38 protein-coding genes are annotated in these 44,388 nt (G+C 70.9%); 15 read left to right on the top strand and 23 right to left on the bottom strand.

Annotated elements, in window-relative coordinates:
• Window positions 1-15: 15 nt before the first annotated feature.
• The 8 genes from ACZ7P3_RS01410 to ACZ7P3_RS01445 form a co-directional block, all read right to left on the bottom strand.
• Entirely contained in the window at window positions 16-1,473 is a 1,458-nt protein-coding gene (locus ACZ7P3_RS01410; protein ID WP_472078308.1) for an MFS transporter, read from the bottom strand.
• Between the two features lie 67 nt (window positions 1,474-1,540).
• Entirely contained in the window at window positions 1,541-2,563 is a 1,023-nt protein-coding gene (gene fbaA / locus ACZ7P3_RS01415) for a class II fructose-bisphosphate aldolase (RefSeq protein WP_472078309.1), read from the bottom strand.
• 146 nt (window positions 2,564-2,709) lie between these two features.
• Window positions 2,710-3,258: an orotate phosphoribosyltransferase gene (pyrE, locus tag ACZ7P3_RS01420; protein ID WP_472078310.1), complete on the bottom strand. Its 549-nt coding sequence runs from the start codon at window positions 3,256-3,258 to the stop codon at window positions 2,710-2,712.
• Window positions 3,259-3,268: 10 nt separating this feature from the next.
• The gene (locus ACZ7P3_RS01425; protein ID WP_472078311.1) at window positions 3,269-4,075 is read right to left on the bottom strand and encodes an aldose epimerase family protein; all 807 of its coding nucleotides are present in this window, start codon (window positions 4,073-4,075) and stop codon (window positions 3,269-3,271) included.
• A gap of 225 nt (window positions 4,076-4,300) precedes the next feature.
• Window positions 4,301-5,239: an SRPBCC family protein gene (locus ACZ7P3_RS01430; RefSeq protein ID WP_472078312.1), complete on the bottom strand. Its 939-nt coding sequence runs from the start codon at window positions 5,237-5,239 to the stop codon at window positions 4,301-4,303.
• 438 nt (window positions 5,240-5,677) lie between these two features.
• The gene (locus ACZ7P3_RS01435; RefSeq protein WP_472078313.1) at window positions 5,678-7,315 is read right to left on the bottom strand and encodes a polyamine aminopropyltransferase; all 1,638 of its coding nucleotides are present in this window, start codon (window positions 7,313-7,315) and stop codon (window positions 5,678-5,680) included.
• A gap of 78 nt (window positions 7,316-7,393) precedes the next feature.
• Window positions 7,394-7,948, bottom strand: a complete 555-nt coding sequence (locus ACZ7P3_RS01440) for a DUF2617 family protein (RefSeq protein ID WP_472078314.1) — start codon at window positions 7,946-7,948, stop codon at window positions 7,394-7,396.
• A gap of 964 nt (window positions 7,949-8,912) precedes the next feature.
• Complete coding sequence (locus tag ACZ7P3_RS01445) at window positions 8,913-9,293, bottom strand: hypothetical protein (RefSeq protein WP_472078315.1); 381 nt, start codon at window positions 9,291-9,293, stop codon at window positions 8,913-8,915.
• A gap of 268 nt (window positions 9,294-9,561) precedes the next feature.
• Between ACZ7P3_RS01445 and ACZ7P3_RS01450 the strand changes: the two genes are divergently transcribed.
• Window positions 9,562-10,761 carry a pyridoxal phosphate-dependent aminotransferase gene (locus ACZ7P3_RS01450; RefSeq protein ID WP_472078316.1) on the top strand — a complete coding sequence of 400 codons (1,200 nt, stop codon included), beginning with the start codon at window positions 9,562-9,564 and terminating at the stop codon, window positions 10,759-10,761.
• Between the two features lie 364 nt (window positions 10,762-11,125).
• On the opposite strand, the gene ACZ7P3_RS01455 is transcribed toward ACZ7P3_RS01450, so the two are convergent.
• From ACZ7P3_RS01455 to ACZ7P3_RS01465, 3 genes are all read right to left on the bottom strand, one after another.
• Window positions 11,126-13,219, bottom strand: a complete 2,094-nt coding sequence (locus ACZ7P3_RS01455; protein WP_472078317.1) for a hypothetical protein — start codon at window positions 13,217-13,219, stop codon at window positions 11,126-11,128.
• Between the two features lie 378 nt (window positions 13,220-13,597).
• Complete coding sequence (locus tag ACZ7P3_RS01460) at window positions 13,598-13,864, bottom strand: Uma2 family endonuclease (protein ID WP_472078318.1); 267 nt, start codon at window positions 13,862-13,864, stop codon at window positions 13,598-13,600.
• Window positions 13,865-13,942: 78 nt separating this feature from the next.
• Entirely contained in the window at window positions 13,943-14,473 is a 531-nt protein-coding gene (locus tag ACZ7P3_RS01465) for a type III secretion system chaperone family protein (RefSeq protein ID WP_472078319.1), read from the bottom strand.
• A gap of 139 nt (window positions 14,474-14,612) precedes the next feature.
• On the opposite strand from ACZ7P3_RS01465, the gene ACZ7P3_RS01470 reads away from it, so the two are divergent.
• Entirely contained in the window at window positions 14,613-14,834 is a 222-nt protein-coding gene (locus tag ACZ7P3_RS01470; protein WP_472078320.1) for a hypothetical protein, read from the top strand.
• Window positions 14,835-15,032: 198 nt separating this feature from the next.
• On the opposite strand, the gene clpB is transcribed toward ACZ7P3_RS01470, so the two are convergent.
• Window positions 15,033-17,630, bottom strand: coding sequence for an ATP-dependent chaperone ClpB (clpB, locus tag ACZ7P3_RS01475; protein ID WP_472078321.1), 2,598 nt, complete (start codon window positions 17,628-17,630; stop codon window positions 15,033-15,035).
• A 139-nt stretch (window positions 17,631-17,769) separates the two neighbouring features.
• Between clpB and ACZ7P3_RS01480 the strand changes: the two genes are divergently transcribed.
• A complete protein-coding gene (locus tag ACZ7P3_RS01480; RefSeq protein ID WP_472078322.1) occupies window positions 17,770-18,237 on the top strand; it encodes a pyridoxamine 5'-phosphate oxidase family protein in 468 nt (155 codons plus the stop codon).
• A gap of 158 nt (window positions 18,238-18,395) precedes the next feature.
• Here ACZ7P3_RS01480 and ACZ7P3_RS01485 read toward each other — a convergent pair whose 3' ends face one another.
• Complete coding sequence (locus tag ACZ7P3_RS01485) at window positions 18,396-18,731, bottom strand: hypothetical protein (protein WP_472078323.1); 336 nt, start codon at window positions 18,729-18,731, stop codon at window positions 18,396-18,398.
• A gap of 359 nt (window positions 18,732-19,090) precedes the next feature.
• Between ACZ7P3_RS01485 and ACZ7P3_RS01490 the strand changes: the two genes are divergently transcribed.
• Genes ACZ7P3_RS01490 through ACZ7P3_RS01505 form a run of 4 tightly spaced genes read left to right on the top strand, consistent with a single transcriptional unit; the run spans window position 19,091 to window position 23,094 of the window.
• Complete coding sequence (locus ACZ7P3_RS01490) at window positions 19,091-20,065, top strand: helix-turn-helix transcriptional regulator (RefSeq protein WP_472078324.1); 975 nt, start codon at window positions 19,091-19,093, stop codon at window positions 20,063-20,065.
• 25 nt (window positions 20,066-20,090) lie between these two features.
• A complete protein-coding gene (locus tag ACZ7P3_RS01495; protein ID WP_472078325.1) occupies window positions 20,091-21,110 on the top strand; it encodes a helix-turn-helix transcriptional regulator in 1,020 nt (339 codons plus the stop codon).
• Complete coding sequence (locus ACZ7P3_RS01500) at window positions 21,107-22,117, top strand: helix-turn-helix transcriptional regulator (protein WP_472078326.1); 1,011 nt, start codon at window positions 21,107-21,109, stop codon at window positions 22,115-22,117. The genes ACZ7P3_RS01495 and ACZ7P3_RS01500 overlap by 4 nt, the downstream gene beginning before the upstream one ends.
• Entirely contained in the window at window positions 22,114-23,094 is a 981-nt protein-coding gene (locus ACZ7P3_RS01505; protein WP_472078327.1) for a helix-turn-helix transcriptional regulator, read from the top strand. The genes ACZ7P3_RS01500 and ACZ7P3_RS01505 overlap by 4 nt, the downstream gene beginning before the upstream one ends.
• Here the strand turns inward: ACZ7P3_RS01505 and ACZ7P3_RS01510 are convergent.
• From ACZ7P3_RS01510 to ACZ7P3_RS01540, 7 genes are all read right to left on the bottom strand, one after another.
• On the bottom strand, window positions 23,057-24,097 hold the full coding sequence (locus ACZ7P3_RS01510; RefSeq protein ID WP_472078328.1) for a helix-turn-helix transcriptional regulator: 1,041 nt from the start codon (window positions 24,095-24,097) through the stop codon (window positions 23,057-23,059). The two genes, ACZ7P3_RS01505 and ACZ7P3_RS01510, sit on opposite strands and share 38 nt — an antisense overlap.
• Before the next feature lie 683 nt (window positions 24,098-24,780).
• Window positions 24,781-25,887 (bottom strand): sugar ABC transporter substrate-binding protein, encoded by a 1,107-nt coding sequence (locus ACZ7P3_RS01515; RefSeq protein ID WP_472078329.1) that lies wholly within the window; start codon window positions 25,885-25,887, stop codon window positions 24,781-24,783.
• Window positions 25,888-26,419: 532 nt separating this feature from the next.
• Window positions 26,420-26,878: a heat shock protein transcriptional repressor HspR gene (locus ACZ7P3_RS01520; RefSeq protein WP_472078330.1), complete on the bottom strand. Its 459-nt coding sequence runs from the start codon at window positions 26,876-26,878 to the stop codon at window positions 26,420-26,422.
• An 8-nt stretch (window positions 26,879-26,886) separates the two neighbouring features.
• The gene (gene dnaJ / locus ACZ7P3_RS01525; protein ID WP_472078331.1) at window positions 26,887-28,059 is read right to left on the bottom strand and encodes a molecular chaperone DnaJ; all 1,173 of its coding nucleotides are present in this window, start codon (window positions 28,057-28,059) and stop codon (window positions 26,887-26,889) included.
• A gap of 36 nt (window positions 28,060-28,095) precedes the next feature.
• On the bottom strand, window positions 28,096-28,758 hold the full coding sequence (gene grpE / locus ACZ7P3_RS01530; RefSeq protein WP_472078332.1) for a nucleotide exchange factor GrpE: 663 nt from the start codon (window positions 28,756-28,758) through the stop codon (window positions 28,096-28,098).
• Entirely contained in the window at window positions 28,755-30,599 is a 1,845-nt protein-coding gene (gene dnaK, locus ACZ7P3_RS01535) for a molecular chaperone DnaK (RefSeq protein WP_472078333.1), read from the bottom strand. Before dnaK ends, grpE begins: the two co-directional genes overlap by 4 nt.
• A 94-nt stretch (window positions 30,600-30,693) precedes the next feature.
• A complete protein-coding gene (locus ACZ7P3_RS01540) occupies window positions 30,694-31,722 on the bottom strand; it encodes an MraY family glycosyltransferase (protein WP_472078334.1) in 1,029 nt (342 codons plus the stop codon).
• A gap of 205 nt (window positions 31,723-31,927) precedes the next feature.
• On the opposite strand from ACZ7P3_RS01540, the gene ACZ7P3_RS01545 reads away from it, so the two are divergent.
• The gene (locus ACZ7P3_RS01545) at window positions 31,928-34,210 is read left to right on the top strand and encodes a (Fe-S)-binding protein (protein WP_472078335.1); all 2,283 of its coding nucleotides are present in this window, start codon (window positions 31,928-31,930) and stop codon (window positions 34,208-34,210) included.
• Between the two features lie 251 nt (window positions 34,211-34,461).
• Here the strand turns inward: ACZ7P3_RS01545 and ACZ7P3_RS01550 are convergent, their stop codons facing one another.
• Window positions 34,462-34,623 (bottom strand): hypothetical protein, encoded by a 162-nt coding sequence (locus ACZ7P3_RS01550; RefSeq protein ID WP_472078336.1) that lies wholly within the window; start codon window positions 34,621-34,623, stop codon window positions 34,462-34,464.
• Between the two features lie 160 nt (window positions 34,624-34,783).
• On the opposite strand from ACZ7P3_RS01550, the gene ACZ7P3_RS01555 reads away from it, so the two are divergent.
• Complete coding sequence (locus ACZ7P3_RS01555) at window positions 34,784-35,965, top strand: FAD-dependent oxidoreductase (RefSeq protein ID WP_472078337.1); 1,182 nt, start codon at window positions 34,784-34,786, stop codon at window positions 35,963-35,965.
• A 235-nt stretch (window positions 35,966-36,200) separates the two neighbouring features.
• On the opposite strand, the gene ACZ7P3_RS01560 is transcribed toward ACZ7P3_RS01555, so the two are convergent.
• The gene (locus ACZ7P3_RS01560) at window positions 36,201-36,869 is read right to left on the bottom strand and encodes a DedA family protein (RefSeq protein ID WP_472078338.1); all 669 of its coding nucleotides are present in this window, start codon (window positions 36,867-36,869) and stop codon (window positions 36,201-36,203) included.
• A 194-nt stretch (window positions 36,870-37,063) separates the two neighbouring features.
• Between ACZ7P3_RS01560 and ACZ7P3_RS01565 the strand changes: the two genes are divergently transcribed.
• The gene (locus tag ACZ7P3_RS01565; protein ID WP_472078339.1) at window positions 37,064-37,408 is read left to right on the top strand and encodes a hypothetical protein; all 345 of its coding nucleotides are present in this window, start codon (window positions 37,064-37,066) and stop codon (window positions 37,406-37,408) included.
• A gap of 201 nt (window positions 37,409-37,609) precedes the next feature.
• On the opposite strand, the gene ACZ7P3_RS01570 is transcribed toward ACZ7P3_RS01565, so the two are convergent.
• Entirely contained in the window at window positions 37,610-37,936 is a 327-nt protein-coding gene (locus ACZ7P3_RS01570) for an antibiotic biosynthesis monooxygenase family protein (RefSeq protein WP_472078340.1), read from the bottom strand.
• Between ACZ7P3_RS01570 and ACZ7P3_RS01575 the strand changes: the two genes are divergently transcribed.
• The 5 genes from ACZ7P3_RS01575 to ACZ7P3_RS01595 all read left to right on the top strand — a co-directional run bounded on the left by ACZ7P3_RS01575 (window position 37,937) and on the right by ACZ7P3_RS01595 (window position 43,988).
• The gene (locus ACZ7P3_RS01575) at window positions 37,937-39,619 is read left to right on the top strand and encodes a recombinase family protein (RefSeq protein WP_472078341.1); all 1,683 of its coding nucleotides are present in this window, start codon (window positions 37,937-37,939) and stop codon (window positions 39,617-39,619) included.
• Between the two features lie 211 nt (window positions 39,620-39,830).
• Window positions 39,831-39,944, top strand: coding sequence for a helix-turn-helix domain-containing protein (locus ACZ7P3_RS01580; protein WP_472078800.1), 114 nt, complete (start codon window positions 39,831-39,833; stop codon window positions 39,942-39,944).
• Window positions 39,945-40,541: 597 nt separating this feature from the next.
• Entirely contained in the window at window positions 40,542-42,023 is a 1,482-nt protein-coding gene (locus tag ACZ7P3_RS01585; RefSeq protein ID WP_472078342.1) for an FG-GAP and VCBS repeat-containing protein, read from the top strand.
• Between the two features lie 143 nt (window positions 42,024-42,166).
• Window positions 42,167-43,219 (top strand): Yip1 family protein, encoded by a 1,053-nt coding sequence (locus tag ACZ7P3_RS01590; RefSeq protein WP_472078343.1) that lies wholly within the window; start codon window positions 42,167-42,169, stop codon window positions 43,217-43,219.
• Between the two features lie 271 nt (window positions 43,220-43,490).
• Window positions 43,491-43,988, top strand: a complete 498-nt coding sequence (locus ACZ7P3_RS01595) for a hypothetical protein (protein WP_472078344.1) — start codon at window positions 43,491-43,493, stop codon at window positions 43,986-43,988.
• Window positions 43,989-44,388 lie beyond the last annotated feature (400 nt).

The following is a 44,388-nucleotide window of genomic DNA, read 5'->3' on the forward strand; positions in this document are numbered from 1 at the left end:
AGCCGCAGCCCGGAGCTACGGACGGCGCCCCCGCTCCAGCGGCGGAGCCACCACGCACCCATGGGTCCTGCACTCCGGCCGCCGGCAGTCCGGGCCCGGATTCCGCACCAGCGCGAAGGCCAGCGCGGACCCGGCCACCAGCACCCCCGCACAGATCGGCATCGCCCGCCCGAACGCCGCGTCGAACGCCGCCGCGGAGCGGTACGCCTCCGGCCCCATGCCCGCCAGCAGCGGCAGCGCGGCCACGGCGATCAGACCCGCCGCACGGGCCGCCGCGTTGTTGACCCCGCTGGCCAGACCCGCCCGCGCGGTGTCGACGGAGGCGAGAACCGTGGCGGTCAGCGGAGCGACCACCGTCACCAGCCCGGCGCCCATCACCACCACGGCGGGCAGCACGTCCGTCAGGTAATTCGCGTCCGGCCCCACCCGCAGCATCAGCAGCATCGCCGCCGCGCACAGCAGGGGCCCGACGGTCAGCGGCAGCCGCGGCCCCGTACGGTCGGCCAGCGCGCCGGAGCGGGCCGAGAACAGCAGCATCAGGGCCGTCGTCGGGAGCAGGGCCGTACCGGCCTGCAGGGCCGAGTAGCCGGCCACCACCTGGAGCTGGAGCGCGGTGAGGAAGAAGAAGCCGCCGAAGGCCGCGTACACGCACAGGGTGACCAGGTTGACCACGGTGAACTGGCGCGAGGCGAAGATGTCCGGCGGGAGCATCGGGTCCGGGCGGTGTCTCTCGACCTGGACGAAGGCCAGCGCGGCGGCCAGGCCCGCCGCCGCGCTCACGGTCACGGCCGGCGAGAAGCCCTGTCCGGCCTCGATCAGGGCGTACGTCAGCAGGGCCAGCGCCAGGGCGCCCAGGGCCGCGCCGAGCACATCGAAACGGCCGTGGGCGCGGCTGTCGGACGACTCCGGGACGTGGCGGAGCGCGACGGGGACGCACAGCAGGGCCAGCGGCACGTTGAGCAGGAAGACCCAGCGCCAGCCGGGGCCGTCCACCAGCCAGCCGCCCAGAAAGGGGCCCACGGCTCCTCCGATGCCGCCGAAGCCGGACCAGAGGCCGACCGCCCGGCTGCGGTCGTCCGGGTGGAAGGAGGCCTGGATGAGCGCGAGCGAGCCGGGGGTGAGGAGCGCGCCGCCGACGCCCTGCAGGGCGCGCGCGACGTTGAGGACCCCGGCGCTCGGGGCCAGGCCGCACAGCAGGGAGGCCGAGGCGAACCAGACCACCCCGAGCACGAAGATCTTCCGGCGGCCGTAGCGGTCCCCCAGCGAGCCGCCCAGCAGGATCAGGCCGGCCAGCGTGACCATGTACGCGTTGACGGTCCACTGCAGCGCGGACAGGCTCGCGTCGAGGTCGCGGCCGATGGTCGGGAGCGCCACGTTGACGACGGTCGAGTCCAGCATCGCCATGCTGGAGCCGAGGACGGTGGTGAACAGGATCCATTTGCCCTGGGGCGAGGCCAGCCTGACGTCGGGCATGGTTCCAGGTATACAGCGGACCCGGTGCCGTGGCACCGGGTCCGCCGTTCAGCCGTCGTACGACGGGTTACTTGATCTTGTTGCCCGCCGAGCGCAGGTTCTGGGTGGCCTCGACGACACGCTTGGCCATGGACGCCTCGGCCAGCTTGCCCCAGGTGCGCGGGTCGTAGGCCTTCTTGTTGCCGACCTCGCCGTCGACCTTCAGGACGCCGTCGTAGTTCTTGAACATGTGGTCGGCGACCGGACGGGTGAAGGCGTACTGGGTGTCGGTGTCGAGGTTCATCTTCACGACGCCGTTCTCCAGCGCGGTCAGGATCTCCTGCTCGGTGGAGCCGGAGCCGCCGTGGAAGACGAAGTCGAAGGGGGACTCCTTGCCGAACCGGGCGGCGACGCCCTCGTTCAGCTCCTTCAGCAGCTCGGGGCGGAGCACGACGTTGCCCGGCTTGTACACACCGTGGACGTTGCCGAAGGAGGCGGCCAGCAGGTAACGGCCCTTCTCGCCCAGGCCCAGCGCCTCGGCGGTGCGGATCGCGTCGTCGACCGTGGTGTAGAGGGAGTCGTTGATCTCGTGCGAGACACCGTCCTCCTCGCCACCGGTCGGGGTGATCTCCACCTCGAGGATGATGTTGGCCCGGCGGGCCAGCTCCAGCAGCTCCTGCGCGACGGCCAGGTTGTCGGCCAGGGTCTCGGCGGAGCCGTCCCACATGTGCGACTGGAACAGCGGGTTGCGGCCGGCCTTGACGCGCTCCTCGGAGATCGCGAGCAGCGGACGCACGTACCCGTCGAGCTTGTCCTTCGGGCAGTGGTCGGTGTGCAGGGCGATGTTGACCGGGTACTTCTCGGCGACGATGTGCGCGAACTCGGCGAGCGCGACCGCGCCGCTCACCATGTCCTTGCTGTACTGGCCGCCGAGGAACTCGGCACCACCCGTGGAGATCTGGACGATGCCGTCGCTCTCCGCCTCCGCGAAGCCGCGCAGCGCCGCATGCAGGGTCTGCGTCGAGGTGACGTTGATGGCCGGGTAGGCGAACTTGCCTGCCTTCGCCCGGTCGAGCATCTCGTTGTAGACCTCGGGGGTTGCGATGGGCATCTGTCCGCTCCTTGAGTGTGCGGGTTGGCGTTCTGCGTACTACGGCCCTGACCTAGACCTGGGGGTGTGACGTCGTCGTCGGCCCCATCTTTCCAGACCTGACGCCATGGTCGGCGCCCCGGTCAAGTCCAGGTCAAAGGCGCGCGTCAGTCCAGACCCAGTTCATCCTTCGAGAAGGCGAAGACGTACGGCACCCCCGCCTGCTCGGCGACCGCCTCGGCCGCGCCGGTCGCCCGGTCCACGATCGTGGCGACGGCGACGACCTCCGCGCCGGCCTCCCGCAGCGCCTCCACGGCGGTCAGCACGGAGCCGCCGGTGGTGGACGTGTCCTCGACGGCCAGCACCCGGCGGCCCTCGACCTCGGCGCCCTCGATACGGCGCTGCAGGCCGTGCGCCTTGCCCGCCTTGCGGACCACGAAGGCGTCGAGGACCTTCCCGCGCGCGGCGGAGGCGTGCAGCATCGCGGTGGCCACCGGGTCGGCGCCCAGCGTCAGCCCGCCGACGGCCTCGAAGTCCAGCTCGGCGGTCAGGTCGAGCATGACCTGACCGACCAGCGGCGCGGCCTCGCCGTCCAGCGTGATCCGGCGAAGGTCGATGTAGTAGTCGGCTTCCTTGCCCGACGACAGGGTCACCTTGCCGTGCACCACGGCCTTGTCCTTGATCTGCTGCAGCAGCTCGCCACGTACGTCCGTCATGCCGACCAGCTTAGATGCGGCGCCAGCTCCAGGTGGTCGCCGCCTCCAGCGGCTCCACCGGTGTGACCAGGCGCGGCAGGGTGTTCAGGCCGTTGGGCGGACCGGTCTGCGGCTCCACGCAGACGGCCTCGGCCTGCTCGTCGTAGACGACCACCCACTCCTCGCGGCTGGCCACCTTCAGCTCCAGCTGCCCGGGCCAGGTGAGGATGACGTCGACGCCGCCGGGCATGCCGAAGCAGTCGTCCCAGGGGCCGGGCTTCGGATCGATGCGGTTGCCGGTGGGCAGGTGGTCGGCGCCGCGCTCCTCCTGCCAGGCCGGCGTGAAGTCCAGCCGGGCCTCCGCGCCGACCGCACCGTCCTCGCCCGCGAGGGTCCGGTTGAACCAGGGGTGCCAGCCGATCTGCGCCGGGAAGGAGGAGTCGTACGTCTCCACGGACATCGCCAGCGTCAGGCTGTCCTCGGTCAGCGTGACGATCTGGGTGACCCGGCCGGGATGCGGCCAGGGGTCGGCCAGTTCGCATGTCATGACCGCCTCGTGCGCCGAGGTGCGGGCGGTCCTCCAGGCGCCGTCGCGCACGGTGCCGTGGATGGCGTGCGGCGGGGAGTTGAGGGGCATCTGGCGGACGGTGGCGCCGTCCAGGAAGCGGCCCTCCCGGATCCGCCCGCACCAGGGCACCATCGGGAAACAGCCGTAGCGCTCGCCCTGCCGCAGCAGCTCCACGCCGCCGATCCGGAGCCCACCGATACGGCCGCCGTTGCCGGGCAGCACGCTCACTTCCGCGTCGCCCGCGGTCAGCGTGATGTCTTCGTTACTCACGGGACGACCCTACTGGGGCGATCAAGAGGGCGTTCACCTCTCGACACGCTCTCCCTGACGGCGGTTGCGGACTCTGGCGGCGGTGGCGGTCTTCGGCGGCGTCTGCGCAGGGGGCGGCCAGGGGCGTCTCCGCGCGGCGCGCGCGGTTGGCGGCGTCTGCGCAGGGCGCGGCCAGGGGCGTCTGCACGGGGCGCGCGCGGTTGGCGGCGTCTGCGCAGGGCGCGGCTAGCGGCGTCTGCGCAGGGCGCGGCCGACCACGATCGCCGAGGCCAGGGCGAGGGCCGCCGCGGGGGCCGCCCAGCGCAGGGCCGGGTTGCCCGCGACGGTCTGGGGGGCCGGGACGGGGGCGTAGCGGCCGCGCGGCGGTGCGTGGTCGACCTCCTCCGCGCTGCGGCCGATCATCGTCCGGCGGGCGTGCGCGGCCTCGGCGGGCGGCACGCCCGTGCCGGCGAAGTCGTCGGCGCCGCGGTCGTCGTCGGCGCTGAACTCGGCCGCCGGGTACGCGTCCGCCGGGTGCGGGGCTGCGGTGTCGTCCGCGGCGGGGTCGAGGGACGGCGGGGGGACCTCGGTGTCGAAGACGGAGGCGTGCCCGGCTTCCGAGCGGGGTTCCGCGCCTGGCCCGGACCCGGGTTCCTGCCCGGCCCCGGCTTCCGTCCCGGACCCGGGTTCGGTCCCGGACCCGGGTTCGGTCCCCGGCGGGTGCGCGGGCCGGCCGGCCGGGTTCTCCGGGCTCTCCGGGCTCTCCGGGCTCTCCGCCAAGGCCGCCACGAAGCGGTTCAGCAGACGGGTCAGCGCGGAGTCGAGCGCGTCCTTCGGGAGTTCCGCGATGCGTCCGTCCGCGTCCGCCGCCGCCTCGACCGTGACGGTGGTGCCGTCCTCGGTGCCGGCGAGGCGCAGGGTGAGCGCGAGTTTGACGCTGCCGGTGCCACGGGCCTCCGTGGCGTCGCCCTCGATGGTGTACGTACCGTCCGCGCGGGGCGTGACGCGAAGGGCGCCGCGGTAGGTGACGGAGTGGCCGCCGACCCTCAGTTTCAGGCGTCCGGCGACAGGTTCGGCACCGGCGTCCTGCTGGAGGCCGGGGACCGCGCCGGCCACCCGGGCGGGGTCGGCGAGGGCTGCCCTCAGCCGGTCTGGCGGAGCCGGGACGAAGACATGGTGCTCCATGTCGGCTGAGCCTACCCAGTCGTAGCCGGAACGTACCCTCCCGCGGCGACCTCCGCCCCGTCCCCCTGCTCCACCCACCCACCCACCGACTCGGCCGGTCGAGAAGAAGTCGAGAAGAAAGGGCCACCGGGCCCCCCGAGAACAGCGCCGACTCGGACTGACGGACAGCACACCCACTCGACGGGGCGCAAAGCAGCGGACACGGACAAGCGGGCAGCACACCGACCCCCACGAACAGGCAGCACACCCACTCGACGGGGCGGAAAGCAGCGGACACGGACAGGCGGGCAGCACACCGACCCCCACGGACGGGCAGCACACCCACTCGACAAGCTCGACAGGTTCGCGACAGGGCAGAGAGCGGCGGACTCGGGCAGGCGGGCGGGAGGACGGCTCAGGGGCGCGGAGAGGGTCGACTCGGGCGGGCGGGAAAGGGCCTCAGTAGCGCGGGTGCACCAGTGTCGACGCCGGCAGGCCGCGGATCCGGGTGCGGGAGGCTGCTCGGGCGTCCGCGGTCAGGGTGGACCGGGTCAGGGTTCGGGGGCGGGGGTCGCTCCGGTCGAGGGTGAGGCGGGGGACCGAGGGGCCGGGGGCCGCCAGGAGGAAACCCCAGTCGTGCGGGGCCCGGGACGCGCCCGCGGAGCGGTCGGGGCCGGCCGGGAAGCCGGAGTCGTGGCCGAGGACCCGGTAGGGGGACGTGGCGAAACCGGATGCGCGCAGGGTCGCGGCCACCGTCCAGAACGCGCGGGGGCGGGCGGCGACGGGGCCGGCGTGGACCACGAGCCGGCCGCCGGGGGCGAGGACGCGGCGGGCCAGGCCGTAGAACTCCTGCGAGTACAGCTTGGTGCTGGCGGTGATGCCGGGATCGGGCAGATCCGCGATCACGACGTCGTACCCCGCCTCGGGGGCCCCGCGCAGCCAGGTGAGCGCGTCGGCGGTCGTGACCCGGACGCGCGGGTCGTCGTAGGCGTGGCCGTTGAGCGCGGACAGGCCGGGGTCGTGGCGGGCGAGCCCGATCAGGCCGGCGTCGAGTTCGACGACGTCGACGGCGCGCACGCCCCCGTACCGGAGGACTTCGCGGGCGGCCAGGCCGTCGCCGCCGCCCAGGATGAGCACGCGCGCGTGCGGGCCCGCCATCGCGGGGTGGACCAGGGCCTCGTGGTAGCGGCGCTCGTCGCGGCCGCCGACCCGCAGCCGGCCGTCCAGGAAGAGGTCGAGGGGACGGCCGTGGGTGCCGCCGGCGAGGACCACCTCCTGCACATCGGTCTGGAGTGCGACCCGTACGTCCTTGCCGTACACCGCGCGCCGGGCCGCCCGTTCGAAGTCACCGGCGAGGGCGACCGCGGAGGCGAGCACGCCGAGGACGACGAGACCGGCGACGAGCAGTGTCCAGCGGGCGCGGCGGGTCAGGTCGCGGCGGAACAGGCCGAGGACCAGGGCGCCCCCGGCGACGACGTTGACCGTGCCGGTGAGCAGCGCGCCGGTCAACTGGCCCAGGAAGGGCAGGAGAAGGAAGGGGAAGGCAAGGCCGCCGACCAGCGCGCCCACGTAGTCCGCGGCGAAGAGGTCGGCGACCGCGCCGCCCGCGTCCTGGCGGCGGATGCGCTGGATCAGCTCCATCAGCAGGGGCACTTCGGCGCCGATGAGCAGGCCGATGGCGAGCGAGAAGGCGACCAGCAGACAGCGCGGTCCGACGGCCCACAGCCCGCCCCAGCCGCCGGTCCAGGCGAAGACGGCGTACAGCGCCATCGCGCTGCACCCGCCGACCAGCGCGAGGGTGGTCTCGATCGCGCCGAAGCCGGCGGCCGCGTGCCAGCGCAGCCGCTTGGCGCCGAGGGAGCCGATGCCCATCGCGAAGACCATCACGGACAGCACGACGGAGGCCTGGGTGACCGAGTCACCCATCAAGTACGAGGCGAACGCGACGAGTTCGAGTTCGTACACCAGTCCGCAGGCCGCGCAGACGAAGACACACACGAGGACCAGGAACCGTCCGGTGCCCGGCCGGACGGGCAGCCGTGCGGGGCCGGTCCAGGGCGAAGCACCCGGGCGCGCGGGGGCGTGCGGTTCGATCACGTTGCGACGTTACGTCACATGCTCGGTACGCTTCGTCACCCACACGTGTGGAACTGAGGGCAGTTGACGTATCGGGGTTTATGGCGTCCGGGACGCATGGGGCGCGCTCCGGTCCGCCGGGCCCGCGGGCACCCGTTCCCCGACGCGCGTGCGCGTCGCCACCAACTGCCCGTCCTGCGGGTAGGCGTGCCAGGTGCGCCAGTGCACCTGGCCCTCGTACCGCTGGGCCAGCATCGCGGTGAAGGCGTGCGGGCTGCCGGGGAAGACGCCGGCGAGGCCGTGCGGATGCTCGGAGACGAGGGCCAGCAACTCCTGGGCGCGGCCCGCGAACGAGCCCGGTGTCAGCACCTCGACGCGCGCCGCGAACTCGTACTCCCAGTCGCCGACCCGCTTGGCCACGCCCAGCGGAAGAGGGGTGCTGGATCCGGGGATGCACGCGACCGTCTCCGAACAGCTGCCCCGCTCCTCCTCCAGCAGTACCTGGTGGGATGCGCCGAGCAGTCTCAACTGGAGCTTCGCCCCGGTCAGTTCCAGATCGAGGGTGGCCAGGGCGGGGAGCGGCTCGCGCCCGAGCGCCCAGGCGAGGTCGGCGGCACGCGTATCGGTGTAGGAGGTGTTCAGGGTCGTGAGCATGGATCGGCTCCGCTAACACGCAAAGATGGGGGGAGTTCGGCCATGTCAGCCCGGTCAGCCCAGCCGGCCCGGCCGGGGAGGGGAGTCTGCGGGACGTCCGAGGGGCTGCGTAGGTGTTTTAGAGGGAATCATGGACAGTGGCGCCGCCACAGCGTTTTTACCCAACTTCGTGGGGTTTCCATCCCTCAGAGGGCTCCACAGCTCAACTGTTCAACTATGGCGTACGCCGGGCGCACGCCGCGAACACACACGCGACGGCCGAGAGCCCGCCGGTCGCCTTCCCCGGCGGGCCCCCAGAGCGGGAAGCTCAGCTGCCCCGTGTCAGCTGCCTCCGCCGCATCCGCCTCCGCCGCCGCACGAGGAACCCCCGCCGCAGGACGAGTGGCCTCCGCACGAATGGCCGCCCCCGCAGGAGTGGTGGCCGCCGGAGTGGTGACCGCCCGAGTGGTGACCGCCGGACGACGATCCGCCGTCCGACCCGCCGGCCCACCAGCTGCTGCTGCCCGCGGACGCCGAGGACCACGAGCCGGAACGCCGCTTGCGGCCCCCCGCGCCGCGTCCTGCCCTGCCTGCCCTGGACGCGGCGGCCAACAGGCAGATGACCACGATCGCCGCCACCACGAAGACGGTGCCCATGTGACGTCACCTTCTTTCCGTTCCCCCGAAGCGGCCCCCCGTGGGCGCCTCGCCGGTTGCCGCCTCTCGTGCGGTGAGCGAGGGATTCCCGGCCCTGCACAGGCTCAAAGCAGAGTTGAGGAAGTTCTGAGGGTCCCTCCAGCGAAATGGCCCCTGCCCTGCGCAGAAGCGCAGGGCAGGGGCCGTCCGTGCCGCACCGGGCCGTCCGTGGGCCACGGTCTTCCCGGGAATTGCGCCGGCCAGGGAAACCTCACGGCGTTCCACGAGGAATTCGCCTCAGCCGTCGATTCCGGTCTGTGGCACTCGGCGTCCCGGAAAAAGCGCAGGTTCAGCTCCGGGCCCACTTGACGGATCCGTAGGAGCCCCTGACGTTGACATTGACGCCGTTCTTACCGGGGAAGGTGAAGTCGGCGACCTGGTACGTCTGCCCGCTCGAGTTCCGCGCACGGATCACGACCCGCCAGTTCTCGTGGAACACGGGGATGATGGAGCAACGTCCGCGGGCCACCCACGGGGTCTTGGCTCCGTCGTCGCCGGGACGAGGCGGGAGCTCCGCCTGGACATCGAAGTTCGCTCCGTTGTTGCAGACGCTGAAGATGCCCGACGTGGCTGCCTGCGCGCCGGCGGCCGGGAGCAGCGCGGCGCCCGCCGCGACCATCGCGGTGGCCACCACCCGGGCCGACCACGTCTTCACCATGTTCTTCTTCATCGTTCTCCCCAACCGTCGACGCAGGCTTGCGCGTTGGAATCGTAGGCAGACCCTGCCCCTGGCGACGGCCAAGATCATCTTACCGATTCATTACAACGGTCCGGCTCAATGGGCCGAGGCTCCGGTGCAACGGCGACGCGGTGTCACCCGCCGTATCGCAGGTGCCGCCCGAACGGGCCCTGCATGCCCGGACGAGTGGCGCGTCGGGTACCACGGCGGGTGCACATCCGCGAAGGCAGGTTGAGGAACTCCGGAGCTTGGGCGCAGGATGACCGGCATGACCTCCAGCGCGCGTCCGTACCTCAACCGCCGTCTCGCCGAGTTCGGGACGACGATCTTCGCCGAGATGTCCGCCCTCGCGGTGTCGACCGGGTCGATCAACCTGGGCCAGGGCTTCCCGGACACGGACGGCCCGCAGGAGGTCCGCGAGGCCGCCGTACGGGCGCTGCGCGACGGGCGGGGCAACCAGTACCCGCCGGGTCCGGGCGTCCCCGAGCTGCGCACCGCCATCGCCGCGCACCAGCTGCGCCGCTACGGACTGTCGTACGACCCCGACACCGAGGTGCTGGTGACCGCCGGCGCGACGGAGGCCATCGCCGCCTCCCTGCTGGCCCTCCTGGAGCCGGGTGACGAGGTCGTGGCCCTGGAGCCGTACTACGACTCCTACGCGGCGAGCATCGCGATGGCGGGCGGCAGGCGGGTGCCGGTGACGCTCCGGCCGCACTCCGGAGAAAGCTCCGGCTTCCGGCTGGACCTGGACGAGCTGCGCGCCGCGGTCACCGACCGCACCCGGCTGCTGCTGATCAACACCCCGCACAACCCGACGGGTACGGTCCTCACCCGCGCGGAGCTGACCGCGATCGCCGAGCTGGCGGTGGAGCGGGACCTGCTGGTGGTGACGGACGAGGTCTACGAGCACCTGGTCTTCGACGACGCCGAGCACCTGCCGCTCGCCACGTTCCCCGGGATGCGGGAGCGCACGGTCACGATCGGCTCGGCCGGGAAGACCTTCTCCTTCACCGGCTGGAAGGTCGGCTGGGTCACCGCCGCGCCGGAGCTGGTCACCGCGGTCCGCGCGGTCAAGCAGTTCCTGACGTACGTCTCCTCCGGTCCCTTCCAGTACGCGATCGCCGAGGCGCTGGCCCTGCCCGACGCCTACTTCGACGACTTCCGCGCCGACCTCCGCCGCAAGCGCGACCTGCTCGGTGACGGCCTGCGGACGGCCGGGTTCGAGGTCTACCAGCCCCGGGGCACGTACTTCATCACCACCGACATCTCCCCCCTCGGTGAGAAGGACGCCTACGCCTTCTGTCGAACGCTCCCCGAACGCTGCGGCGTCGTCGCCATCCCGAACTCCGTCTTCTACGACGACCCTGACGCGGGCCGCAGCCAGGTCCGCTTCGCCTTCTGCAAGAGGGACGACGTGCTCGCCGAGGCCACCAGCCGCCTGCGACACCTCGCGCCCTGAACCCACGCCGCCTCGGGTTCGCGGGAGGCGCGCGTCCTCGTCGGCAAGAACGGTGAGCACCCTGGGAGTTCGGCGGTTCTGCGCACACTGCGGCGTCGGAGGCGTCGCCGGTCATGAGTCCGGCACCAACCTCGCCGGGCCATGCGTGAGAAAGGGCAGGGGTGGCCCGTACGGGCCACCCCGCGGGGAGTGGATCCGGCATCGAAGGAGAAGCCGAGACGGGCGTCGACCACACGCGGCCACGCCCCCGACGGGAGCGCGCGCGGCAGAGGACGCGTGATGCCGGGACCCACCGACTCCCCGGGGCTCCGTGCCAGTGGCTGTCTCACCCGACGCCTGCGGCACTGGGCAGTGTCGCCGCAGGTCAACGGCGCCGCTTGCGGCCGCTCTTGTTGGCAGGGCGCTCGCGGTTGCGGGCGCGGCCGAGACGGGTGCCGGAAGCGCGCAGCACACGGGCTGCCAACTGCCCGAGCTCTTCGAGTCCGGCCCGGTCAGGGTGCGTGGAGTCCAACGCGGCGACGATCGCGTCTCTGGCCTGGGGGCCCTGGGCGCGCAGCGCCTCCTCAGCGCTGCCTGCGCCGCCCGCCAGCTCCACGAGCTGGAGCAGGTTCTCGGCGAGCACCAGCAGATGCTCGGCATCGGTCATGTCCTCGGGAGACAACAGCTCACGCTGCGCCAGCGCGTTCAGCGCCAGTGGCGCCAGCTGGGTGTCGCGACGCAGCGTGCGCAGCAGCCGCTCGCCCTCACCGTGGGGCAACGCCGTCAGCAGCACGCCGAGCATCGCCTGCGCACGCGTACGGAAAGCCATGGTCCTTACGGCGTCGGTCAGTTGTTGCAGTGCGGCCTCTCGCTCACCGCGCTCCATGATCCAGCCCGCCAGCTCCGCCTGGGCGGCCTCCAGGGCGTAGTCCTCGGCCAGCACCCCCAGCAGGCCGGCCGCCGACGCCTGGGCCAGTTCACCGATCAGGGGTGCATCGCGGCCGACCGCCAGCAGCCGCTGCCGTACGGCCCGGGTACCGAGCTCGGTGAGACGGATGAGTTCGACCGGCCCGGCGGTCAGCTCCTCACGCCGTGCGTCGGCACGCTCCCGCGCCGCCGGATCCTCCGCCGCCCCCGCGACACCCAGCAGCTCCGCGACCTCCGGCGGCATGTCCGCGAGCAGCTCGGGTCCGGCCTCGGAGAGATCGACGTCGACGAACACCGGGTCGGCCATCCCACGGTCACACTCGATCGCGCCGAGGTCATCCAGCAGGTCGAGTACCGTGCGCAGGTCCCGGTCGGCGTGCTCGAACCACATCCGGTGCTGGAGGTCCGCCCCGTCGTCGAACTCGAAGAAGGTCCGATAGGCCAGGTGTACTGTGTCGCGCAGCCGCGGCCAGGGCATCGGGTACGGCAGGCTGTAGAGCGTGTTCAGCACATCCTGCAGGACGTCCTCGTAGACATCGAAGAGCATCGACTCGACGTGCCGGCCGCTGCGCGCCCCGATCAGAGCCTGCCGCAGCTCGAAGCACGCGTCGAAGGCGCGCAGCCACAACTGAAGCGGGTCGGCCAGCACCGGCCGGGCCTTGGCCACCGCATACAAACGCCCCTTGGCCACCCGGACCAGCCGCGCCTTCTTCGCCCACTCCACCAGCAGTCCCAGCCGCGGCAGGTCAGTCGAAGAGCGCACCCCCTCGGTCCTGTCACCGGTGCCGAGCAGGTCCGCCAACTCACGGGCATCTGCCATCCGCAGCCGCCCCGTCGCCGTCACGGGGCGCCCGTCCTGGCCGGCCCATTCGGTGAGTCCGCGCAACTGCGCCACCGTCCTCGACGCCCCGGCCCGGCGGCGCAGTTCGTCATCCTGTGGAAGCGCCACGGGCAGCTGCGGCTCGGCCCGATCCGCGCCGGACAGTGTGTTGCCGGTCAGCCGCCGTTCCATGATCGCGTCGAGGACCTGCCGGTCGTAGACGACCTCCCCACTCTGCGCCCGCTCCGCGAAGCGCTGCAACGCCGCCCCGTCCCGGACGTCCACGCCCTGCTCGGCGGCCGTCATCGCCCAGAACTTCGCCAAACTCCAGCGAGTGCGGTCTGCCATCGCCGCCGGATACTGCTCCGCGACCCTGTCGACCGCGGCGACGGAATCCTGGAGTGAGGGCCCGCGCGGGTCCGCCAATTGCGCCGCGTGCAGATGGCTCAGCAACGTCCGCAAGGTGCCAGGGGCGTCGCCGCACTCCTCCCCTGGAAGCTCGGTCACCTGCTGGGGAAGCCAGGAGAGCAGTAGCTCCTCCACATGGCGCGACTCCCACAGCCCCAGTCGGCCGTCGGCGGTCGCCCGGTGCCGGTAGTCCAGCATCGTCTCGGCCATGAACCCGTCCACCGGCAGCCCCTGCTCCCCGGCCCACCGGACGAGCCGGTCGACCAGAAGCCCGCACGCCGCCTCGAACTCTTCCTCGGCCTCGGGTTCGAACCGCATCCGCATGAAACGCGCCCCACCTGTCCGTAGCAGTCCTTGCCGTGCCACGCTACCGCCGCAGCAGGGCCGTCGACTCGGCCGAGGACGAGCGACCCGCTGCCCCAGGGCAGTACGTGGGCAGTCACCCCCGCCGACCACGGCCAGTCGCGCCCGACCCAGAACGACCACGTCCGACGAGGGCGGCGCCAAGGGCACGGCCACACCGGGAGTCCTTCGTCAGCGGGCGTTCGCCTCAGGCTCCGGACGCGGGAGCTCGTCCAGGTCGAGGGTGAAGGTGCGGCCGTCGGCCAGGGGGATGGGGAGCTTGCCCGTGCCGTACTTGTGGGTGTGCGCCGCGATGCAACCGGTGCCGGTCGGCTGGGTGTGGAGGACGACTTCCTGGGCCTAGGGGTCCACCAACAGGTAGATCGGGATGCCGTAGCGGCCGTACTTCGCGGTGCAGTCGTCGTAGTCCTTGCGCGCGGAGGAGGTCGAGACGACCTCGGAGATCAGCAGGACGTCCTCGAAGCTGTAGCGCTTGCCTTCCCGGCGGGCGTCCTCGCGAAGGATGACCAGGTCGGGGGCGGAGTTCTCGTCGGCGGGGAAGTCGATGTAGACGTCGGAAGTGACCTTCGCGTGACGACCGAGGGCGAGAGCGGAGTCGATCTGCATCGACCTGATGGCATGTGAGTCCGACCGGTGGTCCGGGGGCGGGCGCCCCCGGACCTCAGCGGTCGCAGGGGGCCGGGATCACTCCTCGTCGCCGCCCGGCTGCTCCCCGTTCTCGACGTCCTCCTCCAGGCCCAGCTGTTCCACCAGCCACCTGTCGAACTCGATCGCGGCCCGCACCCAGCTGACCGTGGAGGAGACGAAGTGGTTGAGGTCGACACCGGTGCCGATCAGCATCTGGGCCTCGCCGATGAGGCGGACGGTGCCGTCGTCGTGGGTGTGGGTGTACACCTTGGGCCACAGGGTGCGGCGGTTCCAGTCGTCGATGGACTCCAGCAGCTGCGGCTTCTCGTCGATCTTGTGGGGGCGGTCGTAGAAGGTCCGCACCGAGAAGACCGCCTGATCGGCCTCTCCCCGGAACATGAAGTACGTGCGGAACAGCTCCCACGGCGCCGCGAGGTCACCCTCCTCGTCGACGACGTACTTCAGCTCCATCTGGTCGAGGAGCTGCTTCACGAGGTCCTGATCCGGGACGACGGGGCCGGCCGGCCCTTGGGGCTGCGGCTCGGGCTGGCCCCCGAAGTTCGGAATCGAGGACGGGTCGATGGTCACCGTGTTTTTCCCTTCGTACGGATTCCGCCATCCTCCCCCATGCGGGGAGGGGCGTGGCAAGCCCTGGCGCGGCCTGTCAGCCGTCGGCTGACATGATCCGTCCGGTCGGGCGGAAGGCCCGAGGACGAAGGGGGCCGGTATGGCGGGGCGAGTGCGGACCAAGCGGGTCGTCGTCGCGGCGATCGCGGCGCTGCCCGCACTGTGCACGGAGGACTGCCGCGAGGGGGCCGACCTCTGTCTGAACCTGGACTCCGAGTACGCCCGGCCCCCGGCCGGTGCCGGGGCGGACGCGGTCACCGTGAACGTGACCTACGAGGGCACGGACACCGCACTGGTGCAGTTCACGGCGTTCACCGTGTGAGGCGGGCCGGCCCGTGCGACACACGGGCCGGCCGCCCGTGCCACGCGGCCGGCCCGTCTCAGAGCGTCTTCCCGGCCGGAACGGCCGGGACAGGACATCCCTCGGACAGAACGTCCGGGTCAGGACATCCCCCCGGACAGAACGTCCGGGTCAGGACATCCCCCCGGACAGAACGGCCGGGTCGGAACGGCCGTCCGGTCAGAGCGTCTTTCCGGTCGCCGGGCCCACGATCAGGCCCTCGCCGAAGCGGTCCACACGGACCGTGTCGCCGTCCTTGATCTCCCCGGAGAGGATCTCCTTGGCAAGGCGGTCGCCGATGGCGCTCTGCACCAGGCGGCGCAGCGGGCGGGCGCCGTAGGCCGGGTCCAGGCCCTCCTCGGCGAGCCAGGCCAGCGCCTCGGGCGTGATGTCCAGGGCGAGCCGGCGCTCGGCCAGCCGCCTGGCCAGGCGGTCGATCTGGAGCTGGGCGATCCGCTCCAGTTCGGACTTGGTCAGCGCCGAGAAGACCACCAGGTCGTCGAGCCGGTTGAGGAACTCGGGCTTGAAGGAGGTGCGGACCACCTCCAGCACCTGCTCCTTCTTCTCCGCCTCACTGCTGATCGGGTCGACCAGGTACTGGCTGCCCAGGTTGGAGGTGAGCACCAGGATGGTGTTGCGGAAGTCGACCGTGCGACCCTGACCGTCGGTCAGGCGCCCGTCGTCCAGTACCTGGAGCAGGATGTCGAAGACCTCCGGGTGGGCCTTCTCCACCTCGTCCAGCAGGACGACGCTGTACGGGCGCCGCCGCACGGCCTCGGTCAGCTGGCCGCCCTCCTCGTAGCCGACGTAGCCGGGGGGCGCGCCGACCAGGCGGGCCACGCTGTGCTTCTCGCCGTACTCCGACATGTCGATGCGGACCATGGCCCGCTCGTCGTCGAAGAGGAAGTCGGCGAGCGCCTTGGCGAGTTCGGTCTTGCCGACACCGGTCGGGCCGAGGAAGAGGAAGGAACCCGTCGGCCGGTCGGGGTCGGCGATTCCGGCCCGGGAGCGCCGTACCGCGTCCGACACGGCCCGTACGGCCTCGCTCTGGCCGATGAGCCGCCTGCCGAGTTCGTCCTCCATGCGCAGCAGCTTCTGCGTCTCGCCCTCCAGCAGGCGCCCGGCGGGGATGCCGGTCCAGGCGGCGACGACGTCGGCGATGTCGTCGGAGCCGACCTCCTCCTTGACCATGGTGTCCTCGGCGACCTCCTCCTCGGCCTCGGAGGCGGCCTCCAGCTCCTTCTCCAGCTGCGGGATCTCGCCGTAGAGCAACTTGGCCGCGGTGTCGAAGTCGCCGTCGCGCTGGGCACGTTCGGCCTGGCCGCGCAGGTCGTCCAGCCTCTCCTTCAGCTCACCGACCCGGTTGAGGGACTGCTTCTCCTTCTCCCAGCGGGCGGTCAGGCCGCGCAGCTCCTCCTCCTTGTCGGCGAGGTCGCGGCGCAGCTTCTCCAGGCGTTCACGGGAGGCCGGGTCGGTCTCCTTGGCGATGGCCAGCTCCTCCATCTTCAACCGGTCCACCGAGCGCTGGAGTTCGTCGATCTCGACCGGGGACGAGTCGATCTCCATGCGCAGCCGGGAGGCCGCCTCGTCGACCAGGTCGATGGCCTTGTCGGGAAGGAAGCGCGAGGTGATGTAGCGGTCGGACAGGGTCGCGGCCGCGACCAGCGCGCTGTCGGCGATCTGCACCTTGTGGTGGGCCTCGTAGCGGCCCTTGAGGCCGCGCAGGATGGCGATGGTGTCCTCGACGGTCGGCTCGGCGACCAGCACCTGCTGGAAGCGGCGCTCCAGGGCGGGGTCCTTCTCGATCCGCTCCCGGTACTCGTCCAGCGTGGTCGCGCCGACCATGCGCAGCTCGCCGCGGGCCAGCATCGGCTTGAGCATGTTGCCCGCGTCCATGGCGGAGTCGCCGCCCGCGCCGGCGCCCACGACGGTGTGCAGCTCGTCGATGAAGGTGATGATCTGCCCGTCGGAGTCCTTGATCTCGGCGAGCACGGACTTGAGCCGCTCCTCGAACTCGCCGCGGTACTTGGCGCCCGCGACCATCGCGCCGAGGTCGAGCGAGACCAGCCGCTTGTCCTTCAGTGACTCGGGCACGTCGCCCTTCACGATCCGCTGGGCGAGCCCCTCGACGACGGCGGTCTTGCCGACGCCGGGCTCGCCGATGAGGACCGGGTTGTTCTTCGTACGGCGGGAGAGCACCTGGACGACCCGCCGGATCTCCTGGTCCCGCCCGATGACGGGGTCCAGGCGGCCCTCGCGGGCGGCGGCGGTGAAGTCGCTGCCGAACTTCTCCAGGGCCTTGTACTGGCCCTCGGGGTCGGCGGTGGTCACGCGGCGTCCTCCCCTGGCCTTCCGGAAGGCCTCCTGCAGCTTCTTCGCGTCGGCGCCCTGCTGCCGGAGCACCTCGCCGGCCGCGCCGCCCTTCGCGGCGATGCCGGTCAGCAGGTGCTCGGTGGACAGGTACTCGTCGCCGAGCTCCTTCGCCCGCTCGCCGGCGTCGGCGATCACCGCGAGCAGCTCGCGGTTGGGCTGCGGCGGCGCCACGGTGGAGCCGGTCACGCTGGGCAGCCCGGCCAGCACCCGCTCGGCGCCCGACCGCACGGCGGCCTGGTCGGCCTCGACGGCGGCCAGCAGGTCGGTGATGTTCTCGTTGTCCTGCCCCGCGAGCAGCGCGAGCAGCAGGTGGGCGGGGGTGAGGTCCGGGTGCCCCGCGGTCACGGCACGGTTGCTTGCCGCGTTGATCGCGTCCCGGCTCCTGTTGGTCAGCTCGGCGTCCACGTATCCGCTCTCCTCCTCGGCGCCGGCTCCTCGGCCGTGCCTCTCACGTCTCCCACTGCTGACTTAACCAGCGTACACAAAGTTGAGTCTATTCCGCTCAAGGCTGGGCGGGGAGGGATCTGCGGCTAGGTTTCGGCCCATGACTGCCATGACCGCGCACTCCGCGCACTCCGTGGACCCGGTTGCCCCGGACGAGCCGTACCTCGCCTTCTGGCGGGAGCGGCACCTGTGCACGCTGACGACCCTGCGCCCCGACGGCAGCCCGCACGTGGTGCCGGTCGGGGTGACCTACGACCCCGAGGCGGGGCTGGCGAGGGTGATCACGAACCGGACGAGCGCGAAGGTGTCCCACATCCTGGCGGCCGGGGCCGGGGGTGCGCGGGTCGCCGTGTGCCAGGTGGACGGCCGGCGCTGGGCCACGCTGGAGGGCCGGGCGCGGGTGCGGGGCGAGGCGCTGGGGGTCCCCCCGCTGGAGCGGAGCCGGGAGCGGGAGCGGGTCGCGGAGGCGGAGCGTCGCTATGCCGAGCGGTACGGGCGCGTGCCCCGCGAGAACCCCTTCCGGGTGGTGATCGAGATAGAGGTGGAGCGGGCGCTCGGGCGGGGCTGAGACGGGGCGGTCAACCGGTTGGTTTCAGCCACCGCGAAAGCGCTCCCATACAGCGAAATGTCGCCATAAACTGCAGCGGCGTCACCGTGTTCAGGTCACGGTGACGCCGCTGCGGGGGGAAGCACCTGAGCGATTTTTTTTACGACGGGGGAATCGCGTCAGGCACTGCGGGGGGTGGCCGAGATCGTCCTCAGGTCCGGTTCCTCCGGCTCAGCCAGCCGATGGTCCCGTTGGTCCAGGTTCACAAAGATCATGCCGTAGCGGACGGCACACCGCACCGGCTGCGGCGCCCCGCGGGGCTTGCGCAGACACCGGTACGCGCGCACATCCTCGTCGTCGTCCCGGGTGACGACGACCGGCTCGCCGAACACGGTCACCATCAGCGAGTCACCACTGTGGGGGATGGCGGTGACCAGGTCGATGAAGTGCCAGCCCGAGCGGTAGGCGGTGGCCATTTCGCGCCGGAAGGAGCGGTCGTCTGGTGGAGTGGTCATAGTCAGTCAGTCCCAGACACTGTCATCCATGCTGACCGGAGTCTTGACGCCGACAGCTACCGTCCCCGTCCGAGTACCACTCGACTTGTGGCCGTCACCCTGTGCGCCGGAGAGGCCGGCCAGTGTTCCGAAGGCCACAACGGCGGAGAAGGCGGCGACAAGCACCGAGCGAAGCATTCTCTTACGCATAGTCGGCTTCGTCCTCACTTGAAGGTCCCCTCTTCCCCCGTCGAGTAAGACGATGGCTCATTCGGGCACGTCATGACCACACGATCGGTGCATCATGTTCCTGCACGTTCAGGACCCTGGGGGGTGGAGATTTGGCAACAAATGGGACTAAGGCGGCACATCCCCATGCGATGACCGAGCTGTGTGACGAAGGCAACCGCCTCTATGCGACGGCACTGCGCACCGGTCGCATCGCACGCTCGGATGCCGAGGCGGCTCCGTGCCTGATGGAGTTCGCCCTCCTCCACCCCGATCCGGACGACGCGAGCTGGCTGCGCCCCGTCCCGCCCTCGGTGGCCCTCGCCCAGCGGCTCCACCCCCTGGAGCGGGAGATCAGCGACCGGCGCCGGATGTCCGTGGCCCTGGCCGACGCCTTCGAACCGTTCATGGCGCTCAGCGCGCAGGAGAGCGCGCCGACCCACTCGATCACCGTCCTGGAGGGGCTCGACCGGATCAACGCGGCGCTGGACCTGGCCACCGCCCAGTGCCGGACGGAGATGCTCACTGTGCAGCCCAGCGGCCGGCGGCGCCCCGAACACCGGCTCATCGAGGGGCTCGAACGGGACAAACCGCTGATCGAGCGCGGGGTGCGGATCCGGACCCTGTACCAGCACACGGCCCGGTACAGCCCCGACCGGCTGGCCTACGTGGACCAGTTCACCAACGGCAAGGTGGAGTACCGCACCATCGACGAACTCGTGGAGCGGCTCATCATCTGCGACGAGACCGTGGCGTTCATCCCGATCAGGGACGACCGCCAGGTGGCCCTGGAACTCCGCCACCCCGGCCTGGTCAGCTATCTGACCAAGGTGTTCGAGTTCATGTGGAACCGCGCGGTGCCGCTGACCGCCGGAACCCCCTACGAGACGGCCCCCGACGGCATCACCGACATCCAGCACTCCATCGCCAAGCTCCTGGTCGAGGGCCATGTCGACGAGGCCATCGCCCGCCGCCTGGGCATGAACGTCCGCACCTGCCGGGCCCACATCGCCAAGCTCGCCCAGGCCCTCGGCAGCGGCAGCCGCGCCCAGCTCGGCTACCTCATCGCCCAGTCGGGGATCCTGGACAAGGGCACCTCGCTGCCGGAGCCGGGCGGCCGGCCGTGAGCGGCATACCCGAGGGGGCGCCCCGATGAGCTGGGCGCCGCACCCCGGGCACAGCGCCCAGGAGCTGTGCCCGGCGGGATCGGAGCTGTACGAGCGCGCCCTGCGCGAGGGGCGGATCAGCAGCGCGGAGGCCGAGGCCGCGCCCTGCCTGCTGGAGTTCGGGCTGCTGCAGCCCGCCGTCGAGGACATGGACCGGCTGGAGCCCGTCGCCGCGACCGTCGCCCTGCACGAGCTGCTGCGGACCTCGGCGGAACGCATCGCCGACGAGCGGCGCCACCAGGCACACCTCGCCAAGTCCTTCGAACCGCTGCTGCGGGCGAGTGCCGGGCTCACCGGTGCCGCCGGTGAACCGCCGACGATCCGGGTGCACAGCGGCGTCGACCGGATCAACCAGGCCATCTCCCACGCCATGGCGGACGCGTCACAGGAGTGCCTCGCGATCCACCCGCACGTCACCCACACCCGCACGCCCCCGCAGATCCACGCCCTGGCCCTCGACCGCGACCAGGCCCTGCTCGACCGCGGCGGCCGCATCCGCACCCTCTACCAGCACACCCTGCGCCACGCCCCGACGGTCCAGGCCCGGTACGAGCAGTTGCAGGGCGATGTCGAGGCCCGCACGCTGAACGAGGTCACCGAACGGCTCCTCGTCTTCGACCGCGCGGTCGCCTTCATCCCGGCGAACAAGGACCGCACGCTCGCGCTGGAGATCCACCACCCCGCCATGGTCGAGTACCTGGCGACGGTCTTCGACCGGCTCTGGCACCTGGCCACGCCCATGTACCCGGAGGCGGTCCAGAAGCCGTCCCTCAACGGCGTCACCCCCCGCCAGCGGGCCATCGCCGCCCTGCTCGTGGAAGGGCACACCGACGCCGTCATCGCCGACCGCCTCGGCATGAACATCCGCACCGCCCGCGTCCACATCGCCAAGCTCGCCGCGACCCTCGGCAGCGAGAGCCGGGCCCAACTCGGCTATCTCATAGGCGAGTCGGGGATCCTGAAGCAGGACGACGGCGAGGAGGAGGGGGAGGTGGCGGTGGAGTGAGCGCGGCAGCGCACCGGGATCATCCGGCCGAGGAGCTGTGCACCGCCGGGGAGGAGCTGTACGCACAGGCCCTGCGGGACGGCCACCTGGGCGCCGGCGAGGCCGGCCGGGCCCCCTGCCTGACCGGCTTCGGCCTGCTGCACCCGGCCCGCGACGACCCCGCCCGGCTCGAACCGGTTCCCCCCGCCGCCGCCCTGAACCGGCTGCTGCGCCGCTCCCGGGCCCGGATCGCGGACGAGTACCGGCGCGAGGAACGACTGGTGGAGCGGTTCGAGCCGCTGCTGCGGACGGACGGGCCCCGGGCGGCCGACGGCGGCACCGGCCCCGACGCCCCGCTGCTGCGCCTGCACAGCGGCACCCAGCGCATCAACCAGGCCCTCACCGAGACGATGGAGGAGGCGCACGAGGAGGTCCTGTGCATCCAGCCGCACTCCGGACTCGCCGGTCCGCGCGGCGCCGCCGCCCATGAGATCTCCGTCCGCCGTGACCAGCGGCTGCTCGACCGCGGCGGCCGCATCCGGACCCTCTTCCAGCACACGGTGGTACATCTGCCGGCCGTCCACGGCCACAACGCACGGCTCAGCGGTGACGTCGAGGCCCGCTGCCTGGACGAGCTGACCGAGCGGCTCATCGTCATGGACCGGAAGGTGGCGTTCGTGCCGGCCGACGACGAAGGCTCGCTCGCGCTGGAGGTCCGCCATCCTGCGCTGGTCGGCTACTTCGCCACCACGTTCGACCGGCTGTGGCGGCTGGCCACGCCCATGTTCCCGGAACCGGTGCGCCGTCCCACCCTGAACGGCGTCACCCCCCGCCAGCGCGCCATCGCCGCCCTGCTCGTGGAGGGCCACACCGACACCGTCGTCGCCGAGCGCCTCGGCATGAACGTGCGCACCGCCCGTGACCACATCGCCAAGCTCGCCGCCACCCTCGGCAGCGAGAGCCGCGCCCAGCTCGGCTACCTGATAGCGGGATCCGGGCTGCTCGATCCGGAGGGGGCAACCGGATGAGCCGGCACGAGCACGGCATCGAGGAGCTGTGCGAGGCGGGCGCCAAGCGCTACGAGCAGGCCCTGCGGGACGGCTTCCTGCGCGCCGGGGACGCCGCGGACGCCCCCTGCCTGACCGACCTCGGGCTGCTGCACCCGGCCCTCGACGACCTCGGCCGGCTCGAACCCGTCGCCCCCGCCGCCCTGCTGAGCCACCTCCTGCGCGGCTCCCGCGCCCGCATCGCCGAGGAACGCCGCCGCGAGGACCGCCTGGTGGCGCTGTTCGAACCCCTGCTGCACGGCGGGACGCAGCACGGTGCGCACACCGACACCCCCACCCTGCGCGTTCTCTGCGGCACCGGCCGCATCAACGGCGCCATCAGCGACGCCATGACCGGAGCGGCCCAGGAGGTGCTCTGCGTCCAGCCCTACAGCCACTACCAGAACGAGCGCGGCCAGGCCGCCCAGGCCGTCGCCATGGACCGCGACCAGGCGCTGCTCGACCGCGGCGGCCGCATCCGCACCCTCTACCAGCACACCCAGCGCCATCTGCCGCTCGTCCTGGCCCGCTACGAGCAGCTGCGCGGCGACGTGGAGGCCCGCACCCTGGACGAGCTGCCGGACCGGCTGATCCTGATCGACCGCACGGTGGCGTTCGTCCCGGCCGGCGACGACGGGCGGCTCGCCCTGGAGGTGCGCCACCCGGCCCTGCTCCGGTTCTTCGCGACGGCCTTCGACCGGCTGTGGCGTCTGGCCACGCCCATGCATCCGCAGGCCGTCCAGCGCCCCACCCTGAACGGCGTCACCCCCCGCCAGCGCGCCATCGCCGCCCTGCTCGTGGAGGGCCACACCGACACCGTCATCGCCGACCGCCTCGGCATGAACGTGCGCACCGCCCGCGTCCACATCGCCAAGCTCGCCACCACCCTCGGCAGCGAGAGCCGCGCCCAGCTCGGCTACCTCATCGCCCGGTCGGGGATTCTTGATCGGGAATCCTGAGCACCGGCGGGCCGGTGTGCAGGGGCTGGTCCAGACCCACCTGGGCGATGCGCACGCCCAGTTGAGTGCGGCTCGCCGCGCCGAGGGTGTCCGACAGGCGGGCGATATGGGCCCGGCAGGTACGGACGCTGATGCCGAGCCGCTCGGCGATCACCGCGTCCTGGTGGCCCTCCGCCAGCAGCGCGGCGATGGACCGCTCGCGGTGCGAGATGCCCTCGATGCCGCTGTCGGGCAGGGCCGCCGTCAGCGGCAGTGCCAGGCGCCACAGGCGTTCGAAGACGGTCACCAGGTACTCGACCAGGGCCGGGTGGCGCAGCTCCAGGGCCATCGTGCGCTCGGTGTTGGCGGGGATGAAGGCGACGGTGCGGTCGAACAGGATCAGCCGGTCGATGACCTCGTCCAGGGTGCGCGCCTGGACCGAGTCACCCATCAGGTCAAGGTAGTTGAGCAGCCCCTGCCCGTGCCGGGCCACGTGCGTGTACAGGGCGCGCATGTGCACACCCCGGCCGCGCAGGGCCACCGCCCGGTGCAGTCCCTCGGTCAGCTCGTCCTCCCGCCGGATGCCGCCGGGCTGCACGATCAGCACCTCCGTGCTGCACGCGTCGGTCGCCTCGTCCATCGCGGCCTGGATGCGGGAGAGCCCGTCCAGCACGCGGATGGCCGTGCCCTCGCCCGGTGCCGACAGCGCCTGCAACTGGCGGCCCAGGCCCGCGTACCACTCGAAGGCGGCCACCGCCGAGCCCACCCGCCGCTGGCTCTCCCGGACCTCGTCGTGGACCCCGCGCAGCAGCCGGGTCATCACCTCCTGCGGGGAGGTCGGCACCAGCCAGTCCATGTCGTCGGGGTCGGGGTGCAGCAGGGCCAGTTCCAGTAGGCAGGGCACCGGCTCCGCGTCCGTGCGGGGCACCCGTCCCCGACGCACGGCCCGGGAATACACGCGATCCCCGGCCCCGCACAGTCGGTCGGCACCGTGTGGATGCTCCTCCGTCCCGCGCCCGGCCATCGCCCATTCCACCCCCGGCTTGCTGCCACTTCCGCAGCGCAACTATGCGCGGCCGGGACCGGGTCCGCAACACGGCTCGCGCGGCCACGGGCACCGCAAACCGGCGTTATGACCGGTTTTCATCCGGCCTCCGCCCGTCGCATTGCAACAAGATGATGGTGGTGGCGCGATCGTCACGGAGGCATCGTTGTTCCCGCTTCCCCCGGGTGCACCAGCACCCGGGGCGGCCCTGGCCGGACACCCCCCCGTTCGGCCGGGGCCGTCGTATCGCGCTCACGGGGGTGGCGCGATGTGAGAGGGCCGCTCAGCACGTGACGCGGCAACCGTCGTAAACCCGCCGATGGTTGCCGCGTCCCGTGTTGTTCTCCGGTGGTCCGCCGGCCGCTCCGCGTCAGCGGTCCCGCACGCGCGGGTGACGACGGGGCCCGCGCCGCGATCGACCGCGCCGTAGTCGCCGGTCCGGGGACCCACCGCCACGGGCACCGGACGCCGATGGCGCTCGCCTCCGGGGGCTCGCCGCGCCGCGAGCCGCAGGCCGCCGTGCCGCAGGCCGTAGGCCGCCGTGCGCGGGCCGCAGGCCGCCGTGCCGCAGGCCGTAGGCCGCCGTGCGCGGGCCGTAGGCCGCCGTGCCGCAGGCCGCCGTGCCGCAGGCCGCCGTCCGGGGCCTCGCGCCGCGCCTGCCGCTACTTCAGGCCGACGGCCGCGCAGGCCGTCTTGTACTTGACGGTGCAGATGTCGCCGACCGTGTAGATCCCGTCCGCAACGACGGTGTCCTTGACCCTGTCCTTGGTCAGCTCGGTCACCTGGACCAGCTTGGCCGGGATGTCCTTGCCGGTGGGGCTGTCCACCTTGTCCTGGGTGAGGGCGTCGAACTGGATGTCCTTGCCCTGCACCTTGGTGACGGCCATCTGGGCGGCGGCCTCGGCCTCGTCCGGGTAGGACTTGTAGACGCTCATGTACTGCTCGCCGGCGATGACCCGCTGGACCGCGTCCAGTTCGGCGTCCTGGCCGGTGATCGGGGGCAGCTTGGTGACACCGGCCGCCTCGAAGGCCTTGATGACACCGCCGGCCATGCCGTCGTTGGCGGCGTAGACCGCGGCGATGTTGTTCTTGCCGATCTTGTTGATCGCCTCGGTCATTTCGGCCTCGGCGTTCTCCGGCTTCCACTCCTTGGTGTCGAAGCTCTCCGCGATGTCCACCTTGCCGTTCAGCTCGGAGAGCGCGCCCTGCTTGAACTGCTTGGCGTTCGGGTCGGTGGGCGAGCCGTTCACCATGACGACCTTGTCGGAGGTGTCGACGTTCGACCCCAGGGCCGCCAGCAGCGAGCGGGCCTGCACCTCGCCGACCAGCTCGTTGTCGAAGGAGATGTAGGCGTCGATCGGGCCCTCGGCGAGCCGGTCGTAGGCGATGACCGGAATGCCCGCGTCCTTGGCCTTCTTGACCTCGCCGGCGATGGCGTGCGAGTCGACCGCGTCGAGCAGGATGACGTCGACCTTGTCGTCGATCATCTGCTGCAGCTGGCCGGCCTGCCGGGTGGCGTCCGCGTTCGCGTTCGCGTACGAGACCTTGCCCTTCTGGTGGGTCAGCTCGGCGACCTTGCTCTTGATGATGGGGTAGTCGAACTTGTCGTAGCGGGAGTTCGCCTTCTCCGGCAGCAGCAGCCCGATCGTGACGTCGTCGCCCTTGGTCGGGCTCGCGCTCGCGCTGTCCCCCGTGGCGTTCAGCACGCCGCAGCCGGCGAGCGAGAGGGTCATGGTGGATGCAGCCACGGTTATGGCGATACGACGCATTCGAGGACTCACTTCAGGTGCGTTCCGGACGTGGGTGCTGCTTTACGACCCAGGTGTCTGAAAAGACAACTTGCAGCCGCTACCCGGCGTCAAGCGGAACTACTTAACGAGTGCGCAACAGCACGCTCCGCTGCACCTGTGAAGGAGCAGCGGAATCGCCTCCAAACACTCTTTACGGACCCTCCATTCAAGGAGAGTCCATGAGATGGCAAAGGAGTCCACTCGATCAGGTGATCGAACAGACCCGGCCATCCACCCCGTGCGGTCCTCCTGCTGAAGCGTCCGGCGCGGGAAAGGGCGAGATCGTCGTGGCGGGCGCGTCGGTCCCGGGTCGTACTGCGCCGCACCGCCGGAACGGAACCGGCGGACCACGTGCCGACCGGCACCCGAGTGGCGCGAGGACGCGGTCCCCGACGCCACGGCCGCGGCAGGCCACGCGACGGCACGGCAAGGGCCCCGGCAGGCCACGCGACGCCACGGCAAGGGCCCGCGGACGGTGGACGTCCGCGGGCCCGGTGCTGCTGAGGTGCCGTCAGTCCGACGGCTGCTGCCGCTTGGGGCGCCACACCACCAGCGCGCTGGTCTGCTGTACCTCCTGGTACGGGACCAGGTCGCGGCGGTAGGAGGCGTGGACGGCGGCCTCACGCTGCTGCATCGCGGCCGCCGCGCCGTCCAGGGCCGCCTCCAGCTCCGCGACGCGGGACTGGAGCGCGATGACCTGGTTCTCCAGTTCGATGATCCGCTTGATGCCGGCCAGGTTGATGCCCTCGTCCTGCGACAGCTGCTGCACCTGGCGGAGCAGTTCGATGTCGCGGGCCGAGTAGCGGCGGCCTCGTCCGGCCGTACGGTCCGGGGAGACCAGACCGAGCCGGTCGTACTGGCGCAGCGTCTGCGGGTGCAGTCCGGAGAGCTGGGCCGCCACCGAAATGACGTAGACCGGAGTCTCCTCGGTCAGTTCATACGGGTTCCGTCGACGGCCTGAAGTGTCCATGGCGGCTGTCAATCTCCCTTCGCGGCCTCGAACAGCTCCGCCCGCGGGTCCTCGCCCGCGGTCGCCTCGCGATACGCCTCCAGCGCGTCACGAGCCTTCCCCGACACGTCCCTCGGGACACTCACCTCGACGGTGACCAGCAGATCGCCGCGGGTGCCGTCCTTGCGGACCGCACCCTTGCCCCGGGCGCGCATGGTACGCCCGTTGGGCGTGCCGGGCGGGAGCTTCAGGGTGACGGCCGGGCCGCCGAGGGTCGGGACCCGTACCTCACCGCCGAGGGTCGCCTCGGCGAACGTCACCGGCACGGTGACGGTGAGGTTGTCGCCCTTGCGCCCGAACACCGGGTGCTCGCCGACGTGGACCATCACATACAGGTCGCCCGCCGGACCGCCCCGCTCGCCGGGCGCGCCCTTGCCGCGCAGCCGGATGCGCTGGCCGTCCGTGACCCCGGCCGGGATCCGGACCTGCATCGTGCGCGAGGACTTGGCGCGTCCGCTGCCCTTGCACTCCATGCAGGGGTGCTCGGCGATCAGACCGCGGCCCTTGCAGTCGGGGCAGGGGTCGGTGAGCGAGAATCCGCCGCCCGAACCCCGCGCCACCTGTCCGGTGCCGACACAGGTCGGGCACACCCGCGGTGTGCCGTTCTTGTCGCCGGTGCCCGAACAGGCCTTGCAGGGCGCCTGGGAGGACATCCGCAGGGGCACCGTGGCGCCCTCGATGGCCTCCGTGAAACTCAGCGTGACCTCGGACTCGATGTCCTGGCCGCGCCGGGGCTGGGTACGGGTGCCCGAGCCGGCACCGCCGCGGTTGAACAGGCCCCCGAAGACGTCACCGATTCCGCCGCCGAAGCCTCCGCTCTGGGCGTTGCCCCCTCCTCCGAAGAGGTCGCCCAGGTCGAAGTTGTAGGAGCCGCCGGCGCCCGGCCCGGGGCGGAAGCCGCCGTTGCCGAACAGGGCGCGTGCCTCGTCGTACTCCTTGCGCTTCTTCGGGTCGCCGAGGACGTCGTTCGCCTCGGAGATCTCCTTGAAGCGCTCCTCCGCCTTGGCGTTGCCCTTGTTGGCGTCCGGGTGGAACTCGCGGGCGAGCTTCCGGTACGCCTTCTTGATCTCGGCCTCGGTGGCGTCCTTGGGGACGCCGAGGACCTTGTAGAAGTCCTTCTCGATGAAGTCCTTGGTGCTCATCCCCGACGTCCCTCCTTCCTGTCTTCAGTGATTACGTCAGCCCTCGTCCGGGCCACCGTTCTCCTTGTCGTCGGCGGCGCCGGTCGCCGGGCTCTCCTCGGCGTCCTCGGCCTTGACGGTCTGCGCGCCGGGCTGCGGTTCGGCGACGGCCACCCGCGCGGGGCGGATGGTGCGCTCGCCGATGCGATACCCGGGCTGCAGGATGGCCACGCACGTCGTCTCGGTGACGTCCGGCGCGTAGCTGTGCATCAGGGCCTCGTGGATCGTCGGGTCGAAGGGCTCGCCCTCCTTGCCGAACTGCTGCAGACCCATCTTGGCCGCCACGGTCTCCAGCGACTCGGCCACCGACTTGAAGCCGCCGACCAGTTCACCGTGTTCCCGCGCGCGGCCGATGTCGTCGAGCACGGGCAGAAGCTCGGTCAGGAGGTTCGCGATCGCGATCTCCTTGACCGTGATCCGGTCCCGCTCCACGCGGCGGCGGTAGTTCTGGAACTCGGCCTGGAGCCGCTGGAGGTCCGCGGTGCGCTCCTCGAGCGCCTTGCGCACCTGGTCCAGCTGGGCCGTCAGACCGGCGATCTGTGCTGCGTCCCCGGCCGGGGCCGCCCCCTCTTCGGGGGCGGCCTTCGGCTCGGCGTCGTCGGGGGTGGCGCCGGAGGGGACGTCGGGCTTCTCCTCGAAGCCCGGGGTCTCCTCCGTCACGCGGCACCGTCCTTGCGCTCGTCGTCCACGATCTCCGCGTCGACCACGTCGTCGTCGGCCTTCGGGGCCTCGGCACCGGCGGCACCGCCCGCGGCGGCCTGCGCGCCCTGGGCGTCGGCGTACATGGCCTGGCCCAGCTTCTGCGAGACGGCCGCGACCTTCTCGGTGGCGGTGCGGATCTCGGCGGTGTCCTCGCCCTTGAGCGCGGCCTTCAGCTCCTCGACGGAGGCCTCGACCTCGGTCTTGATCTCGCCGGGGACCTTGTCCTCGTTGTCCTTGAGGAACTTCTCGGTCTGGTAGACGAGCTGCTCGCCCTGGTTGCGGGTCTCGGCGGCCTCGCGGCGGGCGTGGTCCTCCTCCGCGTACTTCTCGGCCTCCTGGCGCATGCGGTCGACCTCGTCCTTCGGCAGCGAGGAGCCGCCGGTGACGGTCATCTTCTGCTCCTTGCCGGTGCCGAGGTCCTTGGCCGTGACGTGCATGATGCCGTTGGCGTCGATGTCGAAGGCGACCTCGATCTGCGGGACACCGCGCGGGGCCGGCGGCAGACCGGTCAGCTCGAACATCCCGAGCTTCTTGTTGTACGCCGCGATCTCGCGCTCGCCCTGGTAGACCTGGATCTGCACGGACGGCTGGTTGTCCTCGGCGGTGGTGAAGATCTCGGACCGCTTGGTCGGGATCGTCGTGTTCCGCTCGATGAGCTTCGTCATGATGCCGCCCTTGGTCTCGATACCGAGGGACAGCGGGGTCACGTCGAGGAGCAGGACGTCCTTGACCTCACCCTTGAGGACACCGGCCTGGAGCGCGGCGCCGATGGCGACGACCTCGTCCGGGTTCACGCCCTTGTTGGCCTCGTTGCCGCCGGTCAGCTCCTTGACGAGCTCGGCGACCGCGGGCATCCGGGTGGAGCCACCGACGAGGACGACGTGGTCGATCTCGTTGATGGAGATGCCGGCGTCCTTGATGACGTTGTGGAACGGCGTCTTGCAGCGCTCCAGCAGGTCGGCCGTCAGCTGCTGGAACTGAGCCCGGGTGAGCTTCTCGTCCAGGTGCAGCGGGCCCTCGGCGGACGCGGTGATGTAGGGCAGGTTGATCGAGGTCTCCGTGGAGGAGGACAGCTCGATCTTGGCCTTCTCGGCGGCCTCACGGAGGCGCTGGAGGGCCATCTTGTCCTTGGACAGGTCCACGCCGTGGCCGGACTGGAACTGCTTGACCAGGTAGTCCACGACGCGCTGGTCCCAGTCGTCGCCACCGAGGTGGTTGTCACCGTTGGTGGCCTTCACCTCGACGACGCCGTCGCCGATCTCCAGGAGGGACACGTCGAAGGTGCCGCCACCGAGGTCGAAGACGAGGATCGTCTGGTCGTCCTTGTCGAGGCCGTAGGCGAGCGCGGCCGCCGTGGGCTCGTTGACGATGCGCAGGACGTTGAGACCGGCGATCTCGCCGGCTTCCTTCGTCGCCTGGCGCTCGGAGTCGTTGAAGTACGCCGGGACGGTGATGACCGCGTCGGTCACCTTCTCGCCCAGGTACGACTCGGCGTCCCGCTTCAGCTTCTGCAGGATGAACGCGGAGATCTGCTGGGGGTTGAAGTCCTTCCCGTCCAGCTGGATCTTCCAGTCGGTGCCCATGTGACGCTTGACGGACCGGATGGTCCGGTCCACGTTCGTGACCGCCTGACGCTTGGCGACCTCGCCGACGAGCACCTCGCCGTTCTTGGCGAAGGCGACGACGGACGGCGTGGTCCTGGCGCCCTCGGCGTTGGTGATGACGGTGGGCTCGCCGCCCTCCAGAACGCTGACGACGGAGTTAGTCGTGCCCAGGTCGATGCCGACCGCACGTGCCATGGTTGATTCCTCCAGCTGACTTGAGTGCAACAGGCTCAAGTGTGCACGAGGAGATTCTCTGGGTCAACAGACCTGAGTCACGCGGACTCAACTCTTATCCGTTCCTTACACGCAATTGCCCTCTGACCTGCGACGATGCCTCAGTGCGAGGCGACTGCGACACGTGAACAGGGACCCGAAGGAGTACGAGGACGGCGAAGACCGCCCCTCCGGCCACCCACAGCACGGCCCCCCTCCCCGTCCATCCACTGTGCACGAGCACCCCCACGAGCACCGCGGAGAAGGAGGCGGCGCCCAGCAGCACGACGGACCCCTGGGGCGTGAGCCCGAGCCGCCGCAGCCGGTGCGCGAGGTGGTCAGGGCCGCGCCGGAGCAGCGGCCGGCGGGCCGTCCCGCGCGCGAGGACCACCAGCAGGAGGTCCGCGGCGGCGACGGCGCCGAGGCAGAACAGCACGCCCGCGGTGGGCCCCAGCGCGTACCCCGCGCGCGTGAAGACGGCGGCCGAGGAGAGCAGGAACCCGGTGAACAGCGACCCGCAGGCCCCCAGCCCCACCCGCGCGGGATGCCAGTTGTGCATCAGGAAGCCGGTGAGGGCGGCGGCGAAGACGCTGAGCAGCACGGCGAGCCCGTCCATCACCTCGGCGGCGGCACAGGCCCCCGCCCCGAAGGCGGTGACCACCCCGACCGTGCCGGCCAGCCCGTCGGCGTGGTCGAGCCCCTTGAAGGCGAGCGAGGCGAAGACGATCCAGCCGACGGCCAGGATCCCGCCCCAGACACCCGTCTCGTCGTACGGCACCACGCAGGCCGCCGCCACGGTCGTACCGGCGACCAGGACCCGCGCACGCAGCCGCCAGAGGTCGGCGACCAGCCCGAGCAGGGCGACGCCGGCCCCGGCGACGAGCAGCCCTCCGACACCGTCCCCGAGCCGGGCGACCTTCGTCCACTCCCCCGCCCAGGAGACCAGACAGGTGACGGCCACGACGGCGAGCCCCCCGATCACCGGCACCGGGCGCTGCCGCCGCCGGTCGACGAGCCCCGCCCGCCGGGCGGGCACCCTGAGCAGCGCCGCGAGCACGGCGGTCAGAAGCAGGGCGGCGGTGGCGGCTGCGATCCCGTAGAGCACGGCTCTAAGTTAGGCCCGAAAGTAGCAATTCGGTACGAATAACACGATCGGAATGCCTGTCCGCTCAGGCTCACCTCAGCGATCCAGATCACCCCGCTCCTGGCTACAGTGCGAGGAAGGATGCGGGTAGTCTCAGACGGACTGCATAAGTTACCGCTTAGTAATCTCGCCAGAGGAAACCCTCGCAGGCCCGAGGAGCCCCGAAATGCAACTCGCCGCGATCATCGTGTCGCTGGTTCTGATCGTGGTCGGCGTGGCCCTGTTCGCGCGCGCCCTCCTGCAGATCTACACCTTCATGCGGCTCGGCCAGAACGTGCCCGCGGGCACCCGTACCGACGAGCCCGTGCAGCGCACCGTCACCGTGGCCAGGGAGTTCCTCGGCCACACCCGGATGAACCGCTGGGGCATCGTGGGCGTGGCGCACTGGTTCGTGGCGGTCGGCTTCTTCTCCCTCCTGCTGACGATCGTCAACGCCATCGGCCAGCTCTTCAAGGCCGACTGGATCCTGCCGGTCATCGGCGACTGGGCGCCGTACAACATCTTCGTCGAGTTCATCGGCACGATGACCGTGCTGGGCATCGCGGTCCTGATCGTGATCCGCCAGCTGAGCAAGCCGAACAAGCCCGGCCGCAAGTCCCGCTTCGCCGGTTCCAACTTCGGCCAGGCGTACTTCGTCGAGGCCGTCATCCTCATCGTCGGCGTCTGCATCTTCATGCTGCACGCGCTGGAGGGCGCCCAGCACCACGTGGACGGCTACGAGGCCTCGTTCTTCATCTCGTACCCGGTGGTGTCGTGGCTGAGGGGCATGGACGTCTCCACGCTCCAGAACCTCACCTACTTCTTCGCGGGCCTGAAGATCGCGACCTCCTTCATCTGGATGATCACAGTCGCCCTGAAGACCGACATGGGTGTGGCCTGGCACCGCTTCCTGGCGTTCCCGAACATCTGGTTCAAGCGCAACGCGACCGGCGAGACCTCGCTGGGCGCCCTGCTCCCGATGACCTCCGGCGGCGAGCCGATCGACTTCACCGACCCCGGTGACGACGACGTCTTCGGCGTCTCCCAGGTGGAGCAGTTCTCCTGGAAGGGCCTGCTGGACTTCTCCACGTGCACCGAGTGCGGCCGCTGCCAGTCGCAGTGCCCCGCCTGGAACACGGGCAAGCCGCTCTCCCCGAAGCTGCTGATCATGTCGCTGCGCGACCACGCGCACGCCAAGGCGCCGTACCTCCTGGCCGGCGGCGGCAAGACCATGGAGGGCGAGGAGAAGGCGGGCGAGGAGCAGCTCGCCTCGGTGCCCGCGGCGGCGCTGGCCGAGGCCGAGCGCCCGCTGATCGGCACCGCCGAGGAGAACGGCGTCATCGACCCGGACGTGCTGTGGTCCTGCACCACCTGCGGTGCCTGCGTCGAGCAGTGCCCGGTGGACATCGAGCACATCGACCACATCGTCGACATGCGCCGCTACCAGGTGATGATCGAGTCCGCGTTCCCGTCCGAGGCGGGCACGATGCTCAAGAACCTGGAGAAGAAGGGCAACCCCTGGGGCCTGGCCAAGAAGCAGCGCCTGGAGTGGACCAAGGAGGTCGACTTCGAGGTCCCGGTCGTCGGCAGGGACATCGAGGACCTCACCGAGGTCGAGTACCTGTACTGGGTCGGCTGCGCCGGTGCCCTGGAGGACCGCGCGAAGAAGACCACCAAGGCCTTCGCCGAGCTGCTGCACATCGCGGGCGTGAAGTTCGCGATCATGGGCGGCGACGAGAAGTGCACCGGTGACTCCGCCCGCCGCCTGGGCAACGAGCCCCTCTTCCAGGAGCTCGGCATGGAGAACGTCATGGCCCTGAACATGGCGTTCGGCGAGGAGATGGACGACGACGGCAAGGTGACCGAGGAGTCCCGCAAGCCGAGGTCGGCCAAGAAGATCGTCGCCACCTGCCCGCACTGCCTCAACACCATCGGCAACGAGTACCCGCAGATCGGCGGCGACTACGAGGTCATCCACCACACCCAGCTGCTGCAGCACCTGGTGGACGAGGGCAAGCTGATCCCGGTCACCCCGGTCGAGGGCATCATCACCTACCACGACCCGTGCTACCTGGGCCGCCACAACAAGATCTACACGCCCCCGCGCGAGATCATCGGCAAGGTCCCGGGCCTGCGCAACGAGGAGATGCACCGCCACAAGGAGCGCGGCTTCTGCTGTGGCGCCGGTGGTGCCCGGATGTGGATGGAGGAGCGGATCGGCAAGCGCATCAACAACGAGCGTGTTGATGAGGCCCTGTCGCTCAACCCCGACATCGTCTCGACCGCCTGCCCGTTCTGCCTGGTCATGCTGACCGACTCGGTCAACGGCAAGAAGAACGAGGGCAAGGCCAAGGAGTCCGTCCAGGTCGTGGACGTCGCCCAGCTGCTCCTCGAGTCCGTCAGGACGCCGGCCGACCCGGCGGGCGCGGCGGAGCCCGAGAGCACTCCGGAACCGGAGCCGGTGAAGTAACCGCTCCTCGACGTACGGCGCCCCCTGACCCGCACAGGCAGGGGGCGCCGTCATGTCGCGCCGCCCCCTCCCCCCACAGGCAGGGGGCGCCGTCATGTCGAGCCGCCCCCGGTCCGTCGGCCGAGGTCCATGCCGGCCTGGTCATGGCCGTGTCCGGGGAAGAGGCGCAGGGCCGCATCGGCCGGGGACGGCCCGGTGGCGGCGCAGGGCCACACCGGCCAGGGATTGCCCGGTGGCGGCGCAGGGCCACATCAGCCAGGGACTGCCCGGTGGCGGCGCAGGGCCACACCGGCCAGGGACGGCCCGGTGACGGCCTTCTTGCGTGCGCGGGCCGCGACGGACTCGCCGAACCGCTCACCCCGGGTGCGCTGTTCGCGTCCGACCGGCGCGCGCTCCCCGGTCCTCTCGCTCATGCGGCGAACCCTACCCTCTTAGTTGCACGACTACAAAAGTTGTCTTGTTGCACTTTTGAACCGAGTGTGCTCTTCTGGAGCCGTCGGCCGCGTGGCACTGCCCGGCCGCAGCCCTCCCCTTGTCCTGCCTGCCGATCACCCAGACGGACGGAGCACCACCATGAACGCCTCCAGCGCACCCCGCATCGCGATCGTCGGCGCCGGCCCCGGCGGCCTGACCTGCGCCCGCGTCCTCCAGCAGCACGGCATCACCGCCACCGTGTACGACCTCGACGCCTCCCGCACCGCGCGCGACCAGGGCGGCACCCTCGACATGCACCCCGACTCCGGCCAGAACGCCCTGCGCGAAGCCGGGCTGCTGGAAGACTTCCTGGCCCTCGCCCGCCCCGAAGGCCAGCAGATGCGCCTGGTGAGCCGCGACGGACGCGTCCTGTTCGACGCCGTCCCGCCCGAGGCCGACACCGAAGACGGCAACCCGGAGATCGACCGCGGCCAGCTGCGCGACCTCCTGCTGGACTCCCTCACGCCCGGCACCGTGCGCTGGAGCCACAAGCTCACCCACGCCGAACCCCTCACCGACGGCGTCCACCGCCTGCACTTCGCCGACGGCACCACGGCCGAGCACGACCTCGTCGTCGGGGCCGACGGCGCCTGGTCGCAAGTCCGCCGCCTGCTCTCCGGCGCGACGCCTGTCTACACCGGTGTCACCTTCGTCGAAACCGGCCTCGACGACGCCGACACCCGCCACCCCGCACTCGCCGCCCTCACCGGCGACGGCACGATGATGGCCCTCGACGACAACCAGGGCTTCATCGCCCAGCGCAACAGCCACCAGCACATCCGCATCTACGTCGGCATGCGCACCGACGAGCACTGGCACCGGAACACCGGCCTCGACCTGACCCACCCCGCCGCGGTACGCGAAGCCCTGCTCAAGGAGTTCACCGGCTGGCACCCCGACCTGCTCGGCTTCATCACCGACACCGACACCGGGTACGTCAACCGGCCGCTGTACGCCCTGCCCGTCCCCCACACCTGGCAGCACACCGCCGGCCTCACCCTGCTGGGCGACGCCGCCCACCTCATGTCCCCGTTCTCCGGCATGGGCGCCAACCTCGCCATGCTCGACGGCGCCGACCTCGCCCGCGCCCTCATCGGCAACACCACCGTCGACGACGCCGTCCGCGCCTACGAGAACCTCCTGCTGCCCCGCTCCGTCGAAGCGGCCGAAGGCGCCGCCGAGGGGATCGACGGCGCCTTCGCACCCGACAGCGCCGCCCAGACCCTCGCCCACCTGGCCCCGGCACGTCCGCTCGGAAGCGCGGGGGGTGCCTCTCGGTGAATCGGGGGCGCGGGGCCGTAGCACCCCGGTACCACCCGCGCGGTGATGCCGGTCCAGCCCGTGAACGGACCGGGCCCCGAGGGTGTCCTGTGGATCCGTGATCTGCTGACGTCGCCCGCGGCCGGGGGACGGACGGTGCTCGTCCCCTCGCACCTGATGAGCGAGGTGGCGCTGGTGGCGGACCATCTGATCGTCGTCGGCCGTGGACGCAACCGCCCGGACGCGACGGCCGGGATCAGCCGCGCTCCTCCGGCGCCCCGGCAGTCCGGCGGGAGCGGAGCACCTCGGTCAGCACCGGGATCAGCGACACGACGACGATCAACGCGACGATGGGGAGCAGGTAGCGGTCGACGTTCGGGATCGAGGACCCCAGCGCGTAGCCGGCGAGCGTGAGGCCGAGGCTCCACACCAGCCCGCCGATCACCTGCCACATCGTGAACGTCCGGAGCGGCACCCCCAGCGCGCCCGCCATCGGGTTGAGCACCGTCCGCACCACCGGCACGAAGCGGGCCAGGACGACCGCTTTCGCGTGTCCGTACCGCTCCAGCAGTTCCTCCGCCCGCCGCGCTCCCTCGTGCAGGCGCGTCGAGCGGCTGCGGGCGAGCAGCGTCCCGCCCGCCTTCCGGCCGAGCACATACCCGCACTGCGCACCGGCCAGCGCTCCGAGGGCCGCCGCGACCAGCAACGGCCCCAGCGAGAGGTGCACGGCCTGGTCGGCCGACCCCGTGCACAGCAGACCCGCCGTGAACAGCAGCGAGTCCCCGGGAAGGAAGAAACCGACCAGCAGCCCCGTCTCGGCGAACATCACCACGCCAACGCCCAGGACGCCGAACGCGGCCAGCAGCGACCGGGCGTCCAGCACGTTGACGGCCAGCTGCGAGGCGAGGTGCAGTGGTGTGGTCATAGGACCTGGGCCTTCCTAGGAGTGACTACGGACACGTAGACGCTTGCCGTGGACGAATGACGAGCGAGAAGCGCTCCCGCGGTCCAACGCCGGTCAGTGGTCTTGGGCACTGCCATCGACCGGGTGAACGTCATGCGTCACGGCGCGGCCGGGCCGCACGTCGCCTGGGTGTAGCCGACCCGCACGTCGCATGGGTGTACTGGACCGCCGTGATCATGGTCAGCGTGTTCGGCACGATGGCCGCCGCCGTGCTGCACGTCGGCCTCGGCGTTCCGTACGCCGTGTCCGCCCCGCTGTTCCTCGTCGTGCCGGCCGCGGTCTTCGTCCTCCGGTACGCCGTCGAGCGGACCCTGTCCATCCACAGCATGCGCACCCGGAGCCGGGAGTTCTTCCACCGGGCGGCCGTCCTGGCCACCTTCGTGCTCGCTACGGCGGCCGGCGACCTCACCGCGACCGTCGGATTCGGCTACTCGGTTCGGTCGCGCTCTTCGCCGTCGCGATCTGCGTGCCCGCGCCCGCCCACCGATTCGGCACCCTGAACGCCGCACTCGCCTTCTGGACGGCGTACGTCGTCACCCGCCCCCTCGGAGCCTCCCTCGCGGACCGGATGGCGGGCGGACGAGGCCGGGGCCAGGGCCGCGGGCGGCCTCAGGCCTCGCCCCGCTTCGTCCCCGAAGCAGGGCCAGGCACCCGACTCCGCCGCCGCCCTCGCCCTCGCCCTCAATGACAGGCCAGGACCTCTAGGCGCCCTTCGGCCCCGCCTGCTGCACCACCTCGAAGGACCACAGGGTGGAACCGGAGGCGGCCGGCCGGGGCCGCTCGCCCTCCCCGCCGCCCTGGTGCGCCGCCTTCATCGGCCCCTCCATCCACGCCTTGAACGACTCCTCGTCCCGCCAGCGCGTGTAGACGAGGTAGGTGTCGGTGCCCTCGACGGGCCGCAGCAGCTCGAACCACTCGAACCCGTCGGAGTTCTCCACGGCGTGGGCCCGCGAGGCGAACCGCTTCTCCAGCGTCTCCCGCTGCTCGGCAGGCACGGTCAGCACATTGATTTTTACTACGCTAGGCACATGACACCTCTCGTCAAACGGGGCCCCGACTGGACCCCTAATCTGGACCATGTGCGCGCAGTGTCCTACATCCGACAGTCAAGGAAGCGTGAGGACGACTCCGCGTCGTCCCCCGAAGCACAGCGGACCAAGTGCGAGGCGCTGATCACGGCCAAAGGCTGGGACAACGCGGGCCACTTCGCCGACGTCGGTAAATCCGGCTGGGACCCCAAGGTCGTCCGGCCGGAGTTCGAGGAGATGATGTCCGCCGTTCGCGCCGGGCACGTAGACGCAGTGGTCGTGTTCTCGCTGTCCCGCCTCACTCGACAGGGTGCCCTTGAGGCCATGCTGATCAATGAGGAGCTGGCCAAACACGGCGTGCTGCTCGTCAGCGTCGAAGAGCCCTACCTGGACACGTCCACCCCCATGGGCGTCGCGATCTTCGGCCTTATCGCTGCGCTGGCCCAGCAGGAGTCCGACATGAAGTCGGCGTACATCACGGCGACGAAAGAGACGCTGAGGGCAGCGGGTAGCCACGTGTCCGGCATGGCCCCGTACGGCTTCCAGTCGACGCGTGAGCCGCGCGGGGAACTGGTGGTGGTCAAGCTGGTCCCCGATCCCGCTGAGGCCCCGTACGTGCGTGACATGGTGTCCTGGGCGCTGGGCGGCATGACCGCATCGGCCATGGCTCGCAAGCTGAACACTGAGTGCGTACCGACCAAAGCAGCGGACATGTCAGCGCGTGTGACCGCCCGCCGGGCCCGAGGCGTAAGTCAGCCGCTGGAGCGTACGACGTGGGTGTCGTCCACTGTGCTCCGCATCCTCCGTGACCCGCGCCTTGCTGGCTACGCCGCCGAACGCCAGGGGACCAAGCGCGTCATCGTGCGCGACGACTCAGGGGCCCCGCTGGCTGCGCACGAGCCGATCATTCCGCCGGATGACTGGTGGCGCCTTCAAGACGTACTCGACGGCCGTGCGCCCCAGGTGGTCCGTCAGGGTGGGCGCTCCGTGCCGTCGCTGCTGGGTGGCGCCGGGATGCTCTTCTGTGGCGTCTGCGGGTCGTCCATGGTGACCGACCGGAGGGAGGGCAAGCAGCTCTATCGGTGCAACCGGGCCCAGTCTGGCGCCGTACCGGGGCACGGTGGTCTGGCCATCAACATGGACGCCGCTGACGACGTGGTGGCCCGTACCGTGTGGTCCCGCCTGACAGCGCTGGACCCAGAAGACCCCGAAGATCTCGAATGGCTCGCCGAGGCCGCGCGCCGGTTTGCAGCGCAAGCGGACACGGGCGAGCGGCAGGCCGAACTAGCAGCCGCACGCGCCGAGTTGGAGCACGTACGGGAAGCGCTCCGCACGCTGTATGTCGACCGGCAGGCAGGCTTGTACGCGGGTGCCGTCGGTGACCAGATGTTCCGTGAGTCCGTGGAGCGGTTGACAGCGCACGAGGCGCGAACGGCCGGACGCGTGGAAGAACTGGGGACCGCCGAGGCTGGAACGGTGGCGATCCCCTCGGAGTGGACGGCCCCGGAGGGTGACCCGCTGGGGCCGGAGTCGACGTGGGGCAGTTGGGGCCTGGAGGACCGACGTAGCTTCTTGGCGTTCTTCGTCGACCGCATCACCATTTCCAAGTCCATCGGCCGTGGCCGGAACGCGAACACGGAGGATCGGGTGACTGTGCACTGGGCAGAGGCACCAAGCAGCTAGGCGCACCCGAGCGCCGTTCACGGCCCGTCGCTGGAATCCTCCGGTGGCGGGCCGTTCGCCACTCCTGGGGGAGTGTGTGCCCTCCCTTGGGTGCTGTCGGCGGCTGTATCTAGAGTCGGGCATGGTCTCGTACTTCGGTTCAGGTTTCGTCGGTGGGGTGACGAGGTGAGGTTCGGGGGGTGGGGCCCGCTGACCCCTGCTTTGCTTCTTTATCCCTTGCCCGGAGCCCTGCCCCGACCCTTGCGGGGAGAGCGTCACGGTCATCGCCAAGGCGCTCAACGTGTCCCGTGCGACGCTGTACCGGGCGCTTGCCGACACGGAGTGACCCGGCCCGACTTGAGGGGCCGTCTGCCCGCTGTGGTGGACGGTCTTTCTCATGTCTGGGTACGGGGGGTAGGCCAATCTCTGCGCGAGCGCGCCCCACGGACCCGGCCCCCATGGTCACGCGCATTTCCGCGAAATGGACACCCGGGGGGTCTGGGTCAAAGCGGGTCGCTTGGCTGGCATCGCCGCAGGTCAGAGTCATGTGCTTACATTGACAGGTTTATTGATCTTGACTACGCTCATGCCCCCATCCTGCCCCGGCCACCCCGCTCCGGCTCGGGCGGCCACCCGCGGGCGACGCCGCGGGCCCCGTGCGGCGCACATTCGGCACCCGACCTCGCCTGAGCCCCCTGAGCCCGCTGAGCCCCCTTGGGTCTCTCCGGCTTCTCGGACCCCGCCCGAGCCTCTTGAACCCCGTTGACCACATCAGCCCCGGAAGCAAACCGAACGCACGCACAACCCTTACGTGCCGACGCCGGTCTCCTGATCGCCAACCACCGGGTGAACCCTGGGACAACCCAAGGCGAACACGGACGGTTCGCACCCCATCGACTGCGGATGCCCGCCAGGCATCCCCCGCATGCCGCAGGAGAACAGCATGCACACGCACCGCCGCCTCGCCCTCGCGACGGCCACCGCGGCCGCGCTCACGGGCGGTCTGCTCGGCTTCGCCGGCACTCCCGCCACCGCCGCCGACTTCGCCAAGGTCGCCAAGGCCGACTTCAACGGCGACGGCATCGGCGACATCGCCACCTCGGCGGCCACCGCCTACGTCAGCGGCCACAAGGGCGCCGGCCAGGTCGTGGTCCTGTACGGCACGGCCACCGGCGTCTCCGCCGCCAAGCGCACCACGATCAGCCAGAACACCTCCGGCGTCCCCGGCACCGCCGAGGCCGGCGACGAGTTCGGCTACGACCTCGCGTACGCCGACTTCAACAACGACGGCTACGACGACCTCGCCGTCGGCTCCCCGCACGAGAAGGTCGGCAGCGACACCAACGGCGGCGGCCTCGCCATCCTCTGGGGCTCCGCGAAGGGACTCACCGGCAAGGCCGCCGACGTGCCCGACCCGGCCCCCGGCTCGCACGACTACTGGGGCAAGGACCTGGCCGCCGGCGACTTCGACGGCGACGGCAAGGCCGATCTGGTCGTCGGCAGCTCCGCCGCCACCCTCTACCTCTACAAGGGCGGTTTCAGCGGCTCCGGCACCCCGGGCAGCCGCACCACCGTCAAGCCGCCGATCCAGTCGGGCAGCAACGACTACCCGTACGGGCCGATGAGCCTGACCGCGGGCGATGTGAACGGCGACGGCCGCACCGACCTCGTCGTCGACGGCTACGAGACGAAGACGTCGTCCCACTGGAACACCAACTACTGGCTGCCCGGCACCGCGAGCGGTCTGGGCGCCTCCTCCGCCAAGGCCCTCAAGCCCGGCATAGTCACCGGCATCGGCGACATCAACGGTGACGGCTTCGGCGACATCGTCAGCGGAGCCTCCTGGGACAACACCACCAGCGACGGCCGGACCGTCCCCGACGCCGCCAAGGGCGGCAAGGTGAGCGTCACCTACGGCTCCGCCTCGGGCCCCGCCGCCACCAAGGGCATCACCCAGGACACCGGCAGCGTGCCCGGTACCGCGGAGAAGGGCGACGGCTTCGGCTGGGACCTCGACCTCGGCGACGTCAACGGCGACGGCTACCAGGACCTGGTCGTCAGCAGCCCGAACGAGGACATGAACGGTGTCGCCGACACCGGCCAGGTCGCCGTCCTGTACGGCTCCGCGTCCGGTGTGAACACCTCTTCCGGCGTCCAGTCCTTCGGCCAGAGCACCGCGGGCGTCCCCGGCAGCGACGAGAAGGGCGACCTGTTCGGCGCCGACGTCAAGCTGGACGACGTCACCGGCGACGGCCGGGCCGACCTGGTCGTGGGGTCGTACGAGAACGGCGGTGACGGCGCGCTCACCTACCTGCCGTCCAACGGTACGAAGATCACCACGACCGGCTCCCGGTCCGTCTCGGCGAGCTCCGCGGGAGTCTCGACGACGGGTGCGCCCCAGTTCGGCGCCCTGTTCGCGGACTGATCCGGCGCACCACTCCACTCCGCCCGACCGTGGCCGGGCCGGCAACCGGAATCCCGGCCGCCGGCCGTCCTCACCTGGGCCGTCCGGCGGACCGGTGAAACCGGGGGATGCCCCGGACCGGGCCCCTGACGGCCCCTTAGGGGATGTCACAGGTCGGCCGCAAAGCCCGGCCCGGACGCCCGGGCCGGGCACGTCGCTCTGCGGGACCGGGTACGTTCGATGACGTGGCTGGATTCAGGATCGGACGCGGGGGCCGGGACAACCGCACCCCCCAAGGACAGCAGGCGCCGCAGGGACCGTCGTACGGACGCGGACGGCCCGCGGGACCGTCGCGCGGGCAGGGACAGCCCGGGGGGCCGTCGTACGGACAGCGGGGGCCGTCGTACGGCCCACCGTCGGCGCCGCAGCCGCCGTACCCGCAGCAGGGGGCGTACCCACAGCCGGGGCCGTCCTACGGCTACCCCGGCCCGGCCGACGACGGGCCGGAGTACTTCGGCGACGGCGGTCACCCGGGTCAGGGCCCGGGCGGCGCCCCCGACCCGTACGCGGCGAACAACCCGGGCCACACCCAGGCCTTCTCGATCGACGAGGCCGCCGGCTACACGCAGGGCCAGACCTACCACGCCGGCTCGGCCGCGCCCTCCGGCCCCACGGGCCCGCCCCTGCACTGGAAGGAACTGCTGCGGGGCATCGTCCTCGCGCCGAACCGGACCTTCCTGCGCATGCGGGACTACACGATGTGGGCCCCGGCCCTGATCGTCACCTTCCTCTACGGCCTGCTCGCCGTCTTCGGCTTCGACGACGCCCGCCAGGACGCGATCAACGCGACGCTCTCCAACGCGGTCCCGATCGTCCTGGTCACAGCCGTCGCGATGGTGCTGAGCGCGTTCATCCTGGGCGTGGTCACCCACACCCTGGCCCGCCAGCTCGGCGGCGACGGCGCCTGGCAGCCCACGGTGGGCCTGTCCATGCTGATCACGTCCCTCACGGACACCCCCCGCCTGGTCTTCGCCATGTTCTTCGGCGGCAACGCCGGCTTCGTCCAGCTGCTGGGCTGGGCCACCTGGATCGGCGCGGGCGCCCTGCTGACCCTGATGGTCTCCCGCTCCCACGACCTGCCCTGGCCGAAGGCGCTGGGCGCGTCGGCGATCCAGCTGATCGCGCTGCTGTCGATAGTGAAGCTCGGCACGTTCTAGATCCGCACAGCATGAGAAGGGCCCCCGGCGCCGCGCCGGGGGCCCTTCTCATGAGCGTGCCGGAACCGGCCTGCGAGCAGCCGGTGCGCCGCAATCTGTTACGGCTCGAAATCGCCTGCTTATGCGGCCTGGTGGGCTCCGCGAAGCTCTGGGGCTGTACGGGGGAAAAGGCAGACATTGCAGCGTGCCTAGTGATCGTTCAACGCCGCCGTCGCCATCCTGTCCGTTGAGACTCAGGATTCGACCCCAGGGACGACGAAAGGTTGGTCGCGTGAAGCTCACCAAGCGGATTGCCACGATCGGCATCGCTGCGACGGCGGCGGTCCTCTTCAGCGCCGGTGGCGCCCAAGCTCAAGGCGACGGGGGCCTCCTCTCACTTCTGAACCACACGTCGCTCATTCAGCTCTCCTACCCGATGGGGCAGGTCGGAAAGGGCAGCACCCTCACCGGCACGCAGAACGTCAACAACAAGGGCGGTGGCGGCGGTGACGGCGCCGCAGCCGCCGCGAACAACAACAACAACAATAACAACAACAACGCCGGCACCGCGAACAACAACAACAATAACAATAACAACAACGGGGGTGCCGCGAACAACAACAATAACAACAACAATAACAACGGCGGCCAGACTCAAGGCGACGCTGAACTGCTCTCGCTCCTGGACAGCGCGTCGCTCGTTCGCGTTCAGGCCTGTTACCCGATCGGACAGGTCGGCGAGGGAAACACCTTCACCGGCAATCTGAACATCAACTGCAATCAAAGTTGAGGTGACAACCTCGGCGGGGAGCGGCAGAAATTGCACAGAAGGCGCGGCGGGCGCCTGAAAAATCCACAGCGCCGCCCGATTCTTCCCCCGGCAGGTCGAGCCCGACGGCAAGATTCGCCTTGCCGGCGAATTCGACGACTGCGTGCATCTACGCCGAACTCAGCGCCGGCTCACGCCCGCCTTCGCCCTCCCTCACCCGCACACAGGCAGCCTCCCGCGCACAACGGCAGCGCGATCAGGCAGGACCACTGCACGTGAAAGTCCGGCGGCCGGGATTACGTTGAAGAACCCGGCCGCCGGACCCTGAGATTCAGCCGTTGTTGTTGTTATTGTTATTGTTCCCACCTCCGCCGTTGTTGTTGTTATTGTTGTTGTTGTTCCCGCCTCCGCCGTTGTTGTT

The organism is Streptomyces sp. NPDC107581 (genome assembly GCF_055657175.1).

Excerpts from the sequence above, each read along its gene's own strand:
- ACZ7P3_RS01410 (WP_472078308.1), bottom strand. The coding sequence starts at position 1,473 with ATGCCCGACGTCAGGCTGGCCTCGCCCCAGGGCAAATGGATCCTGTTC.
- ACZ7P3_RS01455 (WP_472078317.1), bottom strand. The coding sequence starts at position 13,219 with ATGCGGATGCGGTTCGAACCCGAGGCCGAGGAAGAGTTCGAGGCGGCG.
- ACZ7P3_RS01560 (WP_472078338.1), bottom strand. The coding sequence starts at position 36,869 with ATGACCACACCACTGCACCTCGCCTCGCAGCTGGCCGTCAACGTGCTG.
- ACZ7P3_RS01430 (WP_472078312.1), bottom strand. The coding sequence starts at position 5,239 with ATGGAGCACCATGTCTTCGTCCCGGCTCCGCCAGACCGGCTGAGGGCA.
- ACZ7P3_RS01550 (WP_472078336.1), bottom strand. The coding sequence starts at position 34,623 with ATGAGCGAGAGGACCGGGGAGCGCGCGCCGGTCGGACGCGAACAGCGC.
- ACZ7P3_RS01545 (WP_472078335.1), top strand. The coding sequence starts at position 31,928 with ATGCAACTCGCCGCGATCATCGTGTCGCTGGTTCTGATCGTGGTCGGC.
- ACZ7P3_RS01480 (WP_472078322.1), top strand. The coding sequence starts at position 17,770 with ATGACTGCCATGACCGCGCACTCCGCGCACTCCGTGGACCCGGTTGCC.
- dnaJ (WP_472078331.1), bottom strand. The coding sequence starts at position 28,059 with ATGAGCACCAAGGACTTCATCGAGAAGGACTTCTACAAGGTCCTCGGC.
- ACZ7P3_RS01460 (WP_472078318.1), bottom strand. The coding sequence starts at position 13,864 with ATGCAGATCGACTCCGCTCTCGCCCTCGGTCGTCACGCGAAGGTCACT.
- ACZ7P3_RS01490 (WP_472078324.1), top strand. The coding sequence starts at position 19,091 with ATGACCGAGCTGTGTGACGAAGGCAACCGCCTCTATGCGACGGCACTG.
- ACZ7P3_RS01485 (WP_472078323.1), bottom strand. The coding sequence starts at position 18,731 with ATGACCACTCCACCAGACGACCGCTCCTTCCGGCGCGAAATGGCCACC.
- ACZ7P3_RS01585 (WP_472078342.1), top strand. The coding sequence starts at position 40,542 with ATGCACACGCACCGCCGCCTCGCCCTCGCGACGGCCACCGCGGCCGCG.
- ACZ7P3_RS01515 (WP_472078329.1), bottom strand. The coding sequence starts at position 25,887 with ATGCGTCGTATCGCCATAACCGTGGCTGCATCCACCATGACCCTCTCG.
- ACZ7P3_RS01445 (WP_472078315.1), bottom strand. The coding sequence starts at position 9,293 with ATGAAGAAGAACATGGTGAAGACGTGGTCGGCCCGGGTGGTGGCCACC.
- dnaK (WP_472078333.1), bottom strand. The coding sequence starts at position 30,599 with ATGGCACGTGCGGTCGGCATCGACCTGGGCACGACTAACTCCGTCGTC.
- ACZ7P3_RS01470 (WP_472078320.1), top strand. The coding sequence starts at position 14,613 with ATGGCGGGGCGAGTGCGGACCAAGCGGGTCGTCGTCGCGGCGATCGCG.
- ACZ7P3_RS01555 (WP_472078337.1), top strand. The coding sequence starts at position 34,784 with ATGAACGCCTCCAGCGCACCCCGCATCGCGATCGTCGGCGCCGGCCCC.
- ACZ7P3_RS01440 (WP_472078314.1), bottom strand. The coding sequence starts at position 7,948 with ATGCTCACGACCCTGAACACCTCCTACACCGATACGCGTGCCGCCGAC.
- ACZ7P3_RS01505 (WP_472078327.1), top strand. The coding sequence starts at position 22,114 with ATGAGCCGGCACGAGCACGGCATCGAGGAGCTGTGCGAGGCGGGCGCC.
- ACZ7P3_RS01510 (WP_472078328.1), bottom strand. The coding sequence starts at position 24,097 with ATGGCCGGGCGCGGGACGGAGGAGCATCCACACGGTGCCGACCGACTG.
- ACZ7P3_RS01575 (WP_472078341.1), top strand. The coding sequence starts at position 37,937 with ATGACACCTCTCGTCAAACGGGGCCCCGACTGGACCCCTAATCTGGAC.
- ACZ7P3_RS01450 (WP_472078316.1), top strand. The coding sequence starts at position 9,562 with ATGACCGGCATGACCTCCAGCGCGCGTCCGTACCTCAACCGCCGTCTC.
- ACZ7P3_RS01590 (WP_472078343.1), top strand. The coding sequence starts at position 42,167 with ATGTCACAGGTCGGCCGCAAAGCCCGGCCCGGACGCCCGGGCCGGGCA.
- fbaA (WP_472078309.1), bottom strand. The coding sequence starts at position 2,563 with ATGCCCATCGCAACCCCCGAGGTCTACAACGAGATGCTCGACCGGGCG.
- ACZ7P3_RS01495 (WP_472078325.1), top strand. The coding sequence starts at position 20,091 with ATGAGCTGGGCGCCGCACCCCGGGCACAGCGCCCAGGAGCTGTGCCCG.
- pyrE (WP_472078310.1), bottom strand. The coding sequence starts at position 3,258 with ATGACGGACGTACGTGGCGAGCTGCTGCAGCAGATCAAGGACAAGGCC.
- ACZ7P3_RS01520 (WP_472078330.1), bottom strand. The coding sequence starts at position 26,878 with ATGGACACTTCAGGCCGTCGACGGAACCCGTATGAACTGACCGAGGAG.